The sequence below is a fragment of the Anaerofustis stercorihominis DSM 17244 genome (assembly GCF_000154825.1).
Taxonomy (GTDB): domain Bacteria; phylum Bacillota; class Clostridia; order Eubacteriales; family Anaerofustaceae; genus Anaerofustis; species Anaerofustis stercorihominis.
In genome coordinates this window covers 57,672-115,342 of the sequence record NZ_DS560018.1, presented here as the reverse complement: position 1 = coordinate 115,342, position 57,671 = coordinate 57,672, and the positions used below count along the sequence as shown (strand labels likewise).

At 34.3% G+C, this 57,671-nt stretch carries 58 protein-coding genes (2 of these 58 cut by a window edge); 28 read left to right on the top strand and 30 right to left on the bottom strand.

Annotation, left to right across the window (positions count from 1 at the left end; translation table 11 throughout):
- The 7 genes from ANASTE_RS04360 to ANASTE_RS04330 all read left to right on the top strand — a co-directional run.
- Window positions 1–238 carry the final stretch of a polysaccharide deacetylase gene (locus tag ANASTE_RS04360; protein ID WP_007049747.1) on the top strand. It extends 1,187 nt beyond the left edge of the window, so the window shows 238 of its 1,425 coding nt (coding positions 1,188–1,425); the start codon falls outside the window, past its left edge; the stop codon is at window positions 236–238.
- 297 nt (window positions 239–535) lie between these two features.
- On the top strand, window positions 536–1,480 hold the full coding sequence (locus tag ANASTE_RS04355; protein WP_007049746.1) for a sugar-binding transcriptional regulator: 945 nt from the start codon (window positions 536–538) through the stop codon (window positions 1,478–1,480).
- A 23-nt stretch (window positions 1,481–1,503) separates the two neighbouring features.
- A complete protein-coding gene (locus tag ANASTE_RS11320; protein WP_007049745.1) occupies window positions 1,504–1,956 on the top strand; it encodes a transcriptional regulator GutM in 453 nt (150 codons plus the stop codon).
- A 67-nt stretch (window positions 1,957–2,023) separates the two neighbouring features.
- Entirely contained in the window at window positions 2,024–2,548 is a 525-nt protein-coding gene (srlA, locus tag ANASTE_RS04345) for a PTS glucitol/sorbitol transporter subunit IIC (RefSeq protein ID WP_007049744.1), read from the top strand.
- 15 nt (window positions 2,549–2,563) lie between these two features.
- Window positions 2,564–3,556 carry a PTS glucitol/sorbitol transporter subunit IIB gene (gene srlE / locus ANASTE_RS04340; protein ID WP_007049743.1) on the top strand — a complete coding sequence of 331 codons (993 nt, stop codon included), beginning with the start codon at window positions 2,564–2,566 and terminating at the stop codon, window positions 3,554–3,556.
- Window positions 3,557–3,599: 43 nt separating this feature from the next.
- On the top strand, window positions 3,600–3,971 hold the full coding sequence (locus tag ANASTE_RS04335) for a PTS glucitol/sorbitol transporter subunit IIA (protein ID WP_007049742.1): 372 nt from the start codon (window positions 3,600–3,602) through the stop codon (window positions 3,969–3,971).
- A 2-nt stretch (window positions 3,972–3,973) separates the two neighbouring features.
- Window positions 3,974–5,272 carry an NAD(P)H-dependent oxidoreductase gene (locus ANASTE_RS04330; RefSeq protein ID WP_007049741.1) on the top strand — a complete coding sequence of 433 codons (1,299 nt, stop codon included), beginning with the start codon at window positions 3,974–3,976 and terminating at the stop codon, window positions 5,270–5,272.
- Between the two features lie 72 nt (window positions 5,273–5,344).
- Here ANASTE_RS04330 and ANASTE_RS04325 read toward each other — a convergent pair whose 3' ends face one another.
- Window positions 5,345–5,767: a hypothetical protein gene (locus ANASTE_RS04325; protein WP_007049740.1), complete on the bottom strand. Its 423-nt coding sequence runs from the start codon at window positions 5,765–5,767 to the stop codon at window positions 5,345–5,347.
- A 257-nt stretch (window positions 5,768–6,024) separates the two neighbouring features.
- On the opposite strand from ANASTE_RS04325, the gene ANASTE_RS04320 reads away from it, so the two are divergent.
- Both ANASTE_RS04320 and ANASTE_RS04315 read left to right on the top strand, forming a co-directional pair.
- Complete coding sequence (locus ANASTE_RS04320; protein ID WP_007049739.1) at window positions 6,025–7,377, top strand: butyryl-CoA:acetate CoA-transferase; 1,353 nt, start codon at window positions 6,025–6,027, stop codon at window positions 7,375–7,377.
- 43 nt (window positions 7,378–7,420) lie between these two features.
- Window positions 7,421–8,215, top strand: a complete 795-nt coding sequence (locus ANASTE_RS04315; protein ID WP_007049738.1) for an enoyl-CoA hydratase/isomerase family protein — start codon at window positions 7,421–7,423, stop codon at window positions 8,213–8,215.
- Window positions 8,216–8,268: 53 nt separating this feature from the next.
- Here the strand turns inward: ANASTE_RS04315 and ANASTE_RS04310 are convergent, their stop codons facing one another.
- The 4 genes from ANASTE_RS04310 to ANASTE_RS04295 are packed head-to-tail and all read right to left on the bottom strand — an operon-like array spanning window position 8,269 to window position 12,851.
- Window positions 8,269–8,904 carry an InlB B-repeat-containing protein gene (locus ANASTE_RS04310; RefSeq protein WP_007049737.1) on the bottom strand — a complete coding sequence of 212 codons (636 nt, stop codon included), beginning with the start codon at window positions 8,902–8,904 and terminating at the stop codon, window positions 8,269–8,271.
- Complete coding sequence (locus tag ANASTE_RS04305) at window positions 8,895–9,683, bottom strand: hypothetical protein (protein ID WP_007049736.1); 789 nt, start codon at window positions 9,681–9,683, stop codon at window positions 8,895–8,897. The genes ANASTE_RS04310 and ANASTE_RS04305 overlap by 10 nt, the downstream gene beginning before the upstream one ends.
- Window positions 9,626–12,364 carry a hypothetical protein gene (locus ANASTE_RS04300; RefSeq protein WP_007049735.1) on the bottom strand — a complete coding sequence of 913 codons (2,739 nt, stop codon included), beginning with the start codon at window positions 12,362–12,364 and terminating at the stop codon, window positions 9,626–9,628. The genes ANASTE_RS04305 and ANASTE_RS04300 overlap by 58 nt, the downstream gene beginning before the upstream one ends.
- Window positions 12,345–12,851, bottom strand: coding sequence for a hypothetical protein (locus ANASTE_RS04295; RefSeq protein WP_007049734.1), 507 nt, complete (start codon window positions 12,849–12,851; stop codon window positions 12,345–12,347). Before ANASTE_RS04295 ends, ANASTE_RS04300 begins: the two co-directional genes overlap by 20 nt.
- Before the next feature lie 570 nt (window positions 12,852–13,421).
- On the opposite strand from ANASTE_RS04295, the gene ANASTE_RS11315 reads away from it, so the two are divergent.
- Window positions 13,422–13,700 (top strand): OB-fold protein, encoded by a 279-nt coding sequence (locus ANASTE_RS11315; protein WP_007049732.1) that lies wholly within the window; start codon window positions 13,422–13,424, stop codon window positions 13,698–13,700.
- Between the two features lie 38 nt (window positions 13,701–13,738).
- Here ANASTE_RS11315 and ANASTE_RS04285 read toward each other — a convergent pair whose 3' ends face one another.
- A complete protein-coding gene (locus ANASTE_RS04285) occupies window positions 13,739–14,167 on the bottom strand; it encodes a DUF3788 domain-containing protein (RefSeq protein ID WP_007049731.1) in 429 nt (142 codons plus the stop codon).
- A 203-nt stretch (window positions 14,168–14,370) separates the two neighbouring features.
- Window positions 14,371–14,811, bottom strand: coding sequence for a dUTP diphosphatase (gene dut / locus ANASTE_RS04280; RefSeq protein WP_007049730.1), 441 nt, complete (start codon window positions 14,809–14,811; stop codon window positions 14,371–14,373).
- Window positions 14,812–15,036: 225 nt separating this feature from the next.
- Between dut and rpsO the strand changes: the two genes are divergently transcribed.
- The 3 genes from rpsO (at window position 15,037) to uppP (ending at window position 18,407) form a co-directional block, all read left to right on the top strand.
- Window positions 15,037–15,300: a 30S ribosomal protein S15 gene (gene rpsO / locus ANASTE_RS04275; protein ID WP_083781750.1), complete on the top strand. Its 264-nt coding sequence runs from the start codon at window positions 15,037–15,039 to the stop codon at window positions 15,298–15,300.
- A gap of 58 nt (window positions 15,301–15,358) precedes the next feature.
- On the top strand, window positions 15,359–17,494 hold the full coding sequence (pnp, locus tag ANASTE_RS04270; RefSeq protein WP_007049728.1) for a polyribonucleotide nucleotidyltransferase: 2,136 nt from the start codon (window positions 15,359–15,361) through the stop codon (window positions 17,492–17,494).
- Between the two features lie 76 nt (window positions 17,495–17,570).
- A complete protein-coding gene (uppP, locus tag ANASTE_RS04265; RefSeq protein ID WP_007049727.1) occupies window positions 17,571–18,407 on the top strand; it encodes an undecaprenyl-diphosphatase UppP in 837 nt (278 codons plus the stop codon).
- Between the two features lie 109 nt (window positions 18,408–18,516).
- Here the strand turns inward: uppP and ANASTE_RS04260 are convergent, their stop codons facing one another.
- From ANASTE_RS04260 to ANASTE_RS04205, 12 genes are all read right to left on the bottom strand, one after another.
- Window positions 18,517–19,521 carry a serine hydrolase domain-containing protein gene (locus ANASTE_RS04260; RefSeq protein ID WP_039945019.1) on the bottom strand — a complete coding sequence of 335 codons (1,005 nt, stop codon included), beginning with the start codon at window positions 19,519–19,521 and terminating at the stop codon, window positions 18,517–18,519.
- A gap of 146 nt (window positions 19,522–19,667) precedes the next feature.
- The gene (locus ANASTE_RS04255; RefSeq protein ID WP_039945089.1) at window positions 19,668–20,153 is read right to left on the bottom strand and encodes a GNAT family N-acetyltransferase; all 486 of its coding nucleotides are present in this window, start codon (window positions 20,151–20,153) and stop codon (window positions 19,668–19,670) included.
- Between the two features lie 13 nt (window positions 20,154–20,166).
- The gene (locus ANASTE_RS04250; protein ID WP_007049724.1) at window positions 20,167–20,907 is read right to left on the bottom strand and encodes a PHP domain-containing protein; all 741 of its coding nucleotides are present in this window, start codon (window positions 20,905–20,907) and stop codon (window positions 20,167–20,169) included.
- Window positions 20,904–21,956 carry a flavodoxin-dependent (E)-4-hydroxy-3-methylbut-2-enyl-diphosphate synthase gene (gene ispG / locus ANASTE_RS04245; RefSeq protein ID WP_007049723.1) on the bottom strand — a complete coding sequence of 351 codons (1,053 nt, stop codon included), beginning with the start codon at window positions 21,954–21,956 and terminating at the stop codon, window positions 20,904–20,906. The genes ANASTE_RS04250 and ispG overlap by 4 nt, the downstream gene beginning before the upstream one ends.
- A gap of 10 nt (window positions 21,957–21,966) precedes the next feature.
- Window positions 21,967–22,989, bottom strand: a complete 1,023-nt coding sequence (gene rseP, locus ANASTE_RS04240; RefSeq protein WP_039945017.1) for an RIP metalloprotease RseP — start codon at window positions 22,987–22,989, stop codon at window positions 21,967–21,969.
- A gap of 12 nt (window positions 22,990–23,001) precedes the next feature.
- The gene (locus ANASTE_RS04235; RefSeq protein ID WP_039945015.1) at window positions 23,002–23,823 is read right to left on the bottom strand and encodes a phosphatidate cytidylyltransferase; all 822 of its coding nucleotides are present in this window, start codon (window positions 23,821–23,823) and stop codon (window positions 23,002–23,004) included.
- 1 nt (window position 23,824) lies between these two features.
- Window positions 23,825–24,541 carry an isoprenyl transferase gene (locus ANASTE_RS04230; protein WP_007049720.1) on the bottom strand — a complete coding sequence of 239 codons (717 nt, stop codon included), beginning with the start codon at window positions 24,539–24,541 and terminating at the stop codon, window positions 23,825–23,827.
- 40 nt (window positions 24,542–24,581) lie between these two features.
- Window positions 24,582–25,139: a ribosome recycling factor gene (gene frr, locus ANASTE_RS04225; protein WP_007049719.1), complete on the bottom strand. Its 558-nt coding sequence runs from the start codon at window positions 25,137–25,139 to the stop codon at window positions 24,582–24,584.
- A gap of 13 nt (window positions 25,140–25,152) precedes the next feature.
- The gene (gene pyrH / locus ANASTE_RS04220) at window positions 25,153–25,857 is read right to left on the bottom strand and encodes a UMP kinase (RefSeq protein WP_007049718.1); all 705 of its coding nucleotides are present in this window, start codon (window positions 25,855–25,857) and stop codon (window positions 25,153–25,155) included.
- A 112-nt stretch (window positions 25,858–25,969) separates the two neighbouring features.
- Window positions 25,970–26,893 carry a translation elongation factor Ts gene (gene tsf, locus ANASTE_RS04215; RefSeq protein WP_007049717.1) on the bottom strand — a complete coding sequence of 308 codons (924 nt, stop codon included), beginning with the start codon at window positions 26,891–26,893 and terminating at the stop codon, window positions 25,970–25,972.
- A 20-nt stretch (window positions 26,894–26,913) separates the two neighbouring features.
- Window positions 26,914–27,645 (bottom strand): 30S ribosomal protein S2, encoded by a 732-nt coding sequence (gene rpsB / locus ANASTE_RS04210; protein WP_007049716.1) that lies wholly within the window; start codon window positions 27,643–27,645, stop codon window positions 26,914–26,916.
- A gap of 844 nt (window positions 27,646–28,489) precedes the next feature.
- Entirely contained in the window at window positions 28,490–28,828 is a 339-nt protein-coding gene (locus ANASTE_RS04205) for a hypothetical protein (RefSeq protein ID WP_007049715.1), read from the bottom strand.
- Window positions 28,829–29,563: 735 nt separating this feature from the next.
- Between ANASTE_RS04205 and ANASTE_RS04200 the strand changes: the two genes are divergently transcribed.
- Window positions 29,564–30,046, top strand: a complete 483-nt coding sequence (locus ANASTE_RS04200; RefSeq protein WP_007049714.1) for a hypothetical protein — start codon at window positions 29,564–29,566, stop codon at window positions 30,044–30,046.
- 108 nt (window positions 30,047–30,154) lie between these two features.
- Here ANASTE_RS04200 and ANASTE_RS04195 read toward each other — a convergent pair whose 3' ends face one another.
- The 4 genes from ANASTE_RS04195 to ANASTE_RS04180 form a co-directional block, all read right to left on the bottom strand.
- On the bottom strand, window positions 30,155–31,681 hold the full coding sequence (locus ANASTE_RS04195) for a YifB family Mg chelatase-like AAA ATPase (protein ID WP_039945010.1): 1,527 nt from the start codon (window positions 31,679–31,681) through the stop codon (window positions 30,155–30,157).
- 517 nt (window positions 31,682–32,198) lie between these two features.
- Window positions 32,199–32,381, bottom strand: a complete 183-nt coding sequence (gene rpmF / locus ANASTE_RS04190; RefSeq protein WP_007049712.1) for a 50S ribosomal protein L32 — start codon at window positions 32,379–32,381, stop codon at window positions 32,199–32,201.
- 13 nt (window positions 32,382–32,394) lie between these two features.
- Window positions 32,395–32,865 (bottom strand): YceD family protein, encoded by a 471-nt coding sequence (locus ANASTE_RS11310; RefSeq protein WP_052294591.1) that lies wholly within the window; start codon window positions 32,863–32,865, stop codon window positions 32,395–32,397.
- An 87-nt stretch (window positions 32,866–32,952) separates the two neighbouring features.
- On the bottom strand, window positions 32,953–34,149 hold the full coding sequence (locus tag ANASTE_RS04180; RefSeq protein WP_007049710.1) for an acetate/propionate family kinase: 1,197 nt from the start codon (window positions 34,147–34,149) through the stop codon (window positions 32,953–32,955).
- A gap of 232 nt (window positions 34,150–34,381) precedes the next feature.
- Here ANASTE_RS04180 and ANASTE_RS04175 point away from each other — a divergent pair, with 232 nt between their 5' ends.
- The 5 genes from ANASTE_RS04175 to ANASTE_RS04155 are packed head-to-tail and all read left to right on the top strand — an operon-like array spanning window position 34,382 to window position 39,969.
- Window positions 34,382–34,939 carry a LemA family protein gene (locus tag ANASTE_RS04175; protein ID WP_007049709.1) on the top strand — a complete coding sequence of 186 codons (558 nt, stop codon included), beginning with the start codon at window positions 34,382–34,384 and terminating at the stop codon, window positions 34,937–34,939.
- 39 nt (window positions 34,940–34,978) lie between these two features.
- Window positions 34,979–35,296: a hypothetical protein gene (locus tag ANASTE_RS04170; protein ID WP_007049708.1), complete on the top strand. Its 318-nt coding sequence runs from the start codon at window positions 34,979–34,981 to the stop codon at window positions 35,294–35,296.
- Window positions 35,286–36,827, top strand: coding sequence for a DUF2207 family protein (locus tag ANASTE_RS04165; RefSeq protein ID WP_198004101.1), 1,542 nt, complete (start codon window positions 35,286–35,288; stop codon window positions 36,825–36,827). Before ANASTE_RS04170 ends, ANASTE_RS04165 begins: the two co-directional genes overlap by 11 nt.
- 34 nt (window positions 36,828–36,861) lie before the next feature.
- Window positions 36,862–38,757, top strand: coding sequence for a DUF2207 domain-containing protein (locus ANASTE_RS04160; protein ID WP_007049706.1), 1,896 nt, complete (start codon window positions 36,862–36,864; stop codon window positions 38,755–38,757).
- Between the two features lie 6 nt (window positions 38,758–38,763).
- Window positions 38,764–39,969: a DUF2207 family protein gene (locus ANASTE_RS04155; protein WP_007049705.1), complete on the top strand. Its 1,206-nt coding sequence runs from the start codon at window positions 38,764–38,766 to the stop codon at window positions 39,967–39,969.
- A 437-nt stretch (window positions 39,970–40,406) separates the two neighbouring features.
- Here ANASTE_RS04155 and ANASTE_RS04150 read toward each other — a convergent pair whose 3' ends face one another.
- From ANASTE_RS04150 to ANASTE_RS04130, 5 genes are all read right to left on the bottom strand, one after another.
- A complete protein-coding gene (locus tag ANASTE_RS04150; RefSeq protein ID WP_039945003.1) occupies window positions 40,407–41,627 on the bottom strand; it encodes a cation:proton antiporter in 1,221 nt (406 codons plus the stop codon).
- Window positions 41,628–41,633: 6 nt separating this feature from the next.
- Window positions 41,634–42,248, bottom strand: coding sequence for a TetR/AcrR family transcriptional regulator (locus ANASTE_RS04145; protein ID WP_007049703.1), 615 nt, complete (start codon window positions 42,246–42,248; stop codon window positions 41,634–41,636).
- Window positions 42,249–42,352: 104 nt separating this feature from the next.
- The gene (gene hprK, locus ANASTE_RS04140) at window positions 42,353–43,288 is read right to left on the bottom strand and encodes an HPr(Ser) kinase/phosphatase (RefSeq protein ID WP_007049702.1); all 936 of its coding nucleotides are present in this window, start codon (window positions 43,286–43,288) and stop codon (window positions 42,353–42,355) included.
- A complete protein-coding gene (locus ANASTE_RS04135) occupies window positions 43,288–44,109 on the bottom strand; it encodes a Cof-type HAD-IIB family hydrolase (RefSeq protein WP_007049701.1) in 822 nt (273 codons plus the stop codon). Before ANASTE_RS04135 ends, hprK begins: the two co-directional genes overlap by 1 nt.
- A 19-nt stretch (window positions 44,110–44,128) precedes the next feature.
- A complete protein-coding gene (locus ANASTE_RS04130) occupies window positions 44,129–44,503 on the bottom strand; it encodes a ribosomal maturation YjgA family protein (RefSeq protein ID WP_007049700.1) in 375 nt (124 codons plus the stop codon).
- A gap of 133 nt (window positions 44,504–44,636) precedes the next feature.
- Here ANASTE_RS04130 and ANASTE_RS04125 point away from each other — a divergent pair, with 133 nt between their 5' ends.
- The 6 genes from ANASTE_RS04125 (at window position 44,637) to ANASTE_RS04105 (ending at window position 49,435) form a co-directional block, all read left to right on the top strand.
- The gene (locus ANASTE_RS04125) at window positions 44,637–45,281 is read left to right on the top strand and encodes a cyclase family protein (RefSeq protein ID WP_007049699.1); all 645 of its coding nucleotides are present in this window, start codon (window positions 44,637–44,639) and stop codon (window positions 45,279–45,281) included.
- Window positions 45,282–45,722: 441 nt separating this feature from the next.
- Window positions 45,723–46,181 (top strand): GNAT family N-acetyltransferase, encoded by a 459-nt coding sequence (locus tag ANASTE_RS12080; protein ID WP_007049698.1) that lies wholly within the window; start codon window positions 45,723–45,725, stop codon window positions 46,179–46,181.
- A gap of 3 nt (window positions 46,182–46,184) precedes the next feature.
- Window positions 46,185–46,655: a pyridoxamine 5'-phosphate oxidase family protein gene (locus tag ANASTE_RS12075; protein WP_007049697.1), complete on the top strand. Its 471-nt coding sequence runs from the start codon at window positions 46,185–46,187 to the stop codon at window positions 46,653–46,655.
- A gap of 34 nt (window positions 46,656–46,689) precedes the next feature.
- Entirely contained in the window at window positions 46,690–47,808 is a 1,119-nt protein-coding gene (locus ANASTE_RS11920; RefSeq protein WP_007049696.1) for a phospho-sugar mutase, read from the top strand.
- Window positions 47,805–48,413, top strand: coding sequence for a phosphohexomutase domain-containing protein (locus tag ANASTE_RS11915; RefSeq protein ID WP_007049695.1), 609 nt, complete (start codon window positions 47,805–47,807; stop codon window positions 48,411–48,413). The genes ANASTE_RS11920 and ANASTE_RS11915 overlap by 4 nt, the downstream gene beginning before the upstream one ends.
- Window positions 48,414–48,577: 164 nt before the next feature.
- Complete coding sequence (locus ANASTE_RS04105; protein WP_007049694.1) at window positions 48,578–49,435, top strand: MerR family transcriptional regulator; 858 nt, start codon at window positions 48,578–48,580, stop codon at window positions 49,433–49,435.
- 529 nt (window positions 49,436–49,964) lie between these two features.
- On the opposite strand, the gene ANASTE_RS04100 is transcribed toward ANASTE_RS04105, so the two are convergent.
- A complete protein-coding gene (locus tag ANASTE_RS04100; RefSeq protein ID WP_039944997.1) occupies window positions 49,965–52,304 on the bottom strand; it encodes a leucine-rich repeat domain-containing protein in 2,340 nt (779 codons plus the stop codon).
- A 477-nt stretch (window positions 52,305–52,781) separates the two neighbouring features.
- On the opposite strand from ANASTE_RS04100, the gene ANASTE_RS04095 reads away from it, so the two are divergent.
- The gene (locus ANASTE_RS04095) at window positions 52,782–55,430 is read left to right on the top strand and encodes a calcium-translocating P-type ATPase, PMCA-type (protein ID WP_007049691.1); all 2,649 of its coding nucleotides are present in this window, start codon (window positions 52,782–52,784) and stop codon (window positions 55,428–55,430) included.
- A gap of 297 nt (window positions 55,431–55,727) precedes the next feature.
- Window positions 55,728–56,129 carry an Rrf2 family transcriptional regulator gene (locus tag ANASTE_RS04090; protein WP_007049689.1) on the top strand — a complete coding sequence of 134 codons (402 nt, stop codon included), beginning with the start codon at window positions 55,728–55,730 and terminating at the stop codon, window positions 56,127–56,129.
- 24 nt (window positions 56,130–56,153) lie between these two features.
- On the opposite strand, the gene ANASTE_RS04085 is transcribed toward ANASTE_RS04090, so the two are convergent.
- A complete protein-coding gene (locus tag ANASTE_RS04085) occupies window positions 56,154–57,332 on the bottom strand; it encodes a glucosaminidase domain-containing protein (RefSeq protein WP_007049688.1) in 1,179 nt (392 codons plus the stop codon).
- 175 nt (window positions 57,333–57,507) lie between these two features.
- Between ANASTE_RS04085 and ANASTE_RS04080 the strand changes: the two genes are divergently transcribed.
- A protein-coding gene (locus tag ANASTE_RS04080) for a hypothetical protein (protein WP_039944994.1) crosses the window boundary here: on the top strand, window positions 57,508–57,671 show its beginning. 409 nt of this gene lie beyond the right edge of the window; the window shows 164 of its 573 coding nt (coding positions 1–164); the start codon lies at window positions 57,508–57,510; the stop codon falls past the right edge of the window.

The following is a 57,671-nucleotide window of genomic DNA, read 5'->3' as shown; positions in this document are numbered from 1 at the left end:
TGACTGGAACTGTGATTCAACTGATGCTTCCGGAAGTGAAGTTGCGGTGGGTACGTTAGTAAAAAATGCGACTATGTGTAAAGAGAAAAATATTAATATCCTTTTCCACGATACAGATGCGAAGAATACGACAGTAGACTCTCTTCCAAAAATAATTAAAAAATACAAAAAAAGAGGATATATATTTAAAGCTATAGATGAAAATTCTTATGCTCCTCATCATGGGATAAATAATTAATAAAAGAAAGACACTTTAAGGAGTGTCTTTTTTATTTTTTTTACCGCGAAATATGAGCAAGAATATTAATAGAAAATTATATAATTCTATTTGTTTCTTTTACTTTGAAAATAAATGGAGATATTTGATTTGTTTTTTGCAATAATTTTTTTGATTTATTTATAAAATAACAGTTGACTTTTTACTCTTATTGGATTATTATAAAAGCGTAATAAGAACAATATTTCAAATGCTGAACAAATGTAAAAATAAAACAGATAGAAATAAATTTCAATAGGCAAAATAGGAGGAAATTTCATGAAAAAAGTTTTTGATGATACTAGACTAATGGTTAAAGTATGTGACCTTTATTACAATAACGATATGAGACAAGAAGAAATTGCACAAAAACTCGAAATTTCCAGAGCTACCGTGTCAAGAATTCTTAAAAATGCCAAGAATGAAGGGATTGTAAAAATTGAAGTTATCAATCCGCTAAAAAATAATTACTATAAGCTGGAAAAAGCCTTGGAAGAAAAATTCGGACTTCATGAAGTCATCATAGCTTCAGATGCCGTCGATGTAGCTTATGAACAGGATTATTTAGGAAAAGCTTGTGCCTCATACCTTCAAAGAGCGTTAAAGGACGGCGAGATTGTCGGACTTTCCATGGGTAAAACGATAAAAACAATTGCTCCTCATATTAGACAAGAAAAACCTAGAAATATCTCTTTCATACCTCTCCTTGGAGGTATGGGGCAAGTTGGTATAGAGTATCACTGTAATCAAGTCGTAATTGATTTTTCCAGAGCATTCGGCGGTGAATATCATCTTTTGCATGCTCCGGCAATGATAATGGATAAAAATTTAATGGATAGCCTTAAAAATGACATACATATCAAACAGGTCCTTGATTTAATGGATAAGATGACTACGGCAGTCGTAGGTATAGGAACTGCGGTGGAAGGTTCCACTATGATGGAAACCGGATATTACAATAATGAAGATATCGATGAAATGAGGAATATGGGTATAGTAGGGGATATATGCCTTCAAATGTATGATATAAACGGGGATACAAACTATTCTTATAATAAATATGTCTTTGGATTTAAGATCGATAATTTGAGAAAAATCAAAAGAGTCGTTGGGATAAGTTCCGGTAAAGAAAAATTGGATGCGATTTACGGAGCGATAAACGGAAAACTTATAAATGTTTTGGTGACCAATGCAGAAACTGCGAAGTTATTACTCGATAAGTAGAGTTGAAAGGATGTTGGATAATTATGTGGAAAATATTTTTAGCTGCATTTGTACTTATGATTTTTAATTCTTTGCTTACATATAAACAAGCTAAGAATTTCAGTGTTTCATTCAATGACGTACATAAGTACGGAAACGTCAGTGTAGGAAAAGATAAACAGTATTTCGTATACGGAGTCATCGTTATACTAGCATGCGATAATAACGGACTTGTTACTAAGGGTCAAATGATAAATGGATTCAGTGTATTTGCCAGATTTAAACCATTTGATGATTTGGTTGGAAAATCTGTTTACGAAATCAAATCGGAAGAAGAACTTAAGGTAAAAACATTCAGAAGTAAAAAAAGAAGAGAAAAAGGAAGCGCTTTGCTTCAAGCTGTGAATGGACTTATAGGGGTTTTGGAAAAAAGCAAAGCAGCAGAAATGAGTGAAGAAGAATTAATCGGAGGTGATACGATAGCGGAAAATGCATAGATATATTTTGTATGTTAAGACGATAGTCTTTCATAGAATATAAAAAATAATAGAAAGGAGAATTTTAATGGAATTCTTAACAAAACTTGCAGAAGGTTTTATTGGATTATTTAATGCAGGAGGAGAGCAGTTTATCGGCTGGGTAACCGGTATCATCCCTACACTTATTGTTTTGATAACAGCTATCAATGCTCTTATTAAAATAATCGGTGAAGAGAGAGTTGATAAATTCATGAAGATATTATCAAAAAGCTTTATTACCAGATATACTTTAATGCCTGTGCTTGCGATGTTCTTCCTATGTAACCCAATGGCATATTCTTTCGGTCGTTTCTTAAAAGAAGAACATAAGGTTGCATTCTATGATTCAACAGTTTCATTCTGCCATCCGATAACAGGATTATTCCCACATGCAAATGCCGGTGAACTTTTCGTTTTCTTGGGTATTGCGAACGGTCTAACTAAGTTAAATCTTAGTACTACACCTTTGGCACTCCGATATTTCTTGGTTGGTGTCGTTGTAATCTTAATCAGAGGCGTTGTAACAGAAAGAATTTACGCAATCATGAATAAGAAAAGCGTAAATGCATAGAAAGGAGAAATAAAAGTGAGTAAATTTAAAGCCGTTATAATTGAAAAAGGATCACAAGGTTGGGGTGGACCGTTAGTTATACAACCGACAGAAAAGAAAAATAAGATTGCCAGTGTTACCGGCGGTGGTATACATCCCGTAGCACAATATATAGCAGATTTGACAGGTGCGGAAGCAATAGATGCGTTTTCAACAGGGGTACCGGATGATGAAATGGCAGTTGTTATAGTAGACTGCGGCGGTACTGCAAGATGCGGAGTATATCCTAGAAAAGGCGTATTAACTGTTAATTTGGAACCGGGAGGAGCAACCGGACCTCTTGCTCAGTACATACATGAAGACAATTACGTTTCGGACGTAAGCGAAAAAGAAGTTTCATTATATGATGGAGAAGTAAAAGTAGATACTCCTGAACCTGATGTGACAACTGAAAGTTCAGACTCATCTGGAAAAGAAGATACTACAGGAGGACAAAAAGGATTTATCGGAGTAGTTTCTAAAATAGGTAAAGCGGTTGGCGGAGTCGTAAATAAATTCTTTGCTGCCGGCAGAGATGCTATTGATACGACAATAAGAAATATTTTACCATTTATGGCATTCGTTAGTATGCTTCTTGGCATTATCACAGCATCGGGTATCGGTGATGTAATTGCAAAGGCAATAAGTCCACTAGCGGGTTCATTACCAGGAATGATTTTACTATCCGTTATTTGTGCAATTCCATTCTTATCACCAGTTCTCGGACCGGGTGCGGTTATCGCTCAGGTAGTTGGTGTTTTGGTTGGTGCTGAAATAGCAAAAGGAAATATTCCTCCAAGTTATGCACTTCCTGCATTATTTGCAATAGATGCACAAGTTGGTGCAGACTTTGTACCTGTTGGTTTATCTCTTGGTGAAGCAGAACCTTCAACAGTTGAAATCGGGGTACCTGCAATGCTATTCTCAAGACTTATTACAGGTCCGCTTGCAGTAGTAATTGCATATTTATTCTCATTTGGACTATATTAATAATTTGAAATCATAAAAAAAATTACATAAGGAAAGTTAGGGTATGGATTATAAATCAAAAATAATTGGATTTGGCGATATTGCATTAGATTTTTTAAGTGAAAAAATGCTTATATTATTTAATGAAGATGCACCATTGGAACTTGCGGAATTATCTGTTCTTCACGAAAAAAAGGAACTTGACAGTGAAATAAAAGTTGGGGATTTTATGTCTTTGGGAGATAATGATTATGTTGTCACAGCTGTAGGAGCTGAAGCGAACGATACATTTAAAATGCTTGGGCATTGCTGTTTGGTGTTTGGCGGTAAAGATGAGGTAGAACTTCCCGGACAAGTTCAATTAAAAGGTGAAAAACTTCCTGAGTTAAAACATGGAGATTATATTCAAATAAAATTTTTAGGAGGACATAAATAGATATGTTAAGAATGAATTATAAGCTAGCTGAGCTGGAAGAAAAAAATGCTCCTATTATGACCAGTATAATAGGAGCGGGACAAATGGGCAGGGGCATGACCAGTCAAATGATCAGGATGAAAGGTATGAAACCCGCTGTAGTAGCTGACATTAATATTGATAATGTCATTGCCGCATTTGAAAACTCTGGATTAACCAAAGATGACTATATTATAACAAATAAATTGAGTGAAGCCAATACTTACTTGGAAAAAGGAAAGTATATTGCTACAGAAAATTCTGAAATTGGTGCAAAAGCTAATCTCATTCAGGCCGCAGTAGATGCGACGGGAGTTCCTGAAGTAGGTGCAAAAGTTGCTATCGATTCTATAAACGAAGGCAAACATATCTGCATGCTTAATGTTGAAACCGATGTAGTTATAGGTCCTATGCTTAAAAAATTAGCTGATAATGCAGGCGTTATTTATACCGGAAGTGCAGGGGATGAACCGGGTGCGGTAAAAGAATTATATGATTTTGCAACTGCCGCAGGTTTTGATGTTAGAGTTATAGGTAAAGGTAAAAATAATGCTATAGATTTAGATGCAAACCCTACTTCATTAGCAGAATATGCAGCTAAGAGAGGCGTTAGTCCTAAGATGCAGACTGCATTTACAGACGGAACAAAGACAATGGTAGAACTTACCGCTATGGCTAATTCCACAGGATTTATCCCTGATATCAGAGGCGGACATGGTCCTGAAGCCGAAGTAAAAGATTTACCAAATTTATTCAGACCAACAAGTGAAGGCGGTATCCTTGAAAACGGTTATGGAAAAGTTGAATGGGTCAACGGAATAGCACCGGGTGTGTTCGTAATCATTTCAAGTGATCTTCCGTTCGTTAAGCATGAAATGAATTACTTAAGCATGGGCGAAGGTCCTAACTGGGTATTATACAGACCATATCATTTATGTTCGTTGGAAACTCCTTTAACAGTTGCTAAAGCTGTTTTAGACAACATTTCTACATTAGTTCCTATGGACGGCGGACTTGTTTGTGAAACTGTTGCTGTTGCTAAAAAAGATTTAAAAGCAGGTGATATGTTAGACGGTATCGGTGGTTATACTGTTTACGGAACTGTAGATACTCATCAGAATATGCTTAATGATAATGCTGTTCCGCTAGGTGTTATTACAAAGAATACAAAACTCGTTAAAGATGTTAAAAAAGGTCAGACAATTACATATGATATGGTAGCATTGGATGATAATTCTTTGATAGTTCAACTTAGAAAATTACAAGATAGATTTTTCGGATAAAATAAATAATTAAAATTGTTACAACTTGCAAAAAAGACCTCAATTCTGAGGTCTTTTTAAATGAAAATTATATTATTCCAATCTTTCAAAAAGTGCTAAAACTTTTTCATACTGTGGGAAATCACTAGGTAAAATTATGGCATATCCGTTTGCTACCTTAACATTTTCGGTTATATCACTTCCGAGTGATTCCATTGTAAGTTCTCCGTCTTTTTCTGCATTTTTATATGCATCTCTGTCTTTATCAAATACATATAATTCAAGTGTCTTCCCGTCAGCGGATAATTTAAATCCCGATTTCGCACCTACGAGTTCAAACATTGTTTCTTCTTCTGTTGCTTTAATTCCTAAATTTCCTATTTCTGTCTTAAATTCCTCTGCTGTAATCGGATTTTCTTTGGGCTTATCACTATCTGAGTTGTTACTTCCGCAGGCTGCAAAAGAAACTGCCATAAGACCAATTAAAAGTACTGATATGATTTTTTTTAATTTCATATATTTCCCTCCTAAATGAAACTATATACTTTATATGATTATATCATATAAAGTAGGATATAATAAATAATACATAGTTTAGTATTTAATATGATAAACATCTATTTGAGTAAAAAATATTTGGAATGATTTAGTAATAATAAGCGATATTTTGACTTGCTTTTAATATTGACAGAAAACGTTTTCCAAGGTAATATATAAGTATAAATATTATATTTTTTGAACGGATAATCAACTAATGAAAGGAAGTGTATATTATGGATTATCAAGCTAAATATCAAGAAAAACTTACTACTGCAAAAGAAGCGGTAAAAGTAGTAAAGTCGGGGGATTGGGTAGATTACAGTTTTTGTGCGAATCATCCTGTTGATTTGGATAAAGCTTTGGCTGAGAGAATGAAAGAGGACTCTTCTCTTAAAGATTTAAAGTTCAGAGGGGGGATAGCATTATGGCAGCCGGAAGTAACAAAGCTTGAAGATGCACCAGGAAGACTTATTTGGAATTCGATACATACGACGGGGATCGAAAGAAAACTTATTAATTCCGGTATTTGCTATTATGTTCCTATTCGTTATTCCGAAGTTCCAAGATATTACAGAGAAAATATAAAACATGTTGATGTAGCATTTATTCAAGTTGCACCAATGGATAAACATGGTTTCTTTAACTTCGGTCTTTCATCATCACATTTAGCTGCGCTTTGCGAAATTTCAGATACCGTTGTTGTTGAAGTGAATGAAAATATGCCGGTTTGTTTAGGCGGATTTGAAGTTGGGGTACATATTGACGATGTTGATATGGTAGTGGAAAGTTCAAACAGACCGATGGCAGAGATGCCTTCTGGTAAAACCAGCGAAATAGATGAAGCAGTTGCTAAACTTATAGTTCCCGAAATCCCTAACGGAGCTTGCTTGCAGCTCGGTATCGGAGGTATGCCTAATGCCGTAGGTTCATTGATAGCAAAATCAGATTTGAAAGACCTCGGTGTCCATACGGAAATGTATGTTGATTCTTTTGTGGATATAACGATGGCAGGAAAGATAACGGGTAAGAGAAAAAGTATAGACAAAGGACGTCAGGTGTTTACTTTCGGAGCAGGAACACAAAAACTTTATGATTTTGTTGATGCAAACCCAAGCATTATGGCTGCACCCGTTGATTATGTTAATGATATTGATGTGATTGCAAGTTTAGATAATTTTATTTCCATAAATAATACCGTTGAAGTTGACTTGTTCGGACAGGTAGCTTCCGAAACAGGCGGGACCCGTCATATAAGCGGTGCGGGCGGACAGCTTGACTTCGTACTCGGTGCTTATAAATCTAAAGGCGGTAAGAGTTTTATTTGCTGTTCTTCCACTGTTCCAACAAAAGACGGTTCGCTTAAGAGCAGGATCAAACCTTGTATTACGGAAGGCGGTATAATTACTGCTACGAGAGCTAATACGCAGTACCTGGTTACGGAATATGGACTGGTAAATCTCAAAGGAGCTTCTACTTGGGAAAGGGCAGAAAAGATAATTTCCGTTTGTCATCCTGACCTTAGAGATGAACTCATCGAAGAAGCCGATAAAATGCATATTTGGAACAGAACGAATAAACGTGTTTAATGTTTAGTATATAAAATTCATTGATTTGAAAGTGAGAAATGGTATGGAATACAAAAAAAATATTTACACTGTAGAAGACTGTGTCGCGAAAATCACCATGAACTATCCCGATAATTTAAATGCCATAGATATGGCAATGGCAGAAGAACTTCTTGATATACTTGATAAATGTGAAAATGATTCGAATGTAAAGGTCGTTATATTAGAAAGCGGAGGCAAAGCATTTTCTGCCGGAGGGGATATAGGATATTTTTATAAGAATATCAAAGCCGGCGGAGATATCAATATGGATGATTTGATAGAGCGCGCAGGATATGTTTCTTTAAACATAAAGAAAATGAGTAAAATCGTGATTACTTCGGTCATAGGAGCTGCTGCGGGAGCGGGCGCAAATCTCGCTTTGTCGGGAGATTTCGTCGTTTGTGCGGATAATGTAAAATTTATTCAGGCTTTTATTAATTTGGGTTTGGTGCCTGATACGGGAGGAAGTTATTTGTTGAGTAAATCTATCGGCATAGCAAAAGCTTTTGAACTGTGTGCTACCGGTAAACCGTTAGGAGCTGTGGAGGCTATGGAGTTGGGAATAGTAAATAAAGTATGTTCCAAAGATGAGCTTGAAGAAACTACAATGGCTTTGGCAAGACAAATCTCAAAAGGTCCTCTCATAGCTTATAAAAACCTTAAGAAGCAATTTTTTGAAGCAAACTATACAGATTATGAAAGATATCTAAAAGACGGCGAAGTTCCTACTCAGAGAGAATGCATATCATCTGAAGATTTTAAAGAAGGCGTTTGTGCTTTCATAGAAAAACGAAAAGCTGATTTTAAAGGTGAATAATTAAGAAATATTTGTTAAATCAAAAAAAGACCTCTTATAAAGAGGTCTTTTATTTAATTATATTTTTTTGCTTTTATGGATAGTATTAAGCATCCTGCCAGTGTGAAAATTGATAAACCTATCCATATATCTAAATTATTTGCATCTCTTGTATTTGGAGTAATTGTATTATTTTTTTTGTTGTTTTCTATAATTCTTCCGTCTGATTTACCCGAACTTTGATTATTGGGATTATCTGACTGTGCGGTATTTTCGTTGTCTTTTGATTTTTCCCAGCCTGCGTATAATGTGATGTCTTTTGTAACTTTCCCTCTTTCAAAGTCCCATAAATCGGTACATTTTTCATCTGTGTACCAGCCCGTAAAAATATATCCCTTTTTAGTTGGATCATCAGGTATCGTGATAACTCCGTTTTCTTCTACTGTTTGTGATTTAACGTAACTGCCGCCCCTTGTATCAAATTTTACGGTATATGATACTATAGGCTTTGTACCTTTCACTTTATATACCATTGTATAAGTTGAGAATTTATTTGTGCTTATTGTTACAGTTTCATCAACGGTATCTTTATCTTCCAATAATGTAGAAGTATAATTTCCGTTTTCGAGATGTGTATGTACCATAGCATAAGCATAGACTGTATTATCTTTTGGTTTTAATTCGTTTGGTACTTTAAATGTTATATCCACGCTTTTGGCATTGATGTTATTTTTTCTGTGGTTTTAGGTGTATCATCATCTTTGTTTTGATACTTTTCCTTTATCACTTCTACCACAAAATGCTTTCCTATCGTATAGTCCGATAACACACCATCGATTTTTTCTTTTTCTTCGTCTTTGGGGTTGTCGATATCTTTTATTTCTATTACTATTTTAAGCAACTGTGCATTGTTGTCTTTTAATTCCTTTATATCATCTTTGTTCAATGTATATAAAAAACGTTTCTTTTGATCGTCACTTATTTTTATTGCATCGTTTCCGCTTGTACTTACTTTGATTGATAATTCCACTTCGATTTCAGTTGCTTTCAATAAGTCTTCGTGAAGTTTATCGGAGGATTTTTCATCGATTTTATTTTTTTCATCTTCGCTGAGAGCTTCATAATCCAGTTTTGCGTCAAATATTTTATTTGTTTCATTCTCTGATGGATTAGTCGTTCCTTCTAATTTGGGAAGATTATTTATTATATCTTCCATTGTGTCTTTATCCAAAGGTCTGAATGATACTTCTAATGATGTATTGATGTCAGTTGTTAATGTATATATACTGCTTCTTAAATCTTCATGTTTTTTTAAATCACTTTTGACACTAACACCATTTACTTTGACATCGTCCAATTGATAACCGTAATCCGGAGTAAAAGTAAATTCTGTTGGTTCATCTTTACCTATCATTTGTTTTCCGCTAGGAGTTATCGTTCCGTTATCAGGGGGGTAGTATTTATTATTATACCTTCTTTTAATACCCATATAGCTTTATCACTCCCGATTTCTTTTTTTAGATAATATTTATAATCGGGGTCTGTAAAGTTTACTTTTCCGGTACTGGATTTATCAAATTCAAAGAATTCTATGTCTTTGTTGAGTGTTCCCGTTATTTTTAACGTCAAATTACCGCCGAGTGTACCGCTTCCGATAATTTTTCCGCCCACAGGCATTGTTATTGTTCCTTCTCCGCTAAGACTTCCTTTGATTGGAGCATTCTGTGCTGATTTTGTAATTAGAGCTCCGTCTTTTTCTATATCTATATCATATACGTTCATAAGGTGATAAGGTGTTGTTGTACCGGTATATGTAAGATTTAATTCTGCATTTTTATTTACTTTGACATCTGTTTTATTTGATTGGTCTGTGGAATATATTCCAACTATACTTGCTTTTGTTTGGAGCCCTTTTTCATTCCCTGCTTCTACCAATACTTTACCTACTGAAGCTGTAGCATTTCCTTGGTATGAATATATATAATTATTGGAAGTCGTTGCTCCTGTTAATGAAACAATAGAGCTACCTTTTATAGATGCATAATCTGAACCCACTGCACATATAAGGGTGTTTATCGTACAATCTTTAAATTCAACTGATGCATTTTTCTCTATAATAGTGTAAGTGCCGCCTCCCGTATAAGCTTGTTTGGTCAATGTCGAATTTTCAATCTTGGTCATAACATTTCCCGATATATTAATTTTCCCCGGATTATCGGCATTATTGGAATAGACAGTTCCTCCTGGATAAAAAAAGTTTGTAGTGGTAATGTTACTGATATTATGTATAATATCTCCGTCTATTTCTGCATTTGTTGTAGAAGTTGAAAGTTTATGTCCTCCAAGAAAATATCCAATGCTTCCGCCTTCAAGGTTGGTTTTTATATTACCGGTAATCTTTATCTTGCTTTCATCAGTATTCTTTTGAACATAACTTCCTCCGATAAATTGATATACGTTTAACCCGTTTCCTGCATTTATTGTTATTGAATCATCATTTTTATCGCTTCCGATGCTCGCATCTCCAAATCCATTGGAGATATATCCTCCGCTGATTACAGATCCGGAGGAACAATCCTCGTTTTTACCATATTTTATATCTATCCTGTCATTTACTTTAGCACTTGCATTTAATGCAGAATAAATGTATCCGCCACCGATGATATTTGTATTTAGCATAAAATCATCTCTGATATCCATTTTTACACTTCCAACATTTGCGGATGAATTTTTGCAGTATTTACTATACAACATTCCTCCGCCGCAAATTCCTTGTTCAGGTTGGATACCCCTTTCTAATTTTATACTTGTACTTCCTTTTACGTCTACGTTGCAATTCGTCCCAGTAGCATATCCTCTTCCTATTATGTTCATGTTGCAAGTACTTCCGTAAATAAGAGTAGCACCTTCATGTATTATGATTTCACTGCTTCCTACCGTTGATGTCGTATTTAGTGATGTAGATGTATCACTATTTTGACATAACCCTCCGCCGATAGTTAAGTTAGAATTTTCGTAATACTCATCCTGATTATTTATTTTGAATATTTCTATTTTTGTTTTACCTTCTACATCGATAGATGCTCCGCTTGCAGCATATCCACCGCCGGTTAATCCTAAGTTGCTGTCCCAGCAAGGTTTAGCACTCTTTATCGTAACATTTCCTTTAACTTTTCCTACCGCATTGACGCCCTGAGCATACCCTCCTCCGAAATATCTGTTGAAGGCTTGGGTATCATCTTGTTCTATGGCTGCATTATCATCTTCAATGGTTTCTATATCTATATTGCCCTTAATCGTCGAATAAGAATGATTAGTATCAGAGTTTGTTCCCGTTACATTACTTCCTCCGTACAGTGCCATATAATCACCATTATATCCCCTTGAAGTCGCTCCGTAAATTATTTTGATACTTCCCTCGATCGTGTCTGAGCATGTTGCATTTTTAGGTCCCGGCGATATACCTGTTCCCGAGTAACTTCCGCCGTATAATTCATCATTGATACCGTTCATTGAAATATTTACAGAACCGGACATTGTAGTGGTGATAGTCGTTGCAAGGGTTGCACTGTAATCGGAAGTGGCTTTATTACCTCCGTATATCCAATATCCGCATCCTTTAGGTTCAACGGTTATATATGACGAACCGTACATATTTGCTTCTGCATTTGGAGTGGTATTATCGGCATATGAATGACATCCTCCGAATATGTAACGAGAAACTTTACCTTTTATATTTATATAACTGTTACCTGTAAGATCTGCATTTTTACTTCCTCCGTATATACAGTTTTCAATAACAGCATTTTCATTTATTGTTATGTTAGTGTCTGCGGTTATGTTTTTACCGTTATCTCCTCCGTATATATCTCCTCTTATGGTCACACCGCTGTCAACAGTAAGCTTGATGCCGTTTAAAAATAAATATGTATTATATAATGTATCATTACCGATAGTTACGGATGGTTGATCGGTCTTTATTGTCAGGGAAGTTATATTTTTATCTTTCGGTAATTCTATATAGTTATCTTTATAATAATCTGTGTATAAATCACTGCATATATTGAAAACAATATCTCCCGCATCATTTGGTATTTTTGTTATTACTTCGGCAAGTGTTTTATATGTTTCGGATGAGCCTATTTTAAATTCATTGAATATACCAAGCATTTTTTTTGTATTTTGAAGAAGTACTTCTTGTCATGTTTTCTTCTTTTGTTTTTATATCTTTATTTATTTTTATCTCTATAGTTGGGATATCTTCTTTACTTAGTTCCGGCGATACTTTATATTTATCTTCAAATAGAGGTTTGAAAATATATGAAGATAGTTCTTTTTTATCGTAATCCGGACATTCCCATGATACATCTAAAGAAGTCTTTTCTTCTTTATTGTTTAAATAAACATATAACTTGTTGGGTAAATTTAATTTCTCGATACCCGTTTTTTCATTTATAGTAATTATCTTTTCCTCTAAATCTTCGAACCCGGTTACCGTGTTGTTCCCTGCATCGTCTTCGCTTTGTGTTATTTTATTTGATATATTTTCATTATTGTTTTCATCTAATGTTTGAGCAGAAATATTTTGAAAACTAAAAGAAAAGCATAATGATAAAATCATTAACACAACAAAAGATTTTTTAATTTTTTTGTTCATTTTATCCCCCTTAGCATTATAAAAAGTAAATTAAAAACGGATTTATAGAAAATACAATACTTTAATATAGTGTCGCAAAATGTATACATTTTGCGACACTTATGGTATATTTAATATATAGAAAATATAGTTATTTTTTTTAATTTATAATACAAAATATCTAAATATATTGAATAAAATGATAAATTGTTATATTTTTAGACATTTGTTACTTTATTTATAGTATTTGTAATATTTAGTCTCTGTAAATAAAAAATGAGGATATTAAATTTAAAGGAGAAGTTGTATTTATTAAAAGAAATTAAAAACCTGTGTTCACTGCGGTGAATAGATTGCAGGGAGTGCTAAAGTATGTGCAAAGTTCGGTGGAAAGAACAAAAAGTCTATATATCTTCGTCCTTGGTTTATTGCGGTAATAGTCGTTATTATTCTAGGTGCTTGGATGAGCGGTGGGGGAGGTGACAGTGAAAAATCTGATCATACAAGTTCAAATACTGCGGATACAAATACAAAAACAGAAATACCAAAAATTACATATACTAAATTAAGCGTTTCAAAATAATAAAAGATTTGAATAAAAATGCTTTAAATGCCGAAGAAAAATATAAAGATAAATATGTATCATTGACAGGGCGTTTGAATGTCATTGATAGAAGTGGTGATTATATTTCTATCGTAGCCGGAGAATACGATATTATCGGTGTTCAATGTTATATCAACGATGATAAACAATTAAAGAATATAAAGAAATTATCTATAGGGGAGCAAGTGGTTGTAAAATGTCAAATAACCGATGCCGGAGAAGTTTTAAGCTATTCTCTCGATATAGATAGTATAAAGAAAAATTAAATTGGTATAGAAAAAAAGAAAGCATTTCTGCTTTCTTTTTATTTTGCCTTTGCTTTAAGTTCGATTAGCCTTTTGATGTCGCTCAATACTTCTTCATTCAATAAATCAAGAACCAGCCATGTCCCTAGTCCGCTGTTGGATTTGCTTTCTTTATATCTGCTCATGACATAATCGCTTGATGTATATATTATAGCTTCCGCTTCGTTTTCAAGTTTATTGCCGATGACCACCATTACTTTAGGTATATCTTTTTCGGGGTATACCACGCAAAGTGATTTGATTCCCTTTTTGTATTTAACGTTCCATCCGGGTATAGCGGCACACTTGCTGTACTCTACGCTTCTCTTTGCATTGAACTCTACGCTTAAATATTTGCATAAATCTTCGTAAAGGGGGCTTGTGATATAAGTCGATAGTTCTTCATCCGTAGGCATTTTGTCGATAGGGTACATTTCTTTCCATTCCATTTTTTATCAGTCTCCTTTTATTTGGTGTTTTAGCGACGGCTTCTCGGGCGCACTTCACCTTTCAGACTCCGCTCGTCCGAATACACCTTAATTTCTACCTTATACAAACACTCTTTCTGATTTAACTATATATCAAAACTTAAAATAATAAAAGCAAAATATTTTTAAATTAATAAATTATTAATATTTAACGAAATATTATCTTAAACGCCGCTGTGACCGAAGCCTCCCTTACCTCTGTCGGTCTCATCAAGGTTTTCGACTTCGGTGAATTCTGCGATTTCGTGCTTCGATATGACCATCTGAGCTATCTTCATGCCCGGTGTGACTCTAAAAGGCTCATTTTTAAGCGTAGTTATTATTATCCCGATCTCTCCTCTGTAGTCGCTGTCTATTGTCCCTATTCCGTTTACCAGAGTGACACCGTGCTTCAAACTCAGTCCGCTCCTCGCTCTTATCTGCGCTTCGTAACCTACGGGAAGCTTTATATATATCCCCGTGGGTATCAAAGATATTTCTCCTTGTCTGAGTATCATATCTTCATCTATATTTGCATATAAATCGGCTCCCGCACTACCTATTGTCGCATATTCGGGCAGGGGATACTTAGATTTATTTATTATTTCGACTTTTACATTTTTCATTCTTTTTCTCCTTAAAATATACTATAATAACATTATAGTTAAAATTAAAAGTTTTATCAATCAAAAGGGTTAAAAACATTTATAAATCCCGCTGAAATATGTTTACAAAAATATCCTTTTGTGATATAATTTTAAAGCTATGTACCTAAGACTTAGTTATAAGCATCTCCGGCTTACTGCTAAGGTTTTAGGCGAATAAAAATATTAAGGAGAATTAAAATGTCAATAACAAAAGAAAAAAAACAAGAAGTAATCAGCAAGTATCAAAAACACGAAAAGGATACAGGTTCACCTGAAATCCAAATCGCTATCTTAACAAGCAGAATTAATACTTTAAACGAACACTTCAAAAATAATCCTAAAGACCATCACTCAAGAAGAGGACTTCTTATGATGGTAGGTAAGAGAAGAAGACTTTTAGATTATGTTGCTAAGAAAGATATCAATAAATACAGAGAAATAGTTAAAGAACTTAACTTAAGAAAATAATTAAGCATTTAAAAGGCGGATTTTTTCGCCTTTTTATAATATGGAGGAAAAAAATTAGATGAAGAAAGTGTTTAAAACTGATTTTTTAGGCAGAGAGCTTTGTGTTGAAGTTGGAGAATTGGCACAAATGGCTAACGGCAGTGTTTTCATTTCATATGGAGATACTCAGATATTAGTCAACGCATGTATGTCTAAAGAAGCAAAAGAGGGAATCGACTTTTTCCCGCTAAGCGTATTTTACGAAGAAAAAATGTATTCCGTTGGAAAAATTCCGGGGGGATTTTTAAAAAGAGAAGGAAGAGCAAGCGAAAAGGCTACTCTTACTTGCAGACTTATCGACAGACCTTTAAGACCTTTATTCGATAAAGGTTTCAGAAACGATGTTCAAATCGTGGCTACGGTCATGGGTGTGGATCAGGATAACTCTCCTGAAATCACAAGTATCCTAGGTGCATCTCTTGCCCTCGGTATTTCCGATATACCGTTTGACGGTCCCGTAGGTGCCGTTAACGTGGGTCTTATAGACGGTGAACTTGTTTATAATCCTACAAGCGACCAAAGAGACATCAGTGATTTAAGTCTTACCGTTGCTGGAACCAGCGAAGCTGTACTTATGGTTGAAGCGGGTGCCAACGAAGTAAGCGAAGAAATCATGATCGATGCTATCATGGGTGCTCATGAACATATCAAAGAAATCATCAAGTTCCAGGAAGAAATCATCAAAGAAGTCGGCGTGGAAAAAGCTGATATCACATACTACAGAACAAGCGAAGAAATCAAAGAAAAGATTTACGAAGAAGCTAAAAAAGGCTTCAGAGAAGCTTATGATATCCATGAAAAACAAGCCAGAGAAGACAGAGTTGAAGAAGTCAAGGCTGAAATTTTGGATAAATATTTGGAAGAATATCCCGACAACAAACTTGACTTTGAAGAAATATTCGCTAAATTATTGAAAGAAATCGTTAGGGGCATGATAACAAACGAAGGTATCAGACCTGACGGAAGAAAAGTCGATGAAATCAGACCTATAACCTGCGAAGTAGGAAAAATCAGAAGAGCTCACGGCTCCGGACTTTTCACAAGAGGACAAACTCAGGTAATGTCTATGGCTACTCTCGGTGCCATAAGAGATGAACAGATAATCGATGGTATCGGAGAAGAAACAAGCAAAAAATATATCCACCATTATAACTTCCCTGCTTATTCCGTAGGGGAAACAGGTCCTATGAGAGGTCCGGGAAGAAGAGAAATAGGACACGGTGCTTTGGCTGAAAGAGCTCTGCTTCCCGTAATACCTGACCAAAAAGACTTCCCTTATACCATAAGAGTGGTTTCTGAAGTACTTGCTTCAAACGGTTCCACATCACAGGCAAGTGTATGCGGTTCAACATTATCTCTAATGGACGCAGGTGTTCCTATAAAAGCTCCCGTAGCAGGTATCGCAATGGGACTTATAAAAGAAGAAAACAAAGTATCCGTTTTATCGGATATTCAGGGCGTGGAAGATTTCTACGGTGATATGGACTTTAAAGTTGCGGGAACCAGCGAAGGTATCACTGCTATCCAAATGGATATCAAAATCAAAGGTATAGATAAAGCTATACTTACGGAAGCTTTGGCAAGAGCTAAAAAAGGCAGATTCCATATCTTAGGCAAAATGGAAGAAGCCATCACAGCTCCTAGAGAAGACGTAAGCAAATACGCTCCTAAAATCATGACTATGAAAATAGCCGAAGATAAAATCAAAGATGTCATCGGACCGGGCGGAAAGATGATTAATAAAATCATTGATGAAACAGGAGTTAAAATCGACATCTTAGACGATGGACAAACTTTCGTTAGTGCTGTTGATTTGGATGACGCTAAAAAAGCAGTTCAAATAATCGAAGATATAACAAGAGAAGTGGAAGAAGGAGATACTTATGTAGGTAAAGTCGCAAGAGTAATGGACTTTGGTGCCTTCGTGGAGATACCGGGCGGAAAAGAAGGTCTCGTTCATATTTCTAAAATCGCACACGAAAGAGTAAATAAAGTCACTGACGTTCTAAATGTAGGGGATGAAGTAAACGTAAAAGTTATCGAAATAGATAAACAAGGAAGGATAAACCTTTCAAGAAAAGCACTTCTTCCAAAACCTAAAAAAGAAGTCAAAGAAAATAAAGAAGACAAAAAAGAAGAAAAAGTAAATGAATAAATAACTGAAAGCGAGGGTTAAACTTCGCTTTTAAAACATATATATAGTATTAAACTAATAAATAACGGAGGATATTATGACTACAATACAAGCCATAATCTTAGGTATAGTCCAAGGTCTTACGGAATTTCTTCCCGTAAGCAGTTCCGGACATTTGGTAATACTCCAAAACTTTATGGGTATCAGCGAAGGCTCTCTCGAATTTGCTATCGTTCTTCATCTGGGAACATTGCTTGCGGTAGTTATCGCATATTATGAATCCATATGGAATATGTTTAAGCAATTTTTCTTGATGCTTGCGGATTTGATAACTTTAAAAGGACCTTGTTTTGAAAAGAGTAAATACAGAAAATACATAGTATATATCCTTATGGCATCGATACCCGCAGGTATAGTCGGAGTTTTATTCGAAGATTTTATAAGCGAGAAGTTCGGTTCCATCATCATAGTAGGGTTTACCCTTTTAATAACCGGTGTGCTTTTGGTTTTAGGCGATGCTTTGGGTAAGAACAACAGAGGACATATAGAAAACGTGGGAGCGGGAAAAGCTTTCCTTATAGGTGTTTTCCAAATGTTCGCCATAACTCCCGGTATTTCAAGGTCGGGTTCTACGATAGTCGGCGGGCTTTTATCGGGACTTAAAAAGGAAGAAGCCGTTGAGTTCTCATTCCTTATGTCTATCCCCGCAGTACTCGGTTCACTGTTACTTAAGATAAAAGATATCATCGCAATAGGCGCGACCACGTCGTTCGTACCTCTTATAATAGGGTTCTTCTGCTCTCTTGTAATAGGGTACTTCTCGATAGTACTCCTTAACAACATAGTTAAGAAAGGCAAGCTTTACTATTTCTCGATTTACTGCTGGATAGTAGGTTTGGCGCTTATTATATATCATGTACTGATCACTTTTTAAATTTAAATAAATCACTGATAAAAAAGACACTCTTATTAAATGTAAAGGTGTCTTTTTTCTTTTCGTATATATCTTATTCGTGTTTTTTGATTAATATTTATCTCTTCATTTATGATAGGGCAGGGAGTATATGTTCTATTACAAATCCTATCCTGTCCTTGGCATTCATCATAAAAGAGGAAGTTATTGCTATGACAGCCTTTAGGTTCGGTATGACACAAATCATATTCCCTCCGTCCCCGAGAGCTGCATACATTTTTACGGGTATATCATATATCAGATACCATAGATATCCGTAGCCGTTCCCGTTTTCTTCCAATGTTTTATTTATCCATTCTTCGGATACTACCCTTATTCCTTTGTATTCACCTTTGTTTAAATAAAGCTCTCCGATTTTTGTCATATCCCTTGTACTCAGTTTAAGTCCGAAACCTCCCGCCGAAATCCCCATGGGGTCATTTGCCCATCCTTCTATTTTTTCACCGAACAGTGTATCAAAATTGAATTCTTTGGTGTCGTTATAATCGATTTCTTCTATTTCAAGAGGATCAAATAAGTATTGATTGGCAAATCCTTTAGCCGACATTCCCGAAGTTTTAGTTAAAATGGCGGAAAGGAGATGAGCACCCATGGTGGAATACTTGAATTTCCCCAATTCTCCCTTTTTATCTATGCTTTCAAGGGCATATCTTATCCAGTCTTTGCTTTTTGTAAAGTCCTCAAGAGGTTCCATGTAGTCTTCAAAGGTGTAAGGAACCCTCATCGTAAGTAGGTCTTTTATCGTGATTTTATCTCTGATTTCATTTTTATCTTTGAAGTCATATTCTTTGAAAAAATCCATTACTCTTTGACTTTCGTCTTTTATGATACCCTTATCTATGGCTATCCCCATAAGAATAGACAGTATGCTCTTTGTTACCGAGGCTATATGCGTCTTTTTGTTTTCATCGCTCCCGTTTAAGTATTTTTCATATACCTTATATCCGTCTTTCGTTATTATGATCCCTTCCATATTGTCATATCCTTCTTTTATTATGCTTTCTATTTGGGAAAGTCTATGGGAAATATCCCCTGAATTTTCGGGGGATACAGTCTTAACTTTATCATTATTCATTTTATCTGTCGTCCTTTTAATTTTTTGAATTTCATGGTACCATATAAACAACTTAACATGATTAAAAATCATATTCAAGAAAACTTTTAAAAAATATTTATATTTGATATAACAAAAAAGATATAACAAAATGTTATATCTTTTTCTTACAGTTTATATATGTACGAGATTATATCTTCATATGTCCCGTCTTTTTTCAAGTACCCTCCGGGGATAACTCCGAGCTTTTTAAAGCCGAGGCTTTCATAAAGATGTATAGCACCTTTATTGGATTTTACCACCGCATTGAACTGAAGTATTTTAAAATTCAGCTCTCTTGCTTTTTTAAGGGAATGTTTCACCAGCTCTTTTCCTATATGCTTTCCTCTTATTTCTTTATCCACAGCATAACTTGCGTTTGCGATATGAGAACATCTTCCCACGTTGTTGGGGTGAAGTATATATATCCCCGCTAATTTATCATCGATTTTTGCCGTACCCGTAAAGCTTTGAGAAGAGAAGAACTCAAGAGCTTCATCTCGTTTCATTTCTTCTGTTTGAGGAAAAGCGTTGGCTTCTCTTACAACTTCATTCCAAATTTTAAGTGCGGTATCTAAATCTTCTTCTTTTAATTCGTTTAATGTCAATTCCATGGTCACACTACCTTTATTCTTCCACATTCCAAACCTTATCCAAGCTTATCCCGCTCTTCTTAAGTATATTCCTTGCATTTTCCCATTTTCCTATGTCTTTCTTTGAATGCGCGTCGCTTCCCACAGCATAGGTTATGTTTATCCCGCTTTTTTCTATAAGCCTTATATCGTCTTCGTTGAGCTTACTTTGTGTGTCGTTTATTTCAAGTATCACACCGTGATTTTCAGTGGCTTTTGCAAGCTCTATGATGTCTACGGGTCCTCTCGTGTCCGGGTGTGTTATCATTCTTAAAGGATACTTTTCTATGGCTTTTATAAGTGCATTTGTGTTTATCCTCGTCTGTCTGTTTCTGAACCAGCCGAACTTTGAGCTTAATGTATTCATTATCTGCATATTGAAAAATGTACTTATATTCTTTGGTATGGACATCAAATGGATACCGCAGTACAAAACTTCCACGATTTCCAGAAGTTCCTCGTCCACGTCCAAATCTCCGTTCATGGAAATCACGTTTGCTTCCAAACCCATTAAAATTTCCATATCAGGATATTTTTTTCTTAGTTCCATTATTTCTTTTTTCATATCCATATAAGTAGCGTTCGTATTTTTCCTAGCTACCATATGTCCCGGTCCGTGTTCGCTGATGATGATTTTATTCATACCTTTTTCTCTTGCTGCGATGACGTTATCTTCTATTGTCCCCGTCCCGTGAGAATAAATGGTATGACAGTGTATTTCTGCTGTTAGTTTCATTTAGATATTCTTTCTTCGATCCTTTCCAATATGAAAGAAGCAATTTCTTCGCTTTTAACGCTTTTTACTTTTTCTCCCTTTTCAAAAAAGACCGCATTTCCGTCTCCGCAGGCAACTCCCATGTCCGCTTCTTTTGCTTCTCCCGGACCGTTTACCGCACAGCCCATGACCGCTACGGTAATAGGTTCCTTTATGTGTCTTGTTTTTTCCTTTATCTCTTTTACTATAGACAGCGTATCTGTTTTACATCTTCCGCATGTAGGGCATGATACCACCCTTACGCCTTCATCTAAAAGCCCCAGGCTTATTAGTATCTCTCTGCCGACTATGACTTCGTCTCTGCTGTCTCCCGTTAAGGAAACTCTTATTGTATCTCCGATACCGTCTTTTAAAAGACTTCCCAGCCCAATGCTCGAACGGACTATGCCTCCAAGCTCCGCACCAGCCTCCGTAACTCCCAAATGAAGGGGATAAGAGTATTTTTCTCTGAAGAGCCTATTTGCGTCTATTGTAGTTACTACATCGCTTGATTTAATAGACAATACGATATTGTCGTATCCGAATTCGTTGAAGTAAGAAATGCTCCTGTAGGCACTTTCAACCAAGGCTTCCGGGGTAGGGTGACCATACTTTTCAAGCAGATCTTTTTCGAGACTGCCCGAGTTTACACCTATCCTAACGGGTATGTCGTAGTCTTTAAGGCATTTTACGACTTCCCTTACTCTTTCTTTGCCTCCGATATTCCCGGGGTTTATCCTGACCTTATGAACACCGTTTTTTATCGCTTCTATAGCTACTTTGTAGTCGAAATGGATATCCGCTACAAAAGGTATGTTTGTATTTTTTACTATCTTCGGTATGACTTTTGCGGCTTCCATATTAGGTATGGTGCCCCTTATTATGTCACATCCCAGCATTTCCAGTTCGTTTATTTCATCTATTATAGCTTTATGATCCGTCGGAGGAAGCTTGAGCATCGACTGCACCATTATAGGGTTTCCGCCTCCGATAACCTTGTTACCGATTTTTACTACGTTTGTTTTTTTCATTTTATAACTCCTAGAAAAGTTTTATTACATCCTGTACCGCAACGAATACCGCGAATGCCATCAATAATACAAATCCCACGAAGTGTATCATGCCTTCTTTTTCTCTGTTGATAGGGGAGCCTTTTATCATTTCTATAAAGCAGAACAATATCCTGCTCCCGTCCAAAGCGGGTATGGGAAGTAAATTGAATATACCTATGTTTATTGCAAGCAGAGCGGTTATGTTCAGTAAAATACTGAACCCTGCACCCACAGCTTCGTTTATTACTCCCGCAACTCCTATGGGACCCGACAGCTGATTTATGCCTATGGCGCCTCTGATCAGGTCTATTAAGGCTTTGAACGTAACATATATATAAGTCCCGAAGGCTTTAACGGAACTCTTTACAGTGCCTATAAAGCTCTTTGAATAGGTAGGGTTTATACCTACTTTGTATGAATTAGATGCACTGTCCAGCTTGGGTGTTACCGTAGTATCCTTTAATTCTCCGTTTTCTGTCTTATAAGTGACCTTTAATTCTTTTCCCTTTGAAGAGTTTATGGTGTTCGATATATCTTCCCATTTTGTTATTTGGGTATCGTTTATCTTTACGAAAGTGTCGCCTTCTCTAAGCCCCGCGCTATATGCGGGATTATTTTCAAGTACCCTTCCTATTGTCGTGGTGGGTTCCGTCCCCATTATCCCGTATACTGCCATCAATATTATGATAGCGGATAAAAGGTTCATTCCCGCACCTGCCGCAAAAACGAGTATCCTTTTAAAAGGGGAGATAGAATTCAGGCTTCCTTCTCCCGTTTCTTCTTCGTCTTCATCTTCGCCGTACATCTTGCAGTATCCGCCGATAGGCAGAAGCCTAATGGAATAAAGGGTTTCATCTTTTCCTTTTTTCTTAAAAATAAGTGGTCCCATCCCGATAGAAAATTCTTCCACGATGACACCACATTTCTTTGCCACGATAAAGTGACCGAATTCATGAGTTGATATTAATACTCCGAATATCAGCAGAGTGTATATTATAGTTGATAAGCTCAAATTGATCGTCTCCTAAAAAGTAAACATATTTAGCACAATGTATACATAGAAAAATGTTCCCGCCAAAGAAAATAGTGTGCCGTCTATTCTGTCCAGAACTCCTCCGTGACCGGGGATTATCCAGCCGTAGTCTTTGACATCGAATTTTCTTTTTACCATGGAAGCCGTAAGGTCTCCGAACTGGCTCAGTATACTGTTTATTGTTGCCATTATTATACAGTCTATTAAAGAAATGTCAATAATATTATAATTTATAAATATAAAATGTAATATTATCCCCGATAAAATACCAAAAACAAGCCCGGCAATACTTCCTTCTATGCTTTTCTTGGGGCTTATCTTGGGACATAATTTATGTTTACCGAATTTTATACCGAACAGGTATGCTGCGGAATCGGTGGCAATGGTTATGACTTCTGCAAAAATAATAAGTGCAAGTCCCTCTGCATTGTTCATTTTACTTAACATCAGTACCATAAATGAAAGGATAAGAGAAATGTATATAAGTCCGAATATAGAGTATATCGTCGTATCCGCGTCAAATTTCTTATCCAAAATGTTGATCATCGATATTAGTATGATCATTATAGGTATGGAAGGTATTACCAAATTGAAATTCACAAAAGAGAATATCAAAAGCAGTGTACCCGATAATATATATATTATCTTGGATAAATCAAGGTTTTTACCGTTATCGTCTATAACGTTTATATATTCGTACAGTGACATTATATTCAAAAAGAATGCCAATGCGAAAAACGCCTTGTTACCTATTATTATAGCTATGATCAAAAGTAAAATCATTATAAGGGAACTTATTAATCTTTTTGCCAATTTATTTCACCAATCCTCCAAATCTTCTTTCTTTATGCTGGAAAGAGTAAATGGCTTTATGTAATTCTTCTTTAGTAAAGTCAGGCCATAGAGTATCGCAGAAATAAAGTTCGCTGTAAGCGACCTGCCATAATAAGAAATTGCTTATCCTTATATCTCCGCCCGTTCTTATGAGTAAATCCACTTCCGTGTTATCACTGTTATATAAATATTTACTAAATAATTCTTCGTCTAAATCGCAAGCGTCAATTCCCTCTTTTATAATTTCTTTTGCTGCATTTACGATTTCTTTTCTTCCACCATAATTAAGGGCAATATGAACGTTGAGCCCGCTGCCGTTTTTAGTCCTCTCGATAGTGTCATTCATGCTTATTCTTGTCTTTTCCGGCATGGAACCGATGTCTCCGATAAAGTCCATTTTGACATTTTCTTTTATGAGATCGTCGGTTTCTTTATTCAAATATTCCACTACCAAATTCATGATAGTCGTCACCTCGTCTTTTGGTCTTTTCCAGTTTTCGGTGGAAAAGGCGTACAGTGTGAGGTGCTTTATATTTAAATCATTTACTGCTCTTATTATGTCCTTGACCGTCTTTGCTCCGAATTTATGTCCGAAGCTCCTTATTTTGCCCTTTTGTTTTGCCCATCTGCCGTTACCGTCCATGATAATGGCAAGATGTTCGGGCATATTGTCTTTATCTAGTTTTATGTTATTCATATTTTTTTATCCTTATAACTATATTAAGAGAATAAATTTATTAAATAGTTGTGATTTCTTTTTCTTTGTCTTTGATTTTTTTATCTACTTCTTTGATATAGTCATTAGTCAATTTTTGCATTTCATCTTCTGCATCTTTAAGGCTGTCTTCTGTAAGTTCACCCTTTTTTTGTTCGTCTTTTAATGTCTGAATGGTGTGTCTTCTTATATTCCTTACCGCTACTTTTGCGTTTTCCCCTTCTTTTTGTGCAAGTTTAACTAGTTCTTTTCTTCTTTCTTCCGTTAACTGAGGGATAACGAGTCTTATGACTTTTCCGTCGTTTGAAGGGTTAAGTCCGAGGTCAGAACTCATTATAGCTTTTTCTATAAGTCCTAGAGCCGATTGATCCCAAGGCTGAACCGTAAGTGTCCTTGGTTCGGGAGCGGATATGCTTGCCATTTGGTTCACAGGGGTAGGGGTCCCGTAATAATCTACCATTATCCTGTCTAACATTTTTGGGTTTGCTCTTCCGGCTCTTAGAGCATTTAAATTAGATTGAAGGTTTTCAACTGCTTTTATCATTTTTTCTTTAGCTTGATTTTGTACTTCTTTACTCATATCATCTTCTCCTTTATTTTATTATTGTTCCTATTTTTTCTCCGCATACGACTTTTTCGATATTTTCAGGCGGATCTATCGCAAATATCAATAGCGGTATGTCATTGTCCATACAAAGTGAAGCCGCTGTAGAGTCTATTACTTTAAGTCCTTGGTCTAAAATATCAAGATAAGTAAGTTCGTCGTATTTTATCGCGTCGTCGTGTTCGTTAGGGTCTTTGTTGTATACTCCGTCGATGTTCTTTGCGGATAATATAGCTTCCGCTTCTATTTCAGCCGCTCTTAGAGAAGCCGCAGTATCCGTAGAGAAGAACGGATTTCCCGTACCGGAAGCAAATATAACGATCCTTCCTTTTTCAAGATGTCTTATCGCTCTTCTTCTGATGTAGCTTTCTGATATCTGTCTCATTTCTATGGCGCTTTGTACCCTTACTTGAAGGTCCAACTGTTCAAGGCTGTCCTGAAGTGCAAGAGCGTTCATTACCGTTGCGAGCATACCGATGTAATCGGCTGTTGCTCTGTCCATGCCTTCTCCGGTTCTTCCTCTCCAGAAGTTTCCTCCGCCTACTACGATAGCTATTTCAACGCCCATATCGTGACATTTTTTTATGTGTTTGCTTATGTTATTTATAACCTGTGTGTTAAGTCCGAATTTGTTATCTCCGGCAAGAGCTTCGCCGCTTACTTTTAATATAATCCTCTTGTACTTTGGTTCCATAAAATACTCCTATCTATATTAAGTTATTCTTTATATATAATACAATAAATACTCAAATAAAACAACAAAAAAAGAACACAACTAAAGTTTAATTGTGTTCTTTACGGTCTTGTTATTCACCTAATTGTTTTTGGATTTCTTCTGCGAAGTTTTCTTCTTTCTTTTCTAAGCCTTCGCCTGTTTCATAGCGTACGAATTTGTTTATTTTGATGTTAGCTCCTGTTTCTTTGTTAACTTTTTCGATATATTTTTCAACCGTTAAATCAGAATCCTGAACGTAACCTTGGTCTAATAAACAAACTTCTTTAAGTTCTTTGTTAAGTCTTCCGATGATCATTTTTTCAATGATGTTATCAGGCTTTTCAGGGTTTTCTGTCTTAGCTTGGTGAAGTAAGATTTCTTTTTCCGAATTAATATAATCTTCCGGAACTTCGTCTTTCGAAACGTATTTAGGGTTCATAGCCGCTACTTGCATAGCTACGTTTCTAAGGCAAGCTTTTACTTCGTCATCTACTTTATCACAGCTTGCTTCAACCAAAGCACCGATTTTTCCGTTTCCGTGGATATATGAAGCGATACATCCGTCAGATACTACTTTTTTAAATCTTCTGATGTTTAAGTTTTCACCGATAACGGCGATTTTTTCATTCAATGCTTCTTTTACTGATTTTCCTGCTTCTTTTAACCAGCCTTCTGATAAGAATTTTTCTACATCATCGGTTTCTGTTTCCATTGCTTGGTCTGCAACGTCTTTAACGAAGTTTTGGAAATCGTCGTTTTTGGCAACGAAGTCTGTTTCCGAGTTTACTTCTACGATACTTGCAGTTTTTCCGTCTTCTTTTACGCTGATTTTAACAGCACCTTCAGCCGCTATCCTACCTGCTTTTTTGCTTGCTGCAGCAAGTCCTTTTTCTCTTAAATATACGATGGCTTTTTCGATATCTCCTGCGGTTTCAACCAATGCTTTTTTGCAGTCCATCATGCCAACACCTGTTTTTTCTCTAAGTTCTTTAATAAGTTTAGTTGTAATTGCCATAATTATATCCCCTTATATTTTTATTCGTTAGCTTCTGTATCGGCTTCTGCTGAAGCTTCTTCCATTTGTTCGCCTTGTTTTCCTTCCAAAATAGCGTTAGCCATTGTTGAAGCGATCAATGATACGGCTCTGATAGCATCGTCATTTCCCGGGATCGGGTAGTCGATTTCGTCAGGGTCGCAGTTTGTATCAACGATAGCAACGATAGGAATATTAAGTTTTTTTGCTTCAGCTATAGCAATTCTTTCTTTCTTAGGGTCGATTACGAATAAAGCTGATGGAAGTTTTTCCATGTGTTTGATACCGCCTAAGAATTTTTCAAGTTTATCTCTTTGGTTTTTAAGTAAAATAACTTCTTTTTTAGGAAGGACATCAAATGTTCCGTCTTGTTCCATTTCGTTTAATTCATGAAGTCTTTTTATTCTTTTTGAAATAGTTTGGAAGTTTGTTAGTGTACCACCTAACCATCTTTGGTTGATGAAGTGACTTCCGCTCTTTATAGCTTCTGTTTTAACAGCATCCTGAGCTTGTTTCTTTGTTCCGATGAATAGGATTTCTCCGCCTTCTTCAGCGATACCTCTTACGAATTTACAAGCGTCATCCACTAAACCTACTGTTTGCTGTAAGTCGATGATGTAGATACCGTTTCTTTCTGTGAAGATGAATTTTTTCATCTTTGGATTCCATCTTCTTGTTTGATGTCCGAATTGAACACCTGCTTCTAATAATTGTTTCATTTGAATGTAACTCATTCTTTTTCCTCCTTGGTTTTTCCTTGATGTGCTTTATTCTCACCTTTCGGCACCAAAGAATTTCAGGCACATCTGTGTTTTTTTGTTAACCTTGTATATAATAGCATAAGAAAATTTTATATTCAAGGAATTTTTAATATTTTTTATATAAAAATCCTTTATTTATCAAGGTTTTCATATGTTTTGGCTTATATTTATCTCAGTCGTGTTTTTTGTTTTTATTATTTTTTAAATTAGTTGCAACTTCTAATATATCCTGTAATTTACTTTTTATTTAAAAACCATGTAAAAATATAAGTTTTTTATTTAAATATCATATTTTAAATTTCGAAGTTTTATCTTTTTTTAAGATATTTTTTTAATCTTCCTTATGCGATGTGCGACATTTTCTTAATGTAATTCGACCATTTAGTTTGTACGTTTTAATCTTCAATATATTAATTAGATTTTTTCTTATTAATTATAAATTTAGAATTTTATCTTACCGTTAAAAATAAAATACAAACAATATCAATTAAATATATAACTATTCACCCCTAAATAACATGCCGCAAATATGAATTGCAAAGTAGGTTTTCTGTCCCTTTTAGCAACTGCTTCAGCCGCCGCGGCTCCAGCGAAAATTTTTGGTACTTTCTGTTTTCAAAAAGTACGTTTCATTATTTAATCCACGCACCTCTACGCGGGGTGCGACAATTGATATTAAAAGCTATTAATGGTGATGTGAGTTTCAATCCACTCACCCCCCGAAGGTGGGCGACGTAAATCGATTCATTAGGTAATAATGACATTGCGACAGCAATTTTATTGAGTTAAGATTGTTTAAAAAGGGTATGTACTGATTTTACTTATCCGTTCTTCTCAAAAATTCAAAGAATGCAAATATAATGGAAATTACCGTAAGTACCGCAACTATCAATTCCGAGACGTTATTTGCGTATTCAGAACTTGACGGGTCGATGATACTCAAAATCAAAAAATATGTGCACCATATGAGTCCTTGAGCCAATAAAAACAAAACGATGTATTTAAGTATATTTGAGATTTTGTCTAAAAGTCTTTTTGTTGCGTCTATCTTTTCCTTTGTATAAGACTTTTTTATTATAGATTTTATTCCTCCTCCTATAAAGCCTATTATTATCCCAACGGAAATCGCCAAACTTAGATTAAAAAGTATATTCATATAATTTCTTCTTTCGTTTTCTATTATTCTACCATACTTTTAAGAAAAGCTTACATATTTAAAATCCCTGCTTATAAATCTTAAATTTTTTTATAGTTATGATTATTTACATTGTCGAAATATGGAAAATAATGTATAATATAATTAAGTTATAATACTTAAAGAAGTGGACCTGCTAACCTCAAGCTCACATTTTTTAATAAATTTTAAATCCTTTTAAATAGCGGGGTTAAAAAAAGTAATTTTAAATATTATATTTTATAAAGTGTCTGTAATAGGCTATTTATAAGGATTTGTAGAGTCGCATCCCACACGGGATGCGTGGATTGAAACTAAGGTTTTATGATTTTTACGAAAGTAAAGGTTGGTCGCATCCCACACGGGGTGCGTGGATTGAAACAGGGGATAGCAAATTTTAAGGAGATAAAGAGATGTCGCACCCCGCATAGGGGTGCGTGGATTGAAACGATTAGTTATCAATTACCATACTCCGAACTTTGTGGTCGCACCCCGCAGAGGGGGTGTGGATAACATCAATTCTTAATAACGCCTTTTTTGGGGGGGTGTTTTCTTGAAATACATGTTACATATCATTTTTTATCGTATATAACTCAACATAGATCCATTTCATTTTAATTTGATTTTATCTTCATATTAAACTTTTATTCTCATAATATTTATTATGAAAAAAATAAATCTCTTAAAATCATTATTATAATATTAAGTATTATTTTTATGGGGCTAATTATATTTACATTTGTTTTCGACACGGATACTTTTAATGTAGCCAATATAAGCGATAATCTTCCGCCGAATATCAACGAGCTGTTAAAAAAGGACTATGGTAAGAGTAAATACTGCCTTTCGAAAGGGGGAGTAAGTATCGATATAGAAAGGGTCTTGAATGAAAAGTATTTCATAACATACTCTTGGATGAACGGAAATCAAAGTTCGTTTTATATTGTATTCCTTGTTGAGAACGAAAATAAAAACCCTATAAGCAACCACAAGGTCAATAATTTAAAGGTCATTGACAATATGGGTATGGAGTATAAACCAACCGCATTTTTCTTCGATGATTATCCCGTAGACGAACCTTTGAAGTATAAGGAGACGTTGAACGTCAAATTCCTGCCTTTCAACGATAACGTTAAAAGTATAACCGTTACTTTTAATTATGCGGGAAATGATTATAAGTTTCAAAATATCCCAATATAAAAAGAGCCTCAGAGCTCTTTTTATATACTAAAAACACCTCGTAAAAGGTGCTTTCAGTAAAATTAAAATAAACAAAATATAATATTTACAAGTATATTATATGCTAAGTTACATGCCTCTATACTGTAAAGCTTCACTTATATGTGAAGAACTTATATTTTCACATCCATCCAAATCCGCAATCGTTCTTGCGAGCTTGAGTATCCTATGATATCCTCTCGCCGATAAATTTAAATTATCGAAGGCCATTTTCATCAGTCTTTCCTCTTCTTCTCCGATTTTACACCATTTTTCAATCATTGCGGGTGTAAGCATGGAGTTGAAGAGTACCTTTGTTCCTTTATATCTTTCAAGCTGTATCTCTCTTGCTTTATTCACTCTTTTTCTTATTTCTTTGCTGCTTTCGGATTTTTTGCTGTTTATCCTCAGCTTTTCATAATCCTGTCTTGGTACTTTTACTTGTATATCTATCCTATCCAGCAGCGGTCCCGAAATTTTGTTTTTATACTTTTCTTTTTGAAAATCCGAACAAGTACATTCCACCTTGCTGTCTCCGAGATATCCGCACGGACATGGGTTCATGCTTGCGAGAAGCATAAAATCGGCAGGGTAGGTAAGGGAAGCATATACCCTGGATATATTCACTATCCCGTCTTCAAGAGGCTGGCGAAGGACTTCCAAGGCTTTTTTTTGAAACTCCGGAAATTCATCGAGAAACAATACTCCCAAGTGAGCAAGGCTGACTTCTCCCGGGTTTGGTATCCTTCCGCCTCCTATTAAGGATACGTCGGAAATCGTGTGGTGCGGGCTTCTGAATGGTCTTGAAACTATAAGCGGAGTATCTTTCTTTAAAAGTCCGGATACCGAATACACTTTCGTAACTTCCAGACTTTCTTCCAGTGTCATTTTTGGAAGGATAGTCGCAAATCTTTTTGCAAGCATTGTCTTACCGCTTCCCGGAGGACCGGCCATAAGCATATTGTGTGCTCCAGCCGCCGCTATTTCCATTGCTCTTTTTACGCTTTCCTGTCCTTTTACATCTGAAAAATCCAAGTCACTTTCCATATCATTGTTTTTTAAAAAGTCGTCTTTATCTGTCGTTATATATTCCAGTGCCTTCCTGCCGTTTACATGGTTTATCACTTCCATTAAGTTCTCGGCGGAATATATTTTTATACCGTCGATAATAGAGGCTTCTTTTGCATTTTCTTTAGGAAGTATTATATTGGTCATGCCGTTTTTCTTTGCTTCCATTACCATAGGGAGTACTCCGTCCACTCCCCGAAGTGTACCGTCCAAAGAAAGTTCTCCGAGGAACAGATATTTATTTAAATCTATCTTTGAAAATATCTGAGTAGATGACATAAGTATCCCCACCGCCATAGGCAGGTCGTAGTAAGTCCCTTCCTTTCTTATTCCTGCCGGGGCAAGATTTACTGTTATCTTTCCCATAGGGATTTGAAAAGAATTGTTTTTTATTGCGGAAAATACTCTCTCTTTCGATTCCTTGACCGCTATATCTCCAAGCCCCACGACCGAGATCGACGGAAGTGCTTTATTTAATATATCTATTTCCACGCTTACTATTATACCGTCAATGCCTACGATACTTCCCGAAAATAATTTGCTGAACATTATATTGACCTCTGTTTGTCCTTTTTTTATATAATAATAGAACATTCGTTCTCAGTCAAGGGTTTGGTCGAAAGTGGTCACTTTTTAGTCACAAACAGAGAAAAATGTCGAAAAAAATAGATTAAAATCATGTGAAAAATAAAAATATATATTTATTATAATTTATGTACTTTTTTACACTATGATATTTTCATTTTAAAATAGATGTTTATAACATTTATGATTGATTATTAGATAAATGTTTGATCAACCAAATCGTTGCTATGACTGAATAGTGCTTTTATTTGATTAAAAATTTTATCAAAATAAAATATAAATCTGAATACGATTGATACTTGAAAAAATATATCAAATCAAACCTGACATTAATTTTACTTTTTTTGATAAGTATTGATTTAAACGCCTTATAAAAATTGATTTTAATTGTAAAGGGCGGGAAGTTAATACTTGTGAGTTAAAAATATGTTTGATTATAAATAAAAAAGACACCCTAAAGGTGTCTTAAATATATTCTAAATTATTCAGCTACATCTACAACAGTTACGTCTTTATATGTTCCGCATGCTTTACATACTCTATGTGGAGCCTTTACTTCTCCGCATTTAGGACATACGCTTGCTGTAGGCATTTCAAGTTTATAACTGTTAGCTCTTTTTTTATCTCTTCTTGCTTTTGAAATTTTTCTCTTTGGTACTGCCATGATTATTCACCTCCTAGTTTTCACCTTCGCCCTTTAATAGTTTTTCCAGTGCCGCAAATTTAGGGTTTATCTGATTGTCCTTACAATTGCAGCTTTCTTTGTTTAGGTTTATACCACATTCTGGACAAAGGCCTAAACAATCATCTTTACATAAAACTTTACTTGGCATATTTAATAAAATTTGTTCTTTAACAGTTTCTTCCAGGTCGATCCCTTCTTTGTCACTGCTCTCGATTTCTTTGATATCATACTGCTTAACTAAAGTAAACTCTTCTTCTTTTTTTACATCATCCAGACATCTGTCGCACTGACCGCCGTAACTGTAATTTACATCGGCAGTAAGTTTTAGCATGTCTAAATCGATTAGCACGTTTCCCGTTATTTTGATGGGGGAGAATGTAAAGTCATTATAATCAAATCCGTCAAGAGTTTCATCAATTATAATACTTCTATCTTCTAAGATTTTCTTAAGCCTTATAATCAACTTGATACCTCCTAGCGTCACAGTAAGAATTATTATACTTGTTTAAATAAAATTTGTCAAGATTTTATCTTTAATTCATATCTAAATTTAGCTATTTAAAATCTCCATGGTTTCTTTAGCTATCATGAGTTCTTCGTTTGTAGGTATTACCATGCAAGTGGTCTTTGAACCTTCTTTTGTGATAATAGTATCCTTGCCTCTTACATCGTTTGCTTTTTCGTCGAAATCGACACCGAAAAATTCCATATCGGTAAGTATTGCTTCTCTTATATCACATGCGTTTTCACCGATCCCGCCGGTAAATGCTATAGCATCTACGCCGTTCATCGCCGCTGTATAGGCACCGATAGTGGTTTTTACTCTGTATACGAAAATATCATAGGCAAGTTTTGCTCTTTCATTTCCTTCATTTTTTGCTGATGTTATATCTCTGCAGTCCGAAGATACTCCCGATACACCGAGTAGTCCGGATTCTTTATTTAAGATATCTTCAACTTCTTTTGGAGACTTGTTTTCTTTTTCGCAAAGGAAAGGTATGATAGAAGGGTCGATTGAACCGCTTCTCGTTCCCATTTCAAGTCCGTCGAGAGGTGTGAAGCCCATAGAATTTTCTATACATCTGCCGTTTTTAACAGCCGATACGCTTGCTCCGTTTCCAAGGTGACAAACGATTATCTTTAAATCTTCGATATCTTTACCGAGCATTTTTGCCGCTTTGGCTGAAACATACTGATGCGAGATACCGTGGAAACCGTATTTTCTTATCCCGTACTTTTCATAATATTCATATGGGATAGGGTACATGTAAGCTTCTTTTGGGATAGTTCTGTGGAATGATGTATCGAATACACAAACCATTTCTTTACCTGGGAATACTTCCTTACATCCGAGAAGTCCCATTACCTGACCCGGTATATGAAGAGGAGCAAGTTCCGCACAAGATTCAAGCCCTTTTATAATTTCATCGTCTGCTTTTATGGAAGTGTTGTATTTTTCTCCTCCTGTAGTTATCCTGTGACCTATAGAAGAGATTTCATCAAGGCTTTTGATTACTCCGTAATTTTCATCTATCAATGCTTTTACAAGTATCTGTAAAGCTTCTTTATGCGTAGGCATATCTTCGTTGAATACTACGTTATCTTTTCCCGGTTGTTTATGGGTCAAGACTCCTTCACTCATACCTATCCTTTCGGCAACGCCGTTTGCCAAAACATTTTCGTTTTCCATATCTATAAGCTGATATTTGAGTGACGAGCTTCCGCAGTTGATTACAAGAACTTTCATATATATTATTTCCTCCTGAAATTTTGTTGTAGATGGTTGTAAATACTCATTTCATTTTAAAGTATTACACCTTATTTTATACCCTTTTATTTATTTTGTAAATAAAATTTTATTAAGTATTCATCTATATTTCAATTATTTTCATTAAAATTGCAAAAACACTAATTACTTTTAAGTTTATATGATAAAATATAATAAATAACTAAAACTCAAGTATAAAAGGAGACAGAATATGAGTACAGTGTTAATAATAATTTTAGTGGTTGTGGCTTTACTTGTTATTTATTTGATAACATGCTATAACTCATTCGTAAAACTTAACAATAAAATCAAGGAAGCTTATGCGACTATGGATGTGTATCTTAAGAAGAGATATGACCTTATCCCAAACCTTGTTGAAACCGTAAAAGGTTATGCAAAACATGAACAGGGCACTTTGGAAAAAGTTATTCAAGCTAGGAACATGGCTATGAATGCGGGAAGCGTAGATGAAAGGGTAGAGGGTGAAAATATCTTAAGCGGTACGCTTAAATCATTGTTTGCTTTATCTGAAAGTTATCCTGATTTGAAAGCAAACGAGAACTTTGTTTCTCTTCAGTCAGACCTTAACAGGATGGAAGAAGAAATCGCTTCTTCAAGAAAATATTATAATGCCATCGTAAATACTTTTAATACAAAAACGGAAGTATTCCCAAGCAACTTGATAGCAAATATGTTCGGCTTCAGTGTAAAACCGCTATTTGAAGTTGAAAACGAAAATGAAAGACAAAACGTAAAAGTAGAATTTTAATTATTATTTTTAATTATTATTTTCCAAGGGGAAATTAAAATGAGAAAAGTAATATTTTCATTTGTCTTACTTATGTGCTTATCCTTGTGCTTTTGCGTTTATGCAGGCAATGACAATGAAAATGATGATTATTTCTTAGTTAATGATTATATTATTGATGTAGTTGTTAATGAAGATTTCAGCTATGATGTATCCGAAAGATTTTCCTTAGATTTCGGAAAAGAAAAAATAATTAATTCTTATAGAAATATAAATTTAAATCCGAAGGTAAATATTCAAAAGAACGGTAAAACGATAAAAAAGAAATATTACAATGATGTTTCTGATATTTGGTCCAAAAATAAATTTGGACTATAATGAAACTATCAGCAAATTATACTTTATATTGGCTGATGACAGAAACGTTAAGAGCGGTATAGAAAATTATGAGATAAGCTATAAATATAAAAACAGGAATGATAGAACTGATGATTTCGATTTCTTCAGTTATGATTTAAGCTCCGGCGAATGGGATACTTCTATCAAAAATTTAAGTTTCAAAATTAAAATGCCCAAGAGCTTTGGCAGTAATAAAATTTATATTACATCGTCCGAGCATAGAAATAATAATGTCGAATATAAAGTAAAAAATAATATAATATATGGTAATATCAAGAAACCATTAAAAAATAATGAAATACTTAATGTATCAATCACCCTACCCGAGGGCTATTACAGAAATATGCCTGAGATTAAGAGTAATGATTCGTTTTATGTAATACTTGTTCTTAGTATTTTATTCTTATTATTTACTTATTTTATATTTTTAAAGTATGGAAGAGATAAAGATATTAATCCTGTTAAAAGCTTTTATCCTCCGTGTGATCTTGATCCTTTGGAAGTAGGGTATATATATAATACTGATTTTGTTGAGAAAGATTTTGTATCATTAATAGTTTATTTTGCTGTACATGGTTATTTGAAAATCAAAAAAGTATTAAATAATAACAGGATGTATAATTACTACGAGGATTATTGTTTTTCTAAGGTAAAAGAATTGCCTGATAATTCTCCCGAACACCAAAAAATTATGTTTGATGGATTGTTTAATAACAGAGAATATGTTACTGCAATAGAACTGCAAGGTACAAATATTGATAATGTATATAATAAAGTAAAATTTTCAATGGATAAAGAGTTTGGTAAAAAGACTAGTAAAAATTTGATGACAGGTAGAAGGAAAAGATTATATTTATCTTTAGTATTATTTATCCTTTCTATAATTAATATTTTTTCTTATGTTTTTTATATAAACAGGGATATGAAAGCATCTGTTTTTATTGGAATACTACTAAGCATAGCTTGTATGGTAATATTTTTATTTATAATTTATTTTGTAAATAAGGTTGACTTGCAGGATAGGATAAAAATTGTAGGAGTCCCTATATTGGTATATTGGTTATTTATTATATATTTTACTTATAAATTTGTTTATTTTATAAATATACCTTTATTCCTTTTAACGTGTTTAAGCTTATTTATATCTGCGGTTTTTATCGGACTTGTAATAAAGATCAGTGACTATGGTTTTTATAATTTAAGTAGGATTTTAGGGTTAAAACAATTTTTAGATGATTGTAATAAAAGGGAATTAAAAAATATAATTAGAGAAAATCCTATATATTTTTATGAAATACTGCCTTATGCTTATGTATTGAATGTAAATGATTATTCTATTGAATTTTTGGCAGGTGAAAATAAATTAAGACAGGATTGGTATATACCTTTAAATGAAGAAGAATATGAAAATGAAAGTATATGCAATATTTGTAAAAATCTAAGTTTAATGTTGAATTCTTATGAAGTTTTAAAAGAACAGCTGGCAAATGAATTACAACGAAAATTTTAGTATTAAATAATATCTAATAAAGGTAAGAGGGAAAATGAAAAAAATCAGCAAACTTGTATTTGCTTTGATACTTTCATTGTTCTTATTTGTTCCTTTCGGCAATGTATCTGCAAGAGAATATTTTACTATCGATAATTATGATATCGATATGAAGGTAAACTCAGATAACAGCTATACTGTGAAAGAAACGATAAATGCGGATTTCGGAGAAAATGAAAGGCATGGTCTGTTTAGGACCATACCTACGATTTCTTCCGCTACGAGAACGATAGACGGTAAAGAAGTAAAAAAGACTCACGTGATAAAAGTAAAAGATATAAGCGTAAACAGCGATTATACCAAGGAAAACGGTCTTGGAGACATATCTCTTCAAATAGGTAATGAAGATGAATATGTTACCGGGAAACAGACTTATGTAATCAAGTATACTTATGTCGTTGGAAATGACGGGATAAAGGATTTTGATGATGTATATTATAACCTTATAGGTAATGAATGGGATACCACAATAGATAAGGTGACATTCAAAATACATATGCCTAAGGATTTTGATACGAAACTTGTGAATTTTACATCCGGTAAATACGGAAATAAAGGAAACAATGTCAAGTATAACATAGAAGGCAATGTAGTAAGCGGATATACGACTTCAAGGTTATATAACAACGAAAGTCTTACAGTGAGGATAGAACTCCCAGAAGGCTACTTCACTGATGTAGCTTCGAACAATAAGTTCTTTGATTTTGTTTTCTTAGGTATAGCAGGTGTTATCTTATTACTATCTGTTTTTATATCTCTGAAATTCGGCAGAGATGAAAAAATAATAAAAACTGTTGAATTTTATCCTCCGGATAATATGACTCCGGCTGAAGTGGGATATATCGCAGGGAATTCACTTAGCAAAAAAAATCTTACTTCTTTGATAGTTTACTTTGCTTCCAAAGGTTATTTGAAAATCAAAGAATTAGGTGAAGATGAGCTTGAATTTATCAAGGTGAAAAATTTGTCGAAAGATGCTAAGCCTTTTGAAAGAAGGATATTCAACGGTTTATTTAAAGGAGGGAAAGATAAAGTAAAATTATCTAACCTTAAATATAAGTTCTCAGAAACCCTTTCCATAGCAAGTGATGACTTAAACTCCGAATTTTCAGGCAAAAAGAGATTAAGCGATAAAAAAGCGACAAAGTTCCAGGTAATACTTGGTATAATAATATCACTGGCGGTATTTATCAATGTGTTTTATTTTTCATATCAGGCACTTTATTCAATTATCGGAAGTTTGATATTTGGTGCACTTGGACTTGTTATTTTCGGACTTCTCATTTTGTGGATAATAGGTGCTATAGACGGTATGCATAAAGGTTCTACCAACGGAAGAAAACTTGGTATAATAGCCGCAACGGTCATTTTTATACTTTTGAATTCATTAGCTGCATTTTTGATATCCGCTATATCCGACGGCGGACTTATATTCTTTATCGCAAATATATTACTTCTTATCGGTTCTTATTTTGCGGGACTTACTTATAAGAGAAGTAAATATTTGGATAGTGTTATAGGAAAGATATTAGGGTTCAAAGATTTCCTTATAGTAGCCGAAAAAGAAAAATTTGAAGCTTTGGTAAGTGAAAATCCATCGTATTTTTATGATATAATGCCATATGCTTTTGTACTGAACATAAGTGATAAATGGATGGATAAATTTAAAGGCATTGAAATGGAAGCACCTGATTGGTACACTCCATACGGAAATGATGTATTTTGGGATTATTATATGATGACGCATTTGTATCATCATATGTATTTTATGAATGAAACCGCTTCAGCGGTAGAGTTTGATAACGACAGCGGCGGCTTCGGCGGAGGATTTTCCGGCGGGGGCGGATTTTCGGGAGGCGGCTTCGGCGGCGGTGGTGGCGGAAGCTGGTAGAGCAAGATGAATAAGAGAAAAGAAAAAATTCAAGAAAGCGTAATACTGTTAATACTCTTTATAGTTATTGGTGTAGTTTTTTATGTTACTCAGAAGATTTTCAGTAAAAAACTGCCTCCAAATATACTTAACCTGCTGTTACTCGTAACGGTAGGTCTTTTGGTGCTGGATCTTATCATATACTTTATCTGGGGAAAAGATAAAAGAGTTGAAAAAGAGATCACTTCTTATCCTCCCCACGAAATGGATAGCTTTTTGATAGGTTATTTAAACTGCGGAGAAACCGTAAGTAATCATTTTTCGTCTCTTGTTATTTCTTTGGCGGTCAAAGGATTTATAAAAATAGAAAAACTTGAAGATGGAACAATACTTTTAACGAAGCTTAAAGATTTGGATAATTCTCTTTCAAAATACGAAAGACTCATGTATAAAGTCCTTTTCAAAGGAAACAAAGATAAAGTAACTACAGAGGAAATATCCTCCGGTGACGGAAGATATTTCAGGAAAATGGAAACAGTCGTAGCAAATGAGTTCTTGAGTGATAAGAATATCGAAACCAAGATGTCCAGAAAGCTAAGAAGATATACCTCTTTTGCTTTTGCCGCTTTGGTGGCTGCAACGATGATAATTTATTCAAGGTTTGCTTATGATACGGCTTCTGCCAGAGTAGTATTTACAATACTTCTCATTACTCTTGCGGGATTTATGTATGCACTGTTATCTTATTTGATAGTTGCTTTTCAAACCGGAAAAGAGACTTCCGTCAAGTACGGAGCTTTGATAGCTTCCATATTCATACTTTGCGGAAATATCGTATTCCCTTACTTTATTATACATTTCAGCAATGTCGGCATCATGTTTATGTGTCAGCTGAACTTGCTCCTTTTATGTGTAATAGTAAACGGATTTATATTCAAAAGAAGTGATTATTTGAATTCCGTGCTTGGAAAAGTCATGGGGTTCAGGCATACCATAGAACAGTTTGATAAAGAGGGGATAAGCAAGCTTTATCAAAGGGATAACGATTATTTTTACGATATGCTTCCTTATATATATTCTTTGGATTTATCTATAGTTTTGTTTGACGGTAACGATGATAAATTCGATATACCTTATTTTTATAATACATGGGAGAATAAGAAGAATATATCCTTCAATGATTTCAACGGGGATATAGATATCCTCGATAATGCGATACTTAATTCATATTAAAAGAAAAAGACGGATATAAGCCGTCTTTTTTATTGTTTTATTATGACGGGGTACTACGCCTGCTTCGCAGATTCCGCGCCCCGTCTTCTAAAATCTGCAAAATAAAAAATATTAAACCTATATGCAAACCTTAACAAATAGGTGTTTTTTTAGCGGTATTGATTTGATATAATAAATTAAACAATTTAATTTGTTAAAATTGTTCCCCCGATAATTCCGAATACTTTAATCGGTGTTTCGGAACTATCATTAATTTATAAGGTAAATTAAAACACCAAGAAAGATCCTCTTTTAAGGGTCTTTTTTGGTGTTTTACAGCTTTTTATGATAATACTTTTGATAACATAAAAAATCTTTTTGTATATTTGTTTTTAAAGGGGCGCGGAATCTGCGAAGCAGGCGTAGTGCCCCGAGTAATAAGATATATATTTATATTTTTATACTTTATTTAATTCTCCCGACCATTCAAATCCTTTTTTCGCTATTATCACCGCTATCACTTCATTTATTACCGCCGCTGCGGCAATGGTACCTTGGAGTATCTTGCATGACTCTGGTGCCGGAGAGGCAAGGGCGGAAGCTGCTATTCCCGTAAAGACAAGGGATACTCCGGAATGAGGAAGCAGAGTCAGTCCCAAAAATTTCTTTACGCTAATAGGCGATTTCATTACTGACGAACCGAAATATGCTCCGAAGTATTTTCCGATTGCTCTTGATATGATATATACTGCGGTAAATAGTCCCGCTCCCAATATCAAATGATAGTCCAGAGGGTATCCCAAATTTAGTATTACAGCTAAAATACTAAAATTAAGTATTGGGTTAAAATCCTTTGTTATGGCTTTCAGCCGTTCGCTCGGTACGATATTTGAATATGCAGCCGAAAAAGCCATTCCGATCAGCATGAAATTAAGTACCGGTGAAGAAAGTATGTAATTATTGAAAATAAAGCCGGCAAATGATGATAACAGGATAAACGATATAAGGATAATCATAGTCTTTGATTTATCCATATCCCTCTTTAAAATGTGTCCAGCTGCCATGCTTGTAACAGCTCCTATAATAATAGGCAGAAATACTATTATCATACTCAGCCATATAGGCATTGCATCTTTTGAAATATTAGATGATACCACCGATATGGTCGTAAAGAATACCACTACTCCCACCATATCATCCAGTGCTGCCATAGGTATAAGGGTATTGGTAACCGGACCTTTTGTTTTAAACTCTCTTACTATGGATAGTGCCGGTGCGGGAGCTGTTGCGAGGGCAATACTTCCGAATATAAATGCCATATATATAGGTATGTTCATAATATAAAATACGATGGAAAATACTATGGATACAAATAAAAATGTTCCCAGAGACTGAGTAAGCGTAGTAAATACTATCGCTTTGCCCGACTTCTTTATTTTGTTCCATACAAGCTCTGTTCCTATCATAAGCCCGACCGCACATTCCATTATGTGAATTATATCATTATACCATTTTGCATTTAAAATCTCATGGTTTGTCAGTGATAATGCGTGAGGTCCCAGTATCATTCCTGCAATTAGCCACCCAAGAATTTTGGGAAGTTTTATCTTGCTGATAAGTTCTCCCGCAAAGTATCCCGCTATTATGGTCATTATCAGTCTTATAATCAATATAGTCATAGTTTTTTATTCCTTATCCGCAATCCCGTAAAGCATTAGATCTATTATTTTAGACAGTTTTAGTTCATGTTCGTTAATGAGTTCTTTAAAATTAGAATTCATTGAAGTCTTTTTTTGAAAATAAATGTTAAAAGTATTTCCTATAATATCGTAATATTCAAGAGCCTCATCAATATTGACACTGTCCCTTAGTTTTAATTCAAAAATACATTTTTTATATATTTCTTTATTCATATCATCAAAATCTTTTTTTATGTTTGTTATTTCTTTAATTAAATGATTTGGAGGATTTAATATCACATCGAAAAAAATGTAAGAATACATTGGATTATTTTTAAAAAACTTTATCCTTATATCAAAGTAATCATTTAGGTTTGTTTTTGTATATTTTTCTTTTATAAAACTTTTGATTTTAGAGAAAACCATTTTTACACAGGTCAGATATATTTCATCCTTATTTTTAAAGTTATGATATATAAGCCCCTTTGCAATTTTATTCTCATTACAGATATTATTTATCGAAGCTTTTCCATACCCATTTGTACCGAACTCCGTTACGGCAGCATTTATTATTTTTTCTTTTGTTAGTTTCGTCTTTTCTTCTTTTTTCAATATTATCACTCTCCGCTATTTATAGACCTTGTAGTCTATTATAGTAATTATAGACTATGGTGTCAATAATTATGAAATAAAAAAGACACTCTCTTAAGTGTCTTTAATAGTTATTATTTTAGTTTCTTTGCATTTTCATTATTATATTTTTCTATTCTGTCGCAGAATTCTTTTCCCGCATTATAGTTCATTTCGTTTACTCTGTAGTTCCTTGCGATAGTTTCTATTATTACCGCCATATTTCTTCCCGGTCTTACCGGAACTGTCAATTTATCGAGTGTAGTTCCCAATATTTCTTCTTTTTGATATTCTGTACCGAGTCTTTCGTAGTGTTCTTTGTCGTTCCAGTGAACAAGCCTTACGACAAGTTCTACATCTACGTTGTCCTTTACCGCACCCATTCCGAACAAAGCCTTTACATCGATTATACCGACCCCTCTTATTTCCATGAAATACTGAAGTACTTCAGGACATGAGCCTTCCAAAGTAGTATCGTTTATCTTCTTTACTTCCACCAAATCGTCGCTTACAAGTCTGTGACCTCTTTGCACAAGTTCAAGGGCTATCTCGCTTTTACCTATCCCGCTGTCGCCTTCAAGGAGTATACCTACACCCAGTACTTCAACAAGTACTCCGTGAAGCTGCATTTTGGGAGCAAACAGTTCTTCCAAAAATGCCACGCTTTTGTTGATGGTTAGGTTTGTATTGAATTTACTTTTTATAAGTATAACGTGTTCTTCTCTCGCTACTTTTACAAAGTCTTCCTCTTCTTTTACTCCGTTGGTGAGTACTACGCATGGTATGTCGTGTTTAAAAAGCGCTCTTATCCTGTTTTCCCTTACCTGAGGCGTAAGGTGCTTTAAATAAGCGCTTTCCGTATTACCTATTATCTGTACTCTGTCGTTGTCGAAGTATTCGAAAAATCCTGTAAGCTGTATCCCCGGACGTGTTACATAAGGGGTATTGAGCCTTATGTTTTTTCTGAAATCGCTGTAGAGGATCTCTCCTTCCAGATATTGACTGAATTCTTCTAATGATGCTCTTTTCATTATTCCTTACCTAACATAAATTTATTTATTACATATGCCACTCCGTCTTCGTCATTGCTTGGAGCTATGTAGTCTGCCGCATCCAAAGTTTCTCTGTGTGAATTTTTCATCGCAACTCCAAGAGCCGCATATTCTATCATAGGTATATCATTGAGTCCGTCACCTATACCTATCGTATCCTTATGTTCTATACCGAATGCGTCTGCAACATGTTTTATAGCTTCCGCCTTATTAGCGTCTTTGTGTGTGAATTCAAGAAGGAAAGGCTGGCTTGTTGCGCACATTGCGTTGTTATCCACGTTTTTTAATAAATTCCTGGCATAAGCCACATGTTCATCCATATTTTCCACTTCATCCTGCCATAACACTTTAGTTATCCTCTCGTCGAATATTTCCATGTGTTCGGGGATGATTATGACGTCTTCTCTTTTTACATTTGCCATTGATAAGTAGTGTTTGGTGAATTTGTTGAATTCATTGAATGCAAGTTTATTATCGAATGTCCATGCTATAACTCCCACATTTCTCTTTACACCTTCGTTATATGCAAGGATAGCGTCTTGTTTATCTATTGCCTTTTCGTATAGTATCTCTCCGCTTTTTCCTTTTATTACGAGTGCGCCGTTAAAACATGCAAGAGGCAGATCCAAATCTATCTCATCTGTAATATCCTGCAGAGGAAGAGGTCCTCTTCCCGAACATGGAAGTATCACGCAGCCTTTGTCATAAGCTTCGTAAATAGCTTTTTTTGTGGTGTCAGTCAGTTCTCTCTTTGAATTGATAAGTGTTCCGTCGATATCTGTAGCAAGTAATTTATACATATGTTCTCTCTTTCTATATTTATTTTATGTTTTTATTTTCGATATAATAAAGTATCACACAACCTACCAGGTAACATAATATATCTTTTATATCAAAATTTGTTCCTAATAATATCCTGAAAAAAGTTATATCACCAAGCCCCAATATATCTATAATATTTATTCCCTGAAGTATTTCTACGATTACAGAGAATATGAATATATAAATAGGAAGATTTTTATTTTTCTTTGGAAATAATGTTTTATATAAAAAGTATAAAACGAATACTACCAAAATATCTCCAGCGTAGGGTCTTATGAAATTATCGTGTACATAAAATGCAATAAATACTTCCGTTACAATTATAATTATTGCTGAAATCAAATATTTTATTCTTTTATTCATCATGTTCATATATCTGTATTTTTTATGTTTTATTTATTTTATATTATTTAAATCCTTTTTACAAGTGGGTTATTGTAAAGTTTAACTAAAGGATTGTATTCTATAATTTTGTGATAGAATATTATATAAAGGAAGTGAGAATATGAATATAATAGATTTAACTCATGCTATCGAAACTGATATGAGGGTTTATCCGGGCGACCCTGAGGTAAAAGTGGAAAACGCACTTATCCACAGTAAAGACCATTGTCATGTGGATAAGTTAATAATGGGGACACATACGGGAACTCATATAGACGCTCCTTTCCATTTTTCTAAGAGCGGAAATAACGTATCCGATTATGGTGTAGACAGATTTATAGGCAGGGGAGCAGTAATAGATGTAAGCTATAAAAAGAATAACGAAGTGATATTCATAGACGACTTGGAGCCGTTCGGGGAAGCTATTTTAAAGAGCGACTTTGCTGTGATAAGGACAGGTTATGATAAATATATTAACAATGAAGAATACATATCTCATCCTTATTTGTCAAAAGAAGCTTCTATATATTTAAAAGATATGGGGATAAGACTTGTTGGTATAGATGCTTACAGTGTGGACTCTACTTATAATAACGATAATTTCGATGCACATGATATATTATTAAGCAACGATATCCTGATTGCGGAAAACCTTTCAAATCTGGATAAACTGGATTTATATAAAAATTATATATTCCATTTTGTTCCTTTAAAAATAAAGAACGGCGACGGTTCCCCTATAAGAGCTTACGCTATAGAGGTTTAGATATCCGTTTAAATATAATAAAACATATGTAAAGTGTTAAAAATATTTATCAACATATTTAATAATTGTATGAAAATATATCAGGTATACTATAAAATAACGGCAGTACACTTTCTCTGCCATACCAATGATAAAATGAATTACGGTTTGAAAAATCAATATCATAAATAAACTATAAATGATTTGATTATGATAAAATATACTGCTCATTTTTTTATAGTTTATTTGAAAGCTTTATTGTAAACTTTATATATCTTATAAATAATTTTCATTTGAATAGTGTAAATAAATCGTTACAAAGCGATAAATAATAACTTAATCAGTTAAATTTTATAGGTGTTTTATTGAAAGTATAATAAAGTAAAATACGGATCAATTTACGATGTAATAATTAAAAAAACATAATAAATCAATTAATTTAAGTATAACAAGAGGTAAATAATGGAGATAGTAAAAGCGGATATAAATGATTTTGAAATAGTTAAAAATATAACTCATGATACCATTAGGGAAGTTTATCCCAGATATTATTCCAAAGGTGCAGTGGATTTTTTTCTTTCTCATCACAGCGTAAATAATATAAAGGAGGATCTGCATAATAATAGGGTATATCTCATAAAAGAAAATGATGAATATATCGCTACCGTTACAATAAATGATAACGCAATAAACAGATTTTTTGTCCTTCCTCATTTTCAAGGAATGGGTTACGGGAGTAGGATTTTAGACATAATCGAAAAAAAGATATTGGATAAATTTGAAACGGTGAGTATCGACGCTTCTTTCCCCGCTGTGAGTCTTTACTTAAAAAGGGAATATAAGTATACATCTTATCATAAATTAAAGACCGATAACGGGGATTATTTATGTTACAGCGAAATGGAGCTTGAAAGGAGCTGAAATATGAGAAGAAAAGATAATGAAATAACCGATATGAATTACATAGATAAAATAATAGGTAAATGTGACTGTATAAGGATAGCTATGATAGATAAAGATAAACCTTATATAGTTCCTCTGAACTTCGGGTATGAGATAGTTAAAGGTAAAAGATATTTTTACTGTCACGGATCAAAAGAGGGCAGGAAAATAGATTTGATAAAAGAAAATGTATATGCGGCTTTTGAGCTGGATACAAATCATAAACTTCATGAAAGTGATTTCCCCTGCGGATATTCTTTCGGATTTCAAAGCATAATAGGTACGGGAAAGATATTTATTCTTGAAAGTGATGAAAAAAAAATACATGGACTGAAAATGATAATGAAACATAATTCTAAAAAAGAGGATTGGGACTTTGATAAAAAAATGATAGATGCGGTATCTGTCATTAAGATAAGCGTTGAAGAACTATCCTGCAAAGAACATAAGTAAACTAACTTTAGTACGGTCACACAGGGAGGATTTAATGGATTATAAAAAAGAATACGAAAAATGGTTAGAAAGCAGTGTATTGGATGAAGCTTCAAAAGAGGAGCTTTTAAATATAAAAGATGACGAAGAGGAAAAAGAATATAGGTTTTCCACGCTGATGGATTTCGGAACGGCGGGGCTTAGGGGAATAATGGGGGCAGGTATAAATATGATGAACGTTTATACCATAAAGCACACCACATACTCCCTCGGTAAAGTGATTTTGGATCTTGGAGATGATGCCAAGAGTAAAGGTGTTGTCATAAGTTTTGACCCAAGAAATCATTCGAGGGAATTTGCTCTTACCGCCGCACTTATATTATGTGCCTTGGGTATAAGGACTTATCTCTTTGATGATATTAGACCAACTCCAGAGCTTTCATTCGCCATAAGGGAATTAAAAGCCATATCGGGTATAAATATCACTGCATCCCATAATACGAAGGAATACAACGGTTATAAGGTGTACTGGGAAGACGGAGCACAAATGCCTCCCGATATGGCGGATAAAGTGCATGAGAATATGAAGGATACGGATGTTTTAAGCGATATTGATACCATGGATAAGGATATAGCCTTAAATAAGGGATTACTTAATATAATCGGAGAAAACATAGATAATGCTTATGTTGAAAGAGTATTGAATGAAAGTGAATATAAAAAGTATACAAAAAAATACTGTGATGATTTCAAACTCGTATATACTCCGTTCCACGGTTGCGGGTATAAGCTCGTACCTTTGGTACTTAGAAAGATAGGACTTAAAAATCTTATTTTGGTGGAAAGTCAAATGCTCCTTGACGGAAATTTTCCGACGGTAAAATCTCCCAACCCCGAAAATGCGGAGGGCTTTTGTGAAGCGATAAAAGCAGCTAAGAAAAACCATGCTGATTTGATAATCGGTACTGATCCCGACTGTGACAGGGTAGGGGTAATGGCTAAGAATAAAAACGGTGAATATGAAACCATTACCGGAAATCAGATAGGGGCATTGATACTCAATTATATAATAAAATCCAAAAAGGGAAAAGGAGAGTTTGAAGAGAACTTTGCGGTTACCAAGAGTATAGTAACGACGAATATCGTAGATGAGATATGTAAAAAAATAATGTGAAATTATATGATGTCCTTACCGGATTTAAGTTCGTCGGTAAGAAGATAAAAGAGATAGAACAGGAAAACAAATATAAATTTATATACGGCTTTGAAGAAAGCATAGGGTATCTTAAAGGCAGCTATGCCAGAGATAAAGACGGGGTAGTAACTTCAATGATAATCGCTGAAATGTCTTGTTACTATTTAGATAAAGGAATGGACTTGTTCGATGCTTTAGAGGATATGTATAAAGAGTACGGATACTACGACGAACTTACGGAAAGCGTTTATATGCAGGGGCTTGACGGAGCTCAGAGGATGAAAGAGACAGGGGAACGTTTAAGAGAAGAACCGCCTTACGATTTTGCGGGGACAAAAGTCGTAAAGGTAAGAGACTATTTGAACCACTCTGTAAGAGATTTGACCACAGGAGAAGTGACTAAGCTCGATGAAGTTAGTTCTGATGTGTTATTTTATGAGCTTGAAGACGGATGTGACGTTATTTATCGTCCAAGCGGAACCGAACCTAAGGTGAAGCTTTATATCTTATCCAAGGGAAAAGATATAAAAGAAGCAAAAGAAAAATCAGAGAAATATATAAAGGCAATAAAAGCATTGATTTAAAACTCCCTTTTGGGAGTTTTTTATATATGATTTGATTTATTGTAAATAATTATAAAAAGGTATTGACTCTCACGCTGCGTGATAATGTATTATATATCTAAAGATGATATATATGTCGACAGAAAATATTCTATCTTAATTAAGTAAAAGGAGGGAAGTCTTATATGATGACAGTGAAAGAAGTCGCCGAGCTTACGGGAGTAAGCGTAAGGACGCTTCAGTATTACGATGAAATAGGGGTATTCAAACCGACAAAAGTCACAGAAGTGGGATACAGACTATACGACGATGAAGCATTGAGTACCCTTCAGCAGATTTTGTTTTTCAAAGAACTGGATTTTTCCCTAAAAGATATTAAATTTATAATGGGAAATAAGGATTTTGATAAATTAGAAATCTTCAAAAAACAAAAGGAGCTTATTAAAATTAAGCGAAACAGGTTAAACAGACTTCTCGGTTTACTGGAAAGGCTTGAAAAAGGAGAAAAGGATATGAGTTTCAAAGAATTTGATTTGAGCGAATATATATCGGTTTTGGAGAAATTCAAAAGTGAAAATACCGATGAGGTAATCAAAAATTGGGGAAGTATAGAAAATTTCGATAAATTTATCGAAAAGGTCAGGGAAGATGAAATAAATGTAGCACAAAATGCCGTTAAATATTACGGGAGTACTAAAAAGTATACCGAGGCTATAAAGAAAAACCTGGATAATTTTACCGAGAATATGAAAATGATAAAGGATAAGGGTTATGTAGAGGAAAACGAACGCCTTATGAATTTACTCTTAAGCGATTTGACTTTGGATGTAAAATTAAATGAAGTTCAAAATATCATCAAAGATATTTTAAACCTTATGCCGGATATGGATATGGGAGAAAATTACTTTGATATAATGATAGACGGATATTTGAATAATGAAAGTATCATAGATGCGGTGGATAAAAAATACGGTGCGGGAGCTTCTAAATTTATGGGAGAGGCTTACAGATATTATTTTGATAATAATTCTGAAAACAAATAAATTCATATTTTAATGATGTCATAACAATCTTATATGATAAAGAAAAAGACGACTATATGCCGTCTTTTTTGTTATCAATATATCGGGGCACTACGCCTGCCTTCGGCAGATTCCGCGCCCCTAAATACTACCTACAAAAGATTTTGCTAAAAATCCCTTAATGACTGAGCTGTTAAACAAATTAAATACACAAACTGATTCTATAACCAAAGAATTTATTTATATTATTAATATATTTACACATTTCATAAAATCATCAAATGAAGTTATAATTTTAATTATATATATTTTTTAAATAAATAATCACATTAATCAAATGAATAAAATCTTCCCAATCAAAAAGCCCCAAAGTATTGGGGCTTTTTGATTATAAGTTTTTTTTAATTCATTTTTAAACAAATCCCGCCGAGTGGAATTATCAGGATAACTTTGTCAATTAAATTTCTTATATATTACTTTAAATATTTATTTTTATATATTTTTTATATCTCAGTTTATAGGATATTTCTTTTACTTATATCTTAATTAATTAAATATTTTTCTTTTTAATTTTATATCCTATGGTACCTACTGCTCCCAAGGATACAAGACCCATTAATAAATAAATAACCATGTTCATATTATCCGAAGTCTGAGGATTGTTTACCGCTGTCTTATCACTGCCTGTCTTTGTAACTGTACTTCCGCTTGATGTTGAATTACCGTTATTATCGTTATTATTATTTTTGTTATCTTCCTTTACAAGCATTGGGATAACTTCGTCGGAGCTTTCAAGTTTTAAACCGCATACAGAACATTCTATATGTTTAAGTCCCGTCTTTGTATAAGTCGCTTGTCTGTCTATTACAACTTTATTGAACGTATGTATCCCCGTTGCCGGTTCGGTGATTATCGTAGTGGTAGTATCCAAGACATTACCGCATTTACACTTGCCCGGTTTATATGTGATGCTTCCCGGAGTGACACATGTCAGTTTGACTTCAACTTTTGTTTCGCTGCGGCATATACCTTCGCTGGAAAATTCCCATTTATCACTGTCTTTATAAGTTAGATAATGCTGATATATCGCACTCGGTGCATCTTTGCTTCCCCTATGGGCTGTGATCTTTAAACAGGTTACAGGGGCACTGTCGGTCAATCCGAGATTACCCACGGAAGTAAGGTCACTGCTCGTCAGCCTGATACTCTCAAGATTTTTATCATTATATATGGCATTATTGGCTATCGTAGCTAAAATACTTCCATCTTCGGTATCTATGGAGGTTAAATTATCGCAGCCGTAAAAAGCAGAATCATTGATAGAAGCAACACCCTTTGGTATCTTTATGCTTTCGATACCTGCTTCTTTAAAACAGGATCCTCCTATACTCTTTAATACACTGCCTTCTTCAAATGTACAGCTTTTCAACGCTTTACATTCATTAAATGCGAAACTTCCTAGAGTTTCAACGCTTTTCGGTATCACGATTTTTTCAAAGGCTGCTTGTTTAAAGGCATAACCTCCTATGCTTTTAAGAACGCTTCCCTTTTCGAAAGTCAAAGACGTCAAAGCCTTACATCCATAAAAAGAAAAGGTACCTATCGTTTCGATGCTTTTCGGTATTATGATACTTTCAAGTACCTCATCGCTGTCGAAAGCGTAGTTTCCAATACTTTTTAAAGCATTCCCTTTTTCAAATGTACATGATTTCAAAGATGTACAGTCTGCAAAAGTATAGTCGTCTATCTTGTCAACACCTTTCGGTATTACGATTTCCGTAAGTGATGAACATTCTGTGAATGCATGGCTTCCGATACTTTTTAAATTGCTCCCATCTTCGAACGTACAGGAATTTAAAGATTTACACTTGTTGAAAGCGGAAGAAGCTATGGTTTCGATGCTTTTTGGTATTATGATACTTTCAAGTGCGGAACCGCTAAATGTACTGCTTTCGATGCTTTTTAAATTACTACCCGGCTCAAATGTACATGACTTTAAAGATTTACAGCTATTGAAAGCAGAAGAGCCTAAAGTTTTGACGCTCTTTGGTATTATGATACTTTCAAGTCCAGTACCTGAAAAACAAGAACTGCCGATAGAATTAAGTGTACTGCCTTCTTCAAAAGCTACGGACGTTAATCCAGAGCAATAATTAAAAGCACGGATTCCCAATGTTTCCACCGATTTCGGTATTTTAATACTTGTTAATTTGCCGCAGTACATAAATGCATTAGTCCCAATACTTTTCAAAGCACTTCCTTCTTCTAATGTACAGGAAGATAATTTACTGCATAAGTAAAAAGCATCATTATCTATGGATATGATACCTTTTGGTATAACAACCGATTCCAAAGAAGAGTTGTTTTTAAAAGCGGCGTTTCCTATGCCAACTACGTCCATTTCATCCGTATCATCCGCTTTTACTTTACTCGGGATAGTAAGTGCGGAAGCGGAGTAAGTCCCTATGCCCGTAATGGTTGCTTTATTCGTATCGCTGTCATAACTGAAGGTAAGACCTGTCGCGGTATCCGTTTTATTTTCAACGACGGCTTTTACCGTCTTCGAAGTAGACTTAACGGTTTTAGATAAATCTATATTGTCTTTTTCGTTATCGTCGGATTTTTTGACCTTTACTGATGTTTTCTCGGGTGACTTGTCTTCATCTGTGATTTTATTTGTTTCCGTGCTTTTTTCGTCATTTTTTACTTCTTCGGCGTTATTTTCTTCTTTGTTATTTTGAGTTTCATCATACTTCCCGTTTTCTTCGCTTGCGACAGCATTGCTGCTCGTGTTTTCATCTGCCTTCGGTTCTTCGGCAAATATGGGTGTCATTCCGGTAAACACCATGAATCCGCTCAATATCACTGCCAGTAATTTTTTGTTCTTCATTTTGTATCCTCCGTTTTTAACAATTTCAAGGTTTTCGACAATAATATCAATAATCGTACTTTTTGTGACAAAAGTGTTATATTTAAAATATATAGAAATTTTAAGAATATCAAAATAATAGTATAACATTTGTATTTTAAGGCTGTAATAAAAATGCAGTTTTTTGTATTTGTTTTTTTGTCACAAAAAGTACACTTTTTATAAGAAATAGCGGTGATATTTACCATTTTTTATTCTTAAATCATATTTTACATACTTATAATAAAAATAAAAATCATGTTTTATTTGTTTATAAGAATATTTCCTTATAATTTAAAGTAAATAAATCCTTTAATTAAATCATTGAATTCATAAATCCTATCATAAAAATAAAATCAAAATCATAAAATTTATTTTAGATTATTTTTTTTATAACAAAAAATGATAAATTGTACATGCTCTTTTAACTATAATTTTTTTAGATAAAGGAGGCATATTATGTTTTTTAATATAAAAGTCGATGAAATCATAAGAATGTTACATAGTGATGAAAAAAACGGACTTACCGGTGAAGAAGCAAAAAAACGTCTTGAAATGTACGGGAAAAATGTTTTGGCGGAGGAAAAAAGACATACTTTCTTTGAAATATTTTTAACTCAGTTTCAGGATTTTTTGATACTTGTCCTTCTTGTTGCCAGTGCCGTATCCTTTTTTATCGGACAGGCAAGTGATGCCATAATGATATTATTTGTCGTTACTCTTAATGCGTTAATAGCATCTTTTCAGGAGTATCGTGCGGATAACGAGCTGGAAGCTTTAAAGGAACTGAGCGTCAATGAAGCGAAGGTATACCGTGACGGTCGGATAATAAAAGTTCCCTTTCCAGAAATCGTTGTGGGGGATATAGTCTTTGCGGAGAGCGGGGATTTGATTGCCGCAGACGGAAGGATAATAGAGTGTTCAAATCTTCAGGTGGACGAGTCCTCTCTGACGGGAGAAAGCGTATCTGTGGATAAAGACAGTGCTTTGATAGAAGATAAGGATGTACCTTTGGCGGACAGAAAAAACATGGTCTATTCTTCGGGGATCGTTACATACGGAAAATGTACATATATAGTTACGGCAAGCGGTATGGACAGCGAGATAGGTAAAGTGGCTAAGATGCTGAGTACCGAAGAGGAAACACTTACTCCTTTGGCCGAAAAGACCAACGAAATAGGAAAAGTCCTTTCTATCGGCTGTCTTGTGATATGTGCTCTTATATTTGTTTTAGGTTTTATGCACGGAAACAAAGCTCTTGATATGTTTATGACAAGCATATCTCTTGCCGTTGCGGCTATTCCCGAAGGACTTCCTACGGTAATAACAATAGTTTTATCCATCGGTATAACCAGACTCAGTAAAAAAGGTGCGATAGTAAGGAAAATGCACGCCGTTGAAACTTTGGGCAGTGCAAATGTGATTTGTTCCGATAAGACAGGAACGCTTACAATGAATAAAATGAGCGTGGAAAAAGTTTATATAACTAACAGATTAATAAATAAAGATGAATTTTCCAACAATAAAAGTATCGCATATAAAATGCTTGTGAATATAGCCTACGACTGCAACGACTCCAACATAAATTATGATGAAAACGGAAAAGAAGTTAGGATAGGGGATACTACGGAAGTAGCTTTGATAGAACTTGCAAAGAGAAGCGGTATAACCCGAGATAAAAAAGAGAGGTTTACGGAGCTTCCTTTTGACTCTTCCAGAAAGATGATGAGCAGCGTATATAAAGAAGAGGGCAAATATATCATATACACAAAAGGTGCCAGCGATGTTTTGCTTGAAAAATGTTCTCATTACGTATGTGAATCGAAAATAAAGAAACTCGGTGAAATGGATAAGATAGGTTTTTATAATCAAGTCAACGAGCTGTCTTCCAAAGCTTACAGAGTTTTAGCCTATGCTTATAAAGTCGTGGATAATATTCCCGGTGAAGATGAAATTGAAAATGATTTGATTTTCGTCGGTCTTACTGCAATGATAGACCCTCCGAGGGAAGAGGTCTTGGATTCTATAAATGAATGTAAAAAAGCGGGTATCAAAACAGTTATGATAACCGGAGACCATAAGCTTACCGCAGAGGCTATCGCAAAGGACCTCGGTATATTATCTGAGGGCGAAGAGTGTATAACGGGGCTTGAACTTGAAAAACTGACGGACGAGGATCTTGCGGACAGGATAGGAAATATATCCGTTTATGCAAGGGTTTCTCCAAAGGATAAAGTTAGGATAGTAAAAGCCTTTCAAAATACCAATAACGTAGTTGCAATGAGCGGAGACGGCGTAAACGACGCTCCCGCACTCAAGAGAGCGGATATCGGGTGTGCAATGGGTATAACTGGTACAGATGTAGCTAAAAATGCTTCCGATATGATTTTATGTGACGATAACTTTTCCACCATTGTAATGGCTGTGAAAGAGGGGAGGAAGGTATTTAGGAACATCAAAAAAGCCATGCATTTCCTTATTTCCTGTAATATAGGCGAAATAATGACACTGTTCCTTGCGACTCTATTAAACTTCCCTATGCCGCTTCTTCCGATACATCTGTTATGGGTAAACTTGGTCACTGACTCGCTTCCAGCCCTTGCCCTTGGTGTAGATGAAAACAACATAGACGTCATGACTCAAAAACCCGCTAAGAAAAGCGAAAATATATTTACTTTCGGTTTTAGTGTCAGAGTATTGTTCGAAGGACTTTTGATAGGTGCAGTTACCTTGGTCGGTTTCTGGTACGGATGTACATATTATTCTCTCAGCGAAGGAAGGACATTTGCTTTTCTGATACTGTGCTTATCTCAGCTTTTCCATACATTCAATGTAAGAGCCATGAAAGAAAGTATATTCGACGACAGTCCGCTTAAGAATAAGACATTGATAATCGCCAATATAGTATCCGCAATGCTTGCGATATTCGTAGTACTCATTCCCGTACTGAGAAATATATTCGTGCTTACACCTCTCGGAACATCTAAATGGGACTTTGTACTCACTCTATCTTTAGTTCCTCTGGTAAGCTCTGAGATAGTAAAACTTGCAAAAGGTTTGTTCATCAAAGACAACAGTTTACTTACGCAAGTAAAAAAATCGGCATGATAAAAAGAAAAAGACGACTTAACGACGTCTTTTTTTGTGTATTTTTAGCCTGGGGCACTACGCCTGCTTACGCATATTTCGCGTCCCTAATTGAATACGAACAAAATATTTATTTAAAATCTGTCAAAAAAAGTTTAAATATAGTAACACATGTAAATATTACAATTATATTATTATTTGTAATAATATTTATAAGTAATATGTCAAAATTAGTAGAAATTATTTATATTTTAAATATATCATTCTTGTGACAATTTGTAAGAATTAAGTAACAATAAAATATAATGAGGATATTTCATGAAGTTTGATAGTAAGACTGATTTAGCGATAAAAATAATAATGTATTTATTTATAGAACAAGATAGTAAAAGCTTTGAAGAGATACATAGAGTTATCGGTACAAGGAAGAGTATTTTATTGAGTGTTATTGATAGACTTGTTGAAGCAAAAGTATTAAAAAAGGGAAAAGATAATTTAACGTATTATCTTTTAAAAGATGCTGACGAAATCAGCATATATGATTTAATTATATTGTTTGATGGAAGTATTAATGTTTTAGATGATTATAATAATTCAAGAAAAAATAATCTATTTATTTATGAATTCTATATTGATAGATTTTATAACGAAATAGGAAAGTTTTTAAAAATTAATATACAAAATACAACTATTAAAAATATGATATCGAATAATCATTAAAAAAGAACCTGATTAGGTTCTTTTTTATAATTTCTTTAATGCAGCTTTTCTTCTTGCACTTATTACAGAATAATATTTATGCATATTATTTGCTACTTTTGTATCCCATGTAGAGCTTGAAGCGTATCTTTTATTTACATCGCTTATTGTTTTCCCGCTGTAAAGTCCGGAACCCGGTTTCAGATATCCATTTCCTATACCATCCGCAACATCATATATGTTTGCTTCTTTTGAGGGGTAGCCCTTTGAACCATATCCAAACATGTTATTTGGTTTAAAACATATTGTTCCGTTTGCACTTTCAAGAGAAGCTATCGCAACCAAGAATAATGCATTTACTTTATATTTTTTCTCTGCATTTACAAATGCTTGTTCAAGACCTACAAGCCCTTGCCTTGTAATTAGTTTTAAATCTGCGGCAGTAACTCCGCTCGGTTTGCTCATATCAAGTTTATGTATTTCCGATAATGAATAACTTGGTATATTTTTTTGTTTTTTTACTTTTTTTGCCGTATGATTTCTTAATGTATTTGCAACATTTACTTCTTTTGCTGTTTTTGCAATACTTGCGACTTTCATAGCTTCTTTTTCTTCTGATTTGGCTTTTATAATATAATATCCGCCGGTTGAAGATATTATGGCTAAAATAAGAACAGAACAAATTGCGATGATTATGTTTCTTTTTTTTGTTTTTTTCTTCTGTTTAGGAATATCTTCTTTTAGCTCATTTTCTAATTCATTTAGCTCTTTTTTTATTTCATCAACCTGTGAAATAATTGTTTCATCTTTTTCAATATCTTTGTTATCTTCTGATATTTCTTTTACTTTTATATCTTCTATTGTTTCATCTACCAAATGTTCCAATTTATCTATTTCTATCAATGTCTTTTCTAGAGGATCCTCTTTTTTTACCTCTTTAATATTATTTGTTTTATTTTCCTCTTCAAGTTCTTTAAGTAATGATTCTAAAGGATTTTCTTCTATAGTTTCAACAATATTGATTTCGTCTTCTATTTTGTTAACTTTAGGAATATCATTATCTTTAACTAATATTTCAACATTATTTGAATTGATTTCATTAGCATTATCATTTAGATTAGAATTTTCTTGCTCTTTAAAAATATCATTTTTTTGTAAATCCGTTTTTTTCTTCTTTACCTTTAATGTTTTTTTTACTTTAATTTTCTTTTTAGTAGTTTTCATGATTACCTACCTTACAATATATTTTTATTTTATTGACATTTCTGATTGCAAGTAATTAATTTAATTGTACTTATTTTTGTGTAAAATGTCAAAATTATATATAATATACTATATTAACTTGAAAGTATACTTAAATATATATAAAATATATATGAGTATGAAAAGAGGAAAAATAATGAAAAAATTATTATCTATGCTGTTAATAGGTTTGATGAGTATAAGTATATTTGGTTGCAGTTTTATAAAGCCGGAAGACAAAGCGACAGAATTTTTAAATGCCGTTAAAACTAAAAACGAAGATGTTTTAATAGGGTATACAAATAATAAGTATGTAAATCT

What these genes read in the sequence shown, in the direction of transcription:
- ANASTE_RS04355 (WP_007049746.1), top strand. Translation starts at nt 536, where the DNA reads ATGAAAAAAGTTTTTGATGATACTAGACTAATGGTTAAAGTATGTGAC.
- dut (WP_007049730.1), bottom strand. Translation starts at nt 14,811, where the DNA reads ATGAAAAATGTAAAAGTCGAAATAATAAATAAATCTAAGTATCCCCTG.
- ANASTE_RS04295 (WP_007049734.1), bottom strand. Translation starts at nt 12,851, where the DNA reads ATGAACAAAAAAATTAAAAAATCTTTTGTTGTGTTAATGATTTTATCA.
- ANASTE_RS04230 (WP_007049720.1), bottom strand. Translation starts at nt 24,541, where the DNA reads ATGAATAACATAAAACTAGATAAAGACAATATGCCCGAACATCTTGCC.
- ANASTE_RS04175 (WP_007049709.1), top strand. Translation starts at nt 34,382, where the DNA reads ATGAGTACAGTGTTAATAATAATTTTAGTGGTTGTGGCTTTACTTGTT.
- frr (WP_007049719.1), bottom strand. Translation starts at nt 25,139, where the DNA reads ATGAGTAAAGAAGTACAAAATCAAGCTAAAGAAAAAATGATAAAAGCA.
- ANASTE_RS04130 (WP_007049700.1), bottom strand. Translation starts at nt 44,503, where the DNA reads ATGAACATGATGAATAAAAGAATAAAATATTTGATTTCAGCAATAATT.
- ANASTE_RS04085 (WP_007049688.1), bottom strand. Translation starts at nt 57,332, where the DNA reads ATGAAAACTACTAAAAAGAAAATTAAAGTAAAAAAAACATTAAAGGTA.
- uppP (WP_007049727.1), top strand. Translation starts at nt 17,571, where the DNA reads ATGACTACAATACAAGCCATAATCTTAGGTATAGTCCAAGGTCTTACG.
- ANASTE_RS04135 (WP_007049701.1), bottom strand. Translation starts at nt 44,109, where the DNA reads ATGTATAAATTACTTGCTACAGATATCGACGGAACACTTATCAATTCA.
- ANASTE_RS04095 (WP_007049691.1), top strand. Translation starts at nt 52,782, where the DNA reads ATGTTTTTTAATATAAAAGTCGATGAAATCATAAGAATGTTACATAGT.
- ANASTE_RS04285 (WP_007049731.1), bottom strand. Translation starts at nt 14,167, where the DNA reads ATGGAATGGAAAGAAATGTACCCTATCGACAAAATGCCTACGGATGAA.
- rpsB (WP_007049716.1), bottom strand. Translation starts at nt 27,645, where the DNA reads ATGAGTTACATTCAAATGAAACAATTATTAGAAGCAGGTGTTCAATTC.
- ANASTE_RS11920 (WP_007049696.1), top strand. Translation starts at nt 46,690, where the DNA reads ATGGATTATAAAAAAGAATACGAAAAATGGTTAGAAAGCAGTGTATTG.
- ANASTE_RS04195 (WP_039945010.1), bottom strand. Translation starts at nt 31,681, where the DNA reads ATGTTCAGCAAATTATTTTCGGGAAGTATCGTAGGCATTGACGGTATA.
- ispG (WP_007049723.1), bottom strand. Translation starts at nt 21,956, where the DNA reads ATGAAAAAAACAAACGTAGTAAAAATCGGTAACAAGGTTATCGGAGGC.
- ANASTE_RS04300 (WP_007049735.1), bottom strand. Translation starts at nt 12,364, where the DNA reads ATGCTTGGTATATTCAATGAATTTAAAATAGGCTCATCCGAAACATAT.
- ANASTE_RS12080 (WP_007049698.1), top strand. Translation starts at nt 45,723, where the DNA reads ATGGAGATAGTAAAAGCGGATATAAATGATTTTGAAATAGTTAAAAAT.
- ANASTE_RS04180 (WP_007049710.1), bottom strand. Translation starts at nt 34,149, where the DNA reads ATGAAAGTTCTTGTAATCAACTGCGGAAGCTCGTCACTCAAATATCAG.
- ANASTE_RS04305 (WP_007049736.1), bottom strand. Translation starts at nt 9,683, where the DNA reads ATGGGTATTAAAAGAAGGTATAATAATAAATACTACCCCCCTGATAAC.
- ANASTE_RS04200 (WP_007049714.1), top strand. Translation starts at nt 29,564, where the DNA reads ATGGGGCTAATTATATTTACATTTGTTTTCGACACGGATACTTTTAAT.
- ANASTE_RS04335 (WP_007049742.1), top strand. Translation starts at nt 3,600, where the DNA reads ATGGATTATAAATCAAAAATAATTGGATTTGGCGATATTGCATTAGAT.
- rpmF (WP_007049712.1), bottom strand. Translation starts at nt 32,381, where the DNA reads ATGGCAGTACCAAAGAGAAAAATTTCAAAAGCAAGAAGAGATAAAAAA.
- ANASTE_RS04150 (WP_039945003.1), bottom strand. Translation starts at nt 41,627, where the DNA reads ATGACTATATTGATTATAAGACTGATAATGACCATAATAGCGGGATAC.
- ANASTE_RS04105 (WP_007049694.1), top strand. Translation starts at nt 48,578, where the DNA reads ATGATGACAGTGAAAGAAGTCGCCGAGCTTACGGGAGTAAGCGTAAGG.
- ANASTE_RS12075 (WP_007049697.1), top strand. Translation starts at nt 46,185, where the DNA reads ATGAGAAGAAAAGATAATGAAATAACCGATATGAATTACATAGATAAA.
- srlA (WP_007049744.1), top strand. Translation starts at nt 2,024, where the DNA reads ATGGAATTCTTAACAAAACTTGCAGAAGGTTTTATTGGATTATTTAAT.
- ANASTE_RS04315 (WP_007049738.1), top strand. Translation starts at nt 7,421, where the DNA reads ATGGAATACAAAAAAAATATTTACACTGTAGAAGACTGTGTCGCGAAA.
- tsf (WP_007049717.1), bottom strand. Translation starts at nt 26,893, where the DNA reads ATGGCAATTACAACTAAACTTATTAAAGAACTTAGAGAAAAAACAGGT.
- pyrH (WP_007049718.1), bottom strand. Translation starts at nt 25,857, where the DNA reads ATGGAACCAAAGTACAAGAGGATTATATTAAAAGTAAGCGGCGAAGCT.
- ANASTE_RS11320 (WP_007049745.1), top strand. Translation starts at nt 1,504, where the DNA reads ATGTGGAAAATATTTTTAGCTGCATTTGTACTTATGATTTTTAATTCT.
- ANASTE_RS04255 (WP_039945089.1), bottom strand. Translation starts at nt 20,153, where the DNA reads ATGGAATTGACATTAAACGAATTAAAAGAAGAAGATTTAGATACCGCA.
- pnp (WP_007049728.1), top strand. Translation starts at nt 15,359, where the DNA reads ATGAAGAAAGTGTTTAAAACTGATTTTTTAGGCAGAGAGCTTTGTGTT.
- ANASTE_RS04170 (WP_007049708.1), top strand. Translation starts at nt 34,979, where the DNA reads ATGAGAAAAGTAATATTTTCATTTGTCTTACTTATGTGCTTATCCTTG.
- ANASTE_RS04260 (WP_039945019.1), bottom strand. Translation starts at nt 19,521, where the DNA reads ATGAATAATGATAAAGTTAAGACTGTATCCCCCGAAAATTCAGGGGAT.
- hprK (WP_007049702.1), bottom strand. Translation starts at nt 43,288, where the DNA reads ATGAAAAGAGCATCATTAGAAGAATTCAGTCAATATCTGGAAGGAGAG.
- ANASTE_RS04100 (WP_039944997.1), bottom strand. Translation starts at nt 52,304, where the DNA reads ATGAAGAACAAAAAATTACTGGCAGTGATATTGAGCGGATTCATGGTG.
- ANASTE_RS04160 (WP_007049706.1), top strand. Translation starts at nt 36,862, where the DNA reads ATGAAAAAAATCAGCAAACTTGTATTTGCTTTGATACTTTCATTGTTC.
- ANASTE_RS04090 (WP_007049689.1), top strand. Translation starts at nt 55,728, where the DNA reads ATGAAGTTTGATAGTAAGACTGATTTAGCGATAAAAATAATAATGTAT.
- ANASTE_RS04320 (WP_007049739.1), top strand. Translation starts at nt 6,025, where the DNA reads ATGGATTATCAAGCTAAATATCAAGAAAAACTTACTACTGCAAAAGAA.
- ANASTE_RS04155 (WP_007049705.1), top strand. Translation starts at nt 38,764, where the DNA reads ATGAATAAGAGAAAAGAAAAAATTCAAGAAAGCGTAATACTGTTAATA.
- ANASTE_RS04205 (WP_007049715.1), bottom strand. Translation starts at nt 28,828, where the DNA reads ATGAATATACTTTTTAATCTAAGTTTGGCGATTTCCGTTGGGATAATA.
- ANASTE_RS04125 (WP_007049699.1), top strand. Translation starts at nt 44,637, where the DNA reads ATGAATATAATAGATTTAACTCATGCTATCGAAACTGATATGAGGGTT.
- ANASTE_RS04325 (WP_007049740.1), bottom strand. Translation starts at nt 5,767, where the DNA reads ATGAAATTAAAAAAAATCATATCAGTACTTTTAATTGGTCTTATGGCA.
- ANASTE_RS04330 (WP_007049741.1), top strand. Translation starts at nt 3,974, where the DNA reads ATGTTAAGAATGAATTATAAGCTAGCTGAGCTGGAAGAAAAAAATGCT.
- ANASTE_RS04250 (WP_007049724.1), bottom strand. Translation starts at nt 20,907, where the DNA reads ATGAAACTAACAGCAGAAATACACTGTCATACCATTTATTCTCACGGG.